The 55913-nt window shown below is 74.4% G+C and carries 51 protein-coding genes, 1 tRNA gene and 1 riboswitch (2 of these 53 running past the window's edge); of the genes, 25 read left to right on the top strand and 27 right to left on the bottom strand.

Translation table 11 applies throughout. From position 1 onward, the window contains the following. Positions 1 to 126: the end of a rhomboid family intramembrane serine protease gene (locus AAG589_RS18750; protein WP_430568814.1), read on the top strand. 669 nt of this gene lie to the left of the window's left edge; the window shows 126 of its 795 coding nt (coding positions 670-795); its start codon lies beyond the left edge, outside the window; the stop codon is at positions 124 to 126. A 74-nt stretch (positions 127 to 200) separates the two neighbouring features. Here the strand turns inward: AAG589_RS18750 and AAG589_RS18745 are convergent, their stop codons facing one another. After that, positions 201 to 464 carry a cell division protein CrgA gene (locus AAG589_RS18745; protein WP_430568813.1) on the bottom strand — a complete coding sequence of 88 codons (264 nt, stop codon included), beginning with the start codon at positions 462 to 464 and terminating at the stop codon, positions 201 to 203. A 129-nt stretch (positions 465 to 593) separates the two neighbouring features. Between AAG589_RS18745 and AAG589_RS18740 the strand changes: the two genes are divergently transcribed. Together AAG589_RS18740 and AAG589_RS18735 are read left to right on the top strand one after the other, a co-directional pair. Next, positions 594 to 1325 (top strand): DUF881 domain-containing protein, encoded by a 732-nt coding sequence (locus tag AAG589_RS18740; RefSeq protein WP_430568812.1) that lies wholly within the window; start codon positions 594 to 596, stop codon positions 1323 to 1325. A 101-nt stretch (positions 1326 to 1426) separates the two neighbouring features. Next, entirely contained in the window at positions 1427 to 2104 is a 678-nt protein-coding gene (locus tag AAG589_RS18735) for an aminodeoxychorismate/anthranilate synthase component II (RefSeq protein WP_430568811.1), read from the top strand. 105 nt (positions 2105 to 2209) lie between these two features. Here AAG589_RS18735 and pknB read toward each other — a convergent pair whose 3' ends face one another. The 7 genes from pknB to AAG589_RS18700 are packed head-to-tail and all read right to left on the bottom strand — an operon-like array spanning position 2210 to position 11454. Next, a complete protein-coding gene (pknB, locus tag AAG589_RS18730; RefSeq protein ID WP_430568810.1) occupies positions 2210 to 4237 on the bottom strand; it encodes a Stk1 family PASTA domain-containing Ser/Thr kinase in 2028 nt (675 codons plus the stop codon). Next, positions 4238 to 5761, bottom strand: coding sequence for a serine/threonine-protein kinase (locus AAG589_RS18725; protein ID WP_430568809.1), 1524 nt, complete (start codon positions 5759 to 5761; stop codon positions 4238 to 4240). It lies immediately after the preceding gene. Beyond that, entirely contained in the window at positions 5758 to 7224 is a 1467-nt protein-coding gene (locus AAG589_RS18720) for a peptidoglycan D,D-transpeptidase FtsI family protein (protein WP_430568808.1), read from the bottom strand. Before AAG589_RS18720 ends, AAG589_RS18725 begins: the two co-directional genes overlap by 4 nt. Next, a complete protein-coding gene (locus AAG589_RS18715; RefSeq protein ID WP_430568807.1) occupies positions 7221 to 8792 on the bottom strand; it encodes an FtsW/RodA/SpoVE family cell cycle protein in 1572 nt (523 codons plus the stop codon). Before AAG589_RS18715 ends, AAG589_RS18720 begins: the two co-directional genes overlap by 4 nt. Then, on the bottom strand, positions 8789 to 10216 hold the full coding sequence (locus tag AAG589_RS18710) for a PP2C family protein-serine/threonine phosphatase (RefSeq protein ID WP_430568806.1): 1428 nt from the start codon (positions 10214 to 10216) through the stop codon (positions 8789 to 8791). The genes AAG589_RS18715 and AAG589_RS18710 overlap by 4 nt, the downstream gene beginning before the upstream one ends. 7 nt (positions 10217 to 10223) lie before the next feature. Further along, a complete protein-coding gene (locus AAG589_RS18705; RefSeq protein WP_430568805.1) occupies positions 10224 to 10724 on the bottom strand; it encodes an FHA domain-containing protein FhaB/FipA in 501 nt (166 codons plus the stop codon). 10 nt (positions 10725 to 10734) lie between these two features. Continuing rightward, positions 10735 to 11454: a DUF3662 and FHA domain-containing protein gene (locus AAG589_RS18700; RefSeq protein WP_430568804.1), complete on the bottom strand. Its 720-nt coding sequence runs from the start codon at positions 11452 to 11454 to the stop codon at positions 10735 to 10737. A gap of 254 nt (positions 11455 to 11708) precedes the next feature. Between AAG589_RS18700 and AAG589_RS18695 the strand changes: the two genes are divergently transcribed. Beyond that, positions 11709 to 11792: transfer RNA gene (locus AAG589_RS18695), tRNA-Leu, on the top strand. Between the two features lie 101 nt (positions 11793 to 11893). Here the strand turns inward: AAG589_RS18695 and AAG589_RS18690 are convergent. From AAG589_RS18690 to AAG589_RS18680, 3 genes are all read right to left on the bottom strand, one after another. Next, positions 11894 to 12640, bottom strand: coding sequence for a phosphotransferase (locus AAG589_RS18690; RefSeq protein WP_430568803.1), 747 nt, complete (start codon positions 12638 to 12640; stop codon positions 11894 to 11896). 329 nt (positions 12641 to 12969) lie between these two features. Beyond that, complete coding sequence (locus tag AAG589_RS18685) at positions 12970 to 13659, bottom strand: hypothetical protein (protein ID WP_430568802.1); 690 nt, start codon at positions 13657 to 13659, stop codon at positions 12970 to 12972. Between the two features lie 179 nt (positions 13660 to 13838). Then, positions 13839 to 14564, bottom strand: coding sequence for a hypothetical protein (locus tag AAG589_RS18680; protein ID WP_430568801.1), 726 nt, complete (start codon positions 14562 to 14564; stop codon positions 13839 to 13841). Positions 14565 to 14684: 120 nt separating this feature from the next. Here AAG589_RS18680 and AAG589_RS18675 point away from each other — a divergent pair, with 120 nt between their 5' ends. From AAG589_RS18675 to AAG589_RS18665, 3 genes are all read left to right on the top strand, one after another. Next, positions 14685 to 15551, top strand: coding sequence for a DUF3800 domain-containing protein (locus tag AAG589_RS18675; RefSeq protein WP_430568800.1), 867 nt, complete (start codon positions 14685 to 14687; stop codon positions 15549 to 15551). Positions 15552 to 15759: 208 nt separating this feature from the next. Continuing rightward, entirely contained in the window at positions 15760 to 18042 is a 2283-nt protein-coding gene (locus AAG589_RS18670; RefSeq protein WP_430568799.1) for a pectate lyase family protein, read from the top strand. Positions 18043 to 18214: 172 nt separating this feature from the next. Further along, a complete protein-coding gene (locus AAG589_RS18665) occupies positions 18215 to 19138 on the top strand; it encodes an ornithine cyclodeaminase family protein (protein ID WP_430568798.1) in 924 nt (307 codons plus the stop codon). Between the two features lie 13 nt (positions 19139 to 19151). On the opposite strand, the gene AAG589_RS18660 is transcribed toward AAG589_RS18665, so the two are convergent. Both AAG589_RS18660 and AAG589_RS18655 read right to left on the bottom strand, forming a co-directional pair. Beyond that, positions 19152 to 19946 carry an alpha/beta hydrolase fold domain-containing protein gene (locus tag AAG589_RS18660; protein ID WP_430568797.1) on the bottom strand — a complete coding sequence of 265 codons (795 nt, stop codon included), beginning with the start codon at positions 19944 to 19946 and terminating at the stop codon, positions 19152 to 19154. After that, positions 19943 to 20863, bottom strand: coding sequence for a GNAT family N-acetyltransferase (locus AAG589_RS18655; protein ID WP_430568796.1), 921 nt, complete (start codon positions 20861 to 20863; stop codon positions 19943 to 19945). The genes AAG589_RS18660 and AAG589_RS18655 overlap by 4 nt, the downstream gene beginning before the upstream one ends. A 58-nt stretch (positions 20864 to 20921) precedes the next feature. On the opposite strand from AAG589_RS18655, the gene AAG589_RS18650 reads away from it, so the two are divergent. Next, a complete protein-coding gene (locus AAG589_RS18650; protein ID WP_430568795.1) occupies positions 20922 to 21638 on the top strand; it encodes a hypothetical protein in 717 nt (238 codons plus the stop codon). Positions 21639 to 21668: 30 nt separating this feature from the next. Here the strand turns inward: AAG589_RS18650 and AAG589_RS18645 are convergent, their stop codons facing one another. Next, complete coding sequence (locus AAG589_RS18645) at positions 21669 to 25040, bottom strand: DUF5979 domain-containing protein (protein WP_430568794.1); 3372 nt, start codon at positions 25038 to 25040, stop codon at positions 21669 to 21671. Between the two features lie 180 nt (positions 25041 to 25220). Here AAG589_RS18645 and AAG589_RS18640 point away from each other — a divergent pair, with 180 nt between their 5' ends. Beyond that, positions 25221 to 26186 carry a GGDEF domain-containing protein gene (locus AAG589_RS18640; RefSeq protein ID WP_430568793.1) on the top strand — a complete coding sequence of 322 codons (966 nt, stop codon included), beginning with the start codon at positions 25221 to 25223 and terminating at the stop codon, positions 26184 to 26186. 343 nt (positions 26187 to 26529) lie between these two features. On the opposite strand, the gene AAG589_RS18635 is transcribed toward AAG589_RS18640, so the two are convergent. Further along, positions 26530 to 27453: an SDR family oxidoreductase gene (locus AAG589_RS18635; RefSeq protein WP_430568792.1), complete on the bottom strand. Its 924-nt coding sequence runs from the start codon at positions 27451 to 27453 to the stop codon at positions 26530 to 26532. 147 nt (positions 27454 to 27600) lie between these two features. On the opposite strand from AAG589_RS18635, the gene AAG589_RS18630 reads away from it, so the two are divergent. Both AAG589_RS18630 and AAG589_RS18625 read left to right on the top strand, forming a co-directional pair. Beyond that, a complete protein-coding gene (locus AAG589_RS18630; RefSeq protein ID WP_430569216.1) occupies positions 27601 to 28122 on the top strand; it encodes a low molecular weight protein-tyrosine-phosphatase in 522 nt (173 codons plus the stop codon). Between the two features lie 43 nt (positions 28123 to 28165). Beyond that, complete coding sequence (locus tag AAG589_RS18625; protein WP_430568791.1) at positions 28166 to 28711, top strand: GNAT family N-acetyltransferase; 546 nt, start codon at positions 28166 to 28168, stop codon at positions 28709 to 28711. Here the strand turns inward: AAG589_RS18625 and AAG589_RS18620 are convergent. From AAG589_RS18620 to AAG589_RS18605, 4 genes are all read right to left on the bottom strand, one after another. After that, the gene (locus AAG589_RS18620; RefSeq protein ID WP_430568790.1) at positions 28644 to 29807 is read right to left on the bottom strand and encodes an alpha/beta hydrolase; all 1164 of its coding nucleotides are present in this window, start codon (positions 29805 to 29807) and stop codon (positions 28644 to 28646) included. The genes AAG589_RS18625 and AAG589_RS18620 overlap by 68 nt on opposite strands. A 99-nt stretch (positions 29808 to 29906) precedes the next feature. Beyond that, a complete protein-coding gene (locus AAG589_RS18615; protein ID WP_430568789.1) occupies positions 29907 to 31340 on the bottom strand; it encodes a GntT/GntP/DsdX family permease in 1434 nt (477 codons plus the stop codon). A gap of 17 nt (positions 31341 to 31357) precedes the next feature. Further along, a complete protein-coding gene (locus AAG589_RS18610) occupies positions 31358 to 32974 on the bottom strand; it encodes an N-acyl-D-amino-acid deacylase family protein (RefSeq protein ID WP_430568788.1) in 1617 nt (538 codons plus the stop codon). Between the two features lie 10 nt (positions 32975 to 32984). After that, positions 32985 to 34328 (bottom strand): amino acid deaminase, encoded by a 1344-nt coding sequence (locus AAG589_RS18605; protein ID WP_430568787.1) that lies wholly within the window; start codon positions 34326 to 34328, stop codon positions 32985 to 32987. 109 nt (positions 34329 to 34437) lie between these two features. Between AAG589_RS18605 and AAG589_RS18600 the strand changes: the two genes are divergently transcribed. Beyond that, positions 34438 to 34854: a RidA family protein gene (locus AAG589_RS18600; RefSeq protein ID WP_430568786.1), complete on the top strand. Its 417-nt coding sequence runs from the start codon at positions 34438 to 34440 to the stop codon at positions 34852 to 34854. Here AAG589_RS18600 and AAG589_RS18595 read toward each other — a convergent pair. From AAG589_RS18595 to AAG589_RS18585, 3 genes are all read right to left on the bottom strand, one after another. Next, complete coding sequence (locus tag AAG589_RS18595; protein ID WP_430568785.1) at positions 34842 to 35690, bottom strand: Nif3-like dinuclear metal center hexameric protein; 849 nt, start codon at positions 35688 to 35690, stop codon at positions 34842 to 34844. The genes AAG589_RS18600 and AAG589_RS18595 overlap by 13 nt on opposite strands. Positions 35691 to 35733: 43 nt before the next feature. Next, a complete protein-coding gene (locus AAG589_RS18590) occupies positions 35734 to 36783 on the bottom strand; it encodes a zinc-binding dehydrogenase (protein WP_430568784.1) in 1050 nt (349 codons plus the stop codon). A 172-nt stretch (positions 36784 to 36955) separates the two neighbouring features. Further along, on the bottom strand, positions 36956 to 37489 hold the full coding sequence (locus AAG589_RS18585; RefSeq protein ID WP_430568783.1) for a DnaJ family domain-containing protein: 534 nt from the start codon (positions 37487 to 37489) through the stop codon (positions 36956 to 36958). Positions 37490 to 37584: 95 nt separating this feature from the next. Here AAG589_RS18585 and AAG589_RS18580 point away from each other — a divergent pair, with 95 nt between their 5' ends. From AAG589_RS18580 to AAG589_RS18570, 3 genes are all read left to right on the top strand, one after another. Then, positions 37585 to 38766 (top strand): aminotransferase class I/II-fold pyridoxal phosphate-dependent enzyme, encoded by a 1182-nt coding sequence (locus AAG589_RS18580; RefSeq protein WP_430568782.1) that lies wholly within the window; start codon positions 37585 to 37587, stop codon positions 38764 to 38766. A 280-nt stretch (positions 38767 to 39046) separates the two neighbouring features. Continuing rightward, complete coding sequence (locus tag AAG589_RS18575; RefSeq protein ID WP_430568781.1) at positions 39047 to 39814, top strand: endonuclease/exonuclease/phosphatase family protein; 768 nt, start codon at positions 39047 to 39049, stop codon at positions 39812 to 39814. Continuing rightward, on the top strand, positions 39811 to 40305 hold the full coding sequence (locus AAG589_RS18570) for a DUF6328 family protein (protein ID WP_430568780.1): 495 nt from the start codon (positions 39811 to 39813) through the stop codon (positions 40303 to 40305). The genes AAG589_RS18575 and AAG589_RS18570 overlap by 4 nt, the downstream gene beginning before the upstream one ends. Positions 40306 to 40327: 22 nt before the next feature. Here AAG589_RS18570 and AAG589_RS18565 read toward each other — a convergent pair whose 3' ends face one another. Then, positions 40328 to 40723 (bottom strand): CBU_0592 family membrane protein, encoded by a 396-nt coding sequence (locus AAG589_RS18565; RefSeq protein WP_430568779.1) that lies wholly within the window; start codon positions 40721 to 40723, stop codon positions 40328 to 40330. 185 nt (positions 40724 to 40908) lie between these two features. Between AAG589_RS18565 and AAG589_RS18560 the strand changes: the two genes are divergently transcribed. The 7 genes from AAG589_RS18560 (at position 40909) to AAG589_RS18530 (ending at position 48735) form a co-directional block, all read left to right on the top strand. Next, the gene (locus AAG589_RS18560) at positions 40909 to 41817 is read left to right on the top strand and encodes a LysR family transcriptional regulator (protein ID WP_430568778.1); all 909 of its coding nucleotides are present in this window, start codon (positions 40909 to 40911) and stop codon (positions 41815 to 41817) included. Positions 41818 to 41895: 78 nt separating this feature from the next. Then, positions 41896 to 42561, top strand: a complete 666-nt coding sequence (locus AAG589_RS18555) for an HdeD family acid-resistance protein (protein ID WP_430568777.1) — start codon at positions 41896 to 41898, stop codon at positions 42559 to 42561. A 77-nt stretch (positions 42562 to 42638) separates the two neighbouring features. Next, positions 42639 to 42745, top strand: a riboswitch (glycine riboswitch). A 146-nt stretch (positions 42746 to 42891) separates the two neighbouring features. Continuing rightward, positions 42892 to 45996, top strand: a complete 3105-nt coding sequence (gene gcvPB / locus AAG589_RS18550) for an aminomethyl-transferring glycine dehydrogenase subunit GcvPB (protein ID WP_446719766.1) — start codon at positions 42892 to 42894, stop codon at positions 45994 to 45996. Between the two features lie 97 nt (positions 45997 to 46093). Beyond that, complete coding sequence (gene gcvT / locus AAG589_RS18545) at positions 46094 to 47260, top strand: glycine cleavage system aminomethyltransferase GcvT (RefSeq protein WP_430568776.1); 1167 nt, start codon at positions 46094 to 46096, stop codon at positions 47258 to 47260. Positions 47261 to 47312: 52 nt separating this feature from the next. Beyond that, complete coding sequence (gene gcvH / locus AAG589_RS18540; RefSeq protein WP_430568775.1) at positions 47313 to 47681, top strand: glycine cleavage system protein GcvH; 369 nt, start codon at positions 47313 to 47315, stop codon at positions 47679 to 47681. A gap of 252 nt (positions 47682 to 47933) precedes the next feature. Continuing rightward, positions 47934 to 48167 carry a helix-turn-helix domain-containing protein gene (locus AAG589_RS18535; protein WP_430568774.1) on the top strand — a complete coding sequence of 78 codons (234 nt, stop codon included), beginning with the start codon at positions 47934 to 47936 and terminating at the stop codon, positions 48165 to 48167. A gap of 133 nt (positions 48168 to 48300) precedes the next feature. After that, complete coding sequence (locus tag AAG589_RS18530) at positions 48301 to 48735, top strand: (deoxy)nucleoside triphosphate pyrophosphohydrolase (RefSeq protein WP_430568773.1); 435 nt, start codon at positions 48301 to 48303, stop codon at positions 48733 to 48735. Between the two features lie 6 nt (positions 48736 to 48741). On the opposite strand, the gene AAG589_RS18525 is transcribed toward AAG589_RS18530, so the two are convergent. Continuing rightward, a complete protein-coding gene (locus tag AAG589_RS18525; protein WP_430568772.1) occupies positions 48742 to 49299 on the bottom strand; it encodes an AAA family ATPase in 558 nt (185 codons plus the stop codon). 77 nt (positions 49300 to 49376) lie between these two features. Here AAG589_RS18525 and AAG589_RS18520 point away from each other — a divergent pair, with 77 nt between their 5' ends. Then, positions 49377 to 50432, top strand: a complete 1056-nt coding sequence (locus AAG589_RS18520) for a serine hydrolase domain-containing protein (RefSeq protein WP_430568771.1) — start codon at positions 49377 to 49379, stop codon at positions 50430 to 50432. Between the two features lie 6 nt (positions 50433 to 50438). Here the strand turns inward: AAG589_RS18520 and AAG589_RS18515 are convergent, their stop codons facing one another. Then, positions 50439 to 50969: a DoxX family protein gene (locus tag AAG589_RS18515; RefSeq protein WP_430568770.1), complete on the bottom strand. Its 531-nt coding sequence runs from the start codon at positions 50967 to 50969 to the stop codon at positions 50439 to 50441. A gap of 132 nt (positions 50970 to 51101) precedes the next feature. On the opposite strand from AAG589_RS18515, the gene AAG589_RS18510 reads away from it, so the two are divergent. Both AAG589_RS18510 and AAG589_RS18505 read left to right on the top strand, forming a co-directional pair. After that, entirely contained in the window at positions 51102 to 54023 is a 2922-nt protein-coding gene (locus AAG589_RS18510; protein ID WP_430568769.1) for an FAD-binding and (Fe-S)-binding domain-containing protein, read from the top strand. Positions 54024 to 54078: 55 nt separating this feature from the next. Beyond that, complete coding sequence (locus tag AAG589_RS18505) at positions 54079 to 54372, top strand: hypothetical protein (protein WP_430568768.1); 294 nt, start codon at positions 54079 to 54081, stop codon at positions 54370 to 54372. Here the strand turns inward: AAG589_RS18505 and AAG589_RS18500 are convergent. Together AAG589_RS18500 and AAG589_RS18495 are read right to left on the bottom strand one after the other, a co-directional pair. Beyond that, on the bottom strand, positions 54369 to 54725 hold the full coding sequence (locus AAG589_RS18500; protein WP_430568767.1) for a DUF3592 domain-containing protein: 357 nt from the start codon (positions 54723 to 54725) through the stop codon (positions 54369 to 54371). The two genes, AAG589_RS18505 and AAG589_RS18500, sit on opposite strands and share 4 nt — an antisense overlap. Positions 54726 to 54756: 31 nt before the next feature. Further along, positions 54757 to 55913 carry the 3' portion of an alpha-D-ribose 1-methylphosphonate 5-triphosphate diphosphatase gene (locus tag AAG589_RS18495; protein WP_430568766.1) on the bottom strand. 34 nt of this gene lie beyond the right edge of the window, so 1157 of the gene's 1191 nt are visible here — the last part of the coding sequence; its start codon lies off the right edge, out of view; the stop codon is at positions 54757 to 54759.

Genomic DNA, 55913 nt, shown 5'->3' with positions numbered 1-55913 from the left:
GGGGCCGGGTTCGCCTTCGCGCCCCGGGAGCGTCAGGCCCTGGTCGCGTGGGCCCTCCCCGCGGGGATCGCCGTCGTGCTCGTCGCCGCGACGCTGTGGAAGTACGCCTCCGTCGGGTGGCTCTGACCGCTCTGTCCGGGCCGTCGTCCACAGGGTTGCCCACAGGTGTGGAACGAACTACACGGATGGAAGTCCGGGCGTCAGCGCCAGCGCGTCGTGAGCCCGAAACCGCCGATGATCAGGACGAACCCGACGGCGAGGTTCCACCCGCCGAGCGCGGGGATCGGCAGCCCGAGGCCGGGCGCCGTCAGGTAGTACAGGACGATCCACGCGAGGCCCACGAGCATCAGCCCGAGCATCGTCGGCACGAGCCAGCGCGGGTTGCCCTGCGCCTTCGCCTTGGCCGGGGCGTCGGGCTGCTCGACGGGCGCGCTCTTCTTCTTGCGGGACTTCGACTCGGGCACGGGGAGGGCTCCTGTCCGGACGGGTGGTCGTCGGCCGCGGGCCGGATGCCCGCCACCGTCGGCGATTCTGTCGACTAGCGTAGTCGTCAGCAGGCTCGAGAAGGACAGCAGGGACTGACAGGGGTGCCGATGAACCGCCGAGTGCGCCAGAGCGCGACCGTCGCGTGCGTCCTCGCCGCGTCCGGGCTCCTGTTCACCGCCAGCGCGCAGCTCGCGGACACCAAGGACGGTCGCGACCCGCAGGACCTCGCCGAGCTCGTCACCACGGAGTCCGACCGGGTGGCCGACCTCACCGACCGGATGAACGAGCTCGAGGCGGAGATCGACGACCTCGGCAAGCAGGCCGGCACCGACCTGCCCACGCGGAGCGCCGACCTGGTCGCCGACGAGTCGGTGGTGACGGGCGCCGCGCCCGTCTCGGGTCCCGGCCTGCGCGTCGCGCTCGACGACGCCCCGGCGTCCAGCCAGGCCATCGCGGGCGCGCGCCCCGACGACCTCGTCGTGCACCAGCAGGACGTGCAGCACGTCATCAACGCCCTGTGGGCGGGCGGCGCCGAGGCCATGACGCTGCAGGGCGAGCGCGTCACCGCGACCTCGGCGTTCCGCTGCTCCGGCAACATCCTGCTGCTGCACGGCAAGGTCTTCTCGCCGCCCTACGTCATCGAGGCGGTCGGCGACCCGAAGCAGCTGCGTTCCTCGCTCGACGCCGACCCGGGCGTCGCGATCTACCAGCAGTACGTCGACTGGGTCGCCCTCGGGTGGTCGGTGAAGGACGCCGGCACGCTCGAGCTGCCCGCCTACACCGGCAGCTCCGAGATGAAGTACGCGACGGTCCCCTCCGGCACGGACGTGTTCTCGTGAGCGCCTCGAACCCCCGGAGCGCCGTGGCGCCGGGCCGGCGATGGCGCGGCCGCCGTCCCGCCCCGCAGCCCGCCTGACCCTCTCCCCGAAGCGAGACAGCCATGACCTCCCCCACCCCCGCCGACGGCCCGCGCATCCTCGTCGTCGACAACTACGACTCATTCGTCTACACGATCGTCGGGTACCTCGACCAGCTCGGGGCGCGCACCGTCGTCGTGCGCAACGACGCCGTGCCCGAGCCCGACGCCGACGGGGTCTTCCACGACGCGGACGGGGCCCCCTTCGACGGCGTGCTCGTCTCGCCGGGCCCGGGCACCCCGAAGGAGGCCGGGTCGTCGGAGGACGTCATCCGCGCCTGCGCGCGCTCACGCACGCCGATGCTGGGCGTCTGCCTGGGTCACCAGGCCCTCGCAGAGGTGTACGGCGCCACCGTGGCGCACGCCCCCGAGCTGATGCACGGCAAGACGAGCCTCGTGGAGCACGACGGCGACGGCGTCCTCGACGGCCTCGCGTCCCCGTTCACGGCCACGCGCTACCACTCGCTCGCGGTGCTCCCGGAGACGGTGCCCGCCGAGCTCGAGGTGACCGGCGCGACGGCGAGCGGCGTCGTCATGGGCCTGCAGCACCGCGAGCTGCCGCTGCACGGCGTGCAGTTCCACCCCGAGTCCGTGCTCACGGAGGGCGGGCACCGGCTGCTCGCCAACTGGCTCGCCGTGTGCGGCGACGCCGGCGCCGTCGAGCGCTCGCGCGGCATGGCGCCGCTCGTGCACGCTGGTTGAGCCTGTCGAAACCCGGGGCCGTTGGTTGAGCCTGTCGAAACCCGGCGCTCGGTTTCGACAGGCTCAACCAGCGGATGGGATCTCGACAGGCTCGACCGCCGGTGCTCAGCCCTCGTCGCCGCCGAGGATGCCGAGCGGGTCGGCAGGGTTGTCCGTCTCGCCCTCGCCGTCGGTGGGCTCGTCGGACGGCTCGCCGCTGGGCGTCTCGCTCGCCTCCGGGCCGCTGGACACGACGACGGCGACGTTCGAGCCGACCTCGGCCTCGCCGCCCTCCGGATCCTGCGAGATCACGAAGCCGTTCGGCACGTCGTCCGACGGCTCGTAGCTGATCTGCGGGGTCAGCTTGGCGCCGGTGATGGCCGCCTGGGCCTCGGCGGCCGAGCTGCCGACGACGTTCGGCACCGTCGTCATCTCCGGCGCCTTCTCCTTGGCGATGACGATCGAGACCCCGCTGCGCTGAGGTACCGAGCCGGCCTGAGGGCTCTGCCGGATCACGGTGCCGGGCTTCTTGTCGCTCTCCTCGGTGCTGGTCTCCGAGCTGAGCCCGAGGCCGGAGATGGTCTCCTTGGCCTTGTCCTCCGTCATGCCCACCACGTTCGGCAGGTCGACCTGGCCGGAGGAGACGACGATGTCGACGCTCGACCCCTCGCTGACCGCCTGGCCCTTGCCGGGGTCCGACTTGATGACGTGGTCCTTCTCGACGTCCTTGCTGTTCCCCTGCGAGACTTCTCCGAGCGTGAGGTTCTCCTCCTCGAGCGCGGCCTTGGCCTCGTCCTCCGTCATGCCCGCGAGACCGGGGACGGCGACGGTGTCCGGCCCGGCCGAGAACGTCACGGTGACGACGCTGCCGCGGTCCACCTCCGCGCCACCCCGGGGGCTCTGCTCGAGGAAGGTGTTCTCCGGCTCGGTGGACTCGGTGTCCGTGGCCTGCTCGTACTCGAGCCCGGCGGCCGTGATCTGCCGCTCCGCCTCGGCGGGGGTCACGTTGGACTTGAGCTCGGGCACGGTGGTCTTGGCCTCGGCGCCGTTCATGACGAGGAACGTGATGATCGCGGCGAGGGCGACGACGCCGATCGCGATGAGCGTCCACATGAGCCCCTTGCGGCTCTTCTTCTCGTCGTCGGGCTCGGCGCCGTTCGCGCCCTGGACCCCCGTGGTGCCCCACTGCGAGGTGCTCGCGGGATCCATCACCTGGGTGCCGTTGCCCGGGCTCATGACCTGCGTCGCCGTGGCGCCGGCGGCGGCCGCGCCGATCAGCGGCGCGGTGACGTCGCCGCCGCGCAGCGCGGTCTCCAGGTCGGCGCGGAACTCCGCGGCCGTCGAGTAGCGCGCGTCGCGGTCCTTGGTGAGGGCCTTGAGCACGATGCGGTCGAGCACCTCGGGCACGTCGGACGCGAGCTCGCTGGGGCGCTGCGGCGCCTGCCCGACGTGCTGGTAGGCCACGGCGACCGGCGAGTCGCCCATGAACGGCGGGCGCCCGGTGAGCAGCTCGAACAGCACGCAGCCGGTCGAGTACAGGTCGCTGCGCGCGTCCACCGTCTCGCCGCGGGCCTGCTCCGGCGACAGGTACTGCGCCGTGCCGATGACGGCGTGCGTCTGCGTCATCGTCGCCGCGGAGTCAGCCATCGCGCGCGCGATGCCGAAGTCCATCACCTTGACCGCGCCCGTGGGAGTGATCATCACGTTGGCGGGCTTGATGTCGCGGTGCACGATGCCGGCCTGGTGCGAGTACTCGAGCGCGCTGAGGATGCCCGCCGTGATCTCGATGGCCTCCTCGATCGGCACCGCCGCGCCGTCCTGGAGGATGTCGCGGACGGTGTGGCCCTCGACGTACTCCATGACGATGAACGGCACGTGCACCGACGCGCCCTGCGTGTCCGTGTGCGTGTCCTCGCCGGTGTCGTAGACCGCGACGATGGCGGGGTGGTTCAGCGCCGCCGCCGACTGGGCCTCCCGGCGGAACCGCGCCAGGAAGGACGGGTCGCGTGCGAGGTCGGACCGCAGCACCTTGATCGCGACCGTGCGACCCAGGCGCGTGTCGTGCCCGATGTGCACCTCGGCCATGCCGCCGCGGCCGATGAGCTCACCGACCTCGTACCGGCCGGCGAGTACCCGGGGCGTGTTGTCCACCACTCAGCAGTCCTTCTCGGTCATGGCCGCGCGCGGGGCGCGCGGCTCGTCTCGGAGCATCATCCCAGAGGAGGGACGCGCACCCGTGCGGGAGGGGCGGGCCAGCGCGAGCGCGGGGCCCACCAGGAGCGCCGCCGCCTGACCCTCGGCGTCGGCCGCCATGGCCTGCACGAGAGTGGCGAGCAGCAGGACGACGAGGAGGCCGAGCAGCGCGAGCAGCGGCCAGGAGAGGCGCCCGAGCGGGCCGAAGCGCTGGCCCGTCGACGTCGACGTGCGGCGGGCCGGCTTGGCCTCGGGCTCGGAGCGGGACGCCGAGCGGCTGCGCGTGCCGGCCGGCTGGGGCTTGCGCACGGCGGGACGGCGCGCGTCGTGCGCGCCGGCCCGCACCTCGCGGCGCAGCGGGTACGCCCGGCCGGCGGCGACGCCCTCGACCGGCGTCTGCGGCGCGGCGTCGTCGGCGCGGGGCTCGGCTGCGGGCTCGGGGGCCGTGCGCTCGTCGTCGGACGGCGTCACCGACGCCCACGCGACCGGCAGGGCGGCCGACGGCGGCGTGGCAGCGCTCCCCGGGGTGGCCGGAGCGGCGGGGCCGGTCGGCCGCGGCGTCGTGGACGCGGCGTGCGCGGGGACGGCGCGCGCGGGCCGGGAGCCCTGGCGTGCCGCCGCGGCGCGGCGCGCGGACCGGGACCTCGCGCCCAGCGGGTCCTCCGCGATCTCGCGCGCGAGCGACTCGAGCTCGCTCGCGAGGGCGGCCGCCGACTCGGGGCGGCGGGACGGGTCCTTCTCGAGCATGCGCCCGATGACGTCCGCGAGGCCGGGGTGCACGTGCGTGGGCAGCGGCGGGACCGGCGCGTTCACGTGCGCGACCGCGATGTCGACCGGCGTCGAGCCGGTGAACGGGCGCTTGCCCGCCGTCGCCTCGTACGCGACGACGCCGAGCGCGTAGAGGTCGGACGCCGCCGTCGCCGCCTGGCCGACCGCCTGCTCGGGGGACAGGTACTGGGCCGTGCCCATGACCATGCCGGTGGCCGTCATGGGGGCCTGGTTGGCGGCGAGGGAGACGCCGAAGTCGGTGATCTTCACGCTGCCGCCGTGCTCCAGCAGGATGTTGCCGGGCTTGACGTCGCGGTGCACCACCTTCGCCAGGTGCGCGTGGTGCAGGCCCCGGGCGGTGGCGGCGAGGATCGGCAGCAGCTTGCGGGGCGCGACGACGGGCTCGCGCTCCAGCAGGTCGGCGAGCGGCTCGCCCAGCACCAGCTCCATGACGAGGAAGCCGGCGCCGTCCTGCTCTCCGTAGTCGTACATCTGCGCGATGTTCGGGTGCGACAGGGCCGCGCTGTTGCGCGCCTCCGTGCGCAGGCGGCGCAGGAAGTCCTCGTTGCCGGTGTACTCCTCGCGGAGCACCTTCACGGCGACCTCGCGGCCCAGGTAGCCGTCGTCGGCCACCCAGACCTCCCCCATGCCGCCGATGGCGATCCGGCGCGTGAGGCGGTACCGCTCGCCGAGCGCGAGCCCCGTGACCGGCCTCATCCGTTCAGCACCGCTTCCATGACGGCCTTCGCGATCGGCGCCGAGACGGAGCCGCCGGTCGCCTGGCCGCCCAGGTCGCCGCCGTCCTCGACGACGACGGCCACCGCGACCTGCGGGTCGTCGGCCGGGGCGAACCCGGTGAACCACACGTGCGGGTCGGTCTCCGACGTGTCGCCGTGCTGCGCGGTACCCGTCTTGCCGGCGACCTGGACCCCCGAGATCTGGGCGGCCGTGCCGGACCCGGACTCGACGACGCTCTTCATCATGTCCGTGAGCTCGCCCGCCGTCTTCTCCGAGACGGCGCGGCCCAGGCTGGTGGGCGACGTCTGTCGGACCACCTCGAGCTGCGGGTCGCGGACCGTGTCCACCGAGTACGGCTGCATGACCTCGCCGCCGTTGGCGATCGCGGCGGAGACCATCGCGACCTGCAGCGGGGTGGCGGTGACGCTGCCCTGCCCGATGCCGGACAGCTCGACCTGCGCCGTGTTCATGGCGTCGGGGTCCTTGTCGTACGTGCTGGCCGCGGCCTTGAACGGGATGTCGACGCTCTTGCCGAACCCGAACTTCTCGGCCTGCTCGTCCATCGTGTCGGCGCCCAGGTCGCCGCCGAGGCCGAGGAACGCCGTGTTGCAGGAGATCCGCAGCGCGTCGGCCAGCGTCATCTTCCCGGACGAGGCGCAGGACGTGCCGGCGAAGTTGCCGACCTGCGTGCGGGTGCCGGTGAGCGTGTACGTGGACGGCGCGTCGATGACCGTGTCCGGCGTGTAGTCGCCGCTCTCGAGGGCCGCGGCCGTCGTCACGAGCTTGAACGTCGACCCGGGCGGGTAGACCTCGGCGGTGGCGCGGCTGACCAGCGGGTCGTCGTCGTCGTTGAGCAGCTTCGTGTACGCCTCGCCGGCCTTCTTGGTCGAGTGCGACGCGAGGTCGTTGGGGTCGAACGACGGGTTGGACACGAGCGCGAGGATCGCGCCGGTCTTCGGGTCGAGCGCGACGACCGCGCCCTGCTGGTCGCCGAGAGCGTCCCAGGCGGCCTTCTGCGCCTTCGGGTCGATGGTGAGCTCGACCGACGAGCCCTCCGGGTCACGACCGGTGAGCAGGTTCTGCAGCCGGTCCACCCACAGGGCGTCCGCCTGCCCGTTGAGGTAGTCGTTCTCCGAGTGCTCGATCGCCGTCGTGCCGTTGGCCAGCGAGAAGAAGCCCGTCAGTGGGGCGTAGAGCTTGCCGTTCGTGTACTCGCGCTGGTACCCGAACTCGTCGTCGACGGGCTTGGACAGCGCGACCGCCTCGCCCCCGACGACGATCGGCCCGCGGGCGCGCCCGTACTCGGCGTAGATCGAGCGGATGTTGCGGGTGTCGCTGTTGAGCTCGTCGGCGTGGAAGAACTGGATCCACGTGGTCGACACCATGAGCGCCAGGAACATGACCATGACGACGCTCGCGAGCCGGCGCAGGGTCGTGTTCACAGGTGCTCACCTCCGTTCGTGCCTCGGGGATCGTCGCGACGGGGGTCCAGCGGCCCGCCGATCGCCTCGGTGGGGTGCGACGGCGTCGACCCGCGGGACGGCGCGTCCGCGGCGGGTCGTCGGACGGGGACGCCGCCGCCCGGCGTCGTGCCGTCGTGCGCGCCGACGACGATGGGGTCGTGCATGGCCCCTCCCTGCGCGACCGTGCCGCGCATCGGCAGCGCCGACGGGCGCCGCGCGTTGTCGGAGACGCGCAGCAGCAGCGCGATGACGATCCAGTTGGCGAGCAGCGACGACCCGCCCTGCGCCATGAACGGCAGCGTGAGGCCGGTCAGCGGGATGATCCGCGTGATGCCGCCCACGACGACGAAGAGCTGCAGCGCCATGACGAACGCGAGGCCGCCGGCCAGCAGCTTGCCGAAGCCGTCGCGGACCGCGACCGCGGTGCGCAGGCCGCGCTGCACGATGAGCAGGTACGTCAGCAGGATGGCGAGCAGGCCGGTGAGGCCGAGCTCCTCGCCCAGCGACGAGTAGATGAAGTCGGAGAACGCGTACGGCACGAGGTACGGGTAGCCCTCGCCCCAGCCCGTGCCGAACATGCCGCCTGCCGCCAGCGCGAACGTGCCCTGCACGATCTGGTACGAGCCGCCGGCCGCGTTGTACAGGTCGTTGTCGAACGGGTGCAGCCACACGTCCATCCGCGCGCCGACGTGCGGGAACACGCTGGCGGCCACCAGCGCGCCCGCCGCGAACAGCACGAGGCCGATGAGCACCCAGCTGAACCGCTCGGTGGCGAGGTACAGCATCGCGACGAACAGCCCGAAGAACAGCAGCGAGGTGCCGAGGTCCCGCTCGAAGACGAGCACGGCCAGGGATGCCGCCCACACGATGAGGATCGGGCCGAGGTCGCGGATGCGCGGCAGCTGCAGCCCGAGCACCTTCTTGCCCGCGAGGGCCAGGGTGTCCCGGTTGGCGACCAGGTAGCCGGCGAAGAAGATGGCGAACGCGATCTTCGCGAACTCGGCCGGCTGCACGGAGAACCCGATGTTGATCCAGATCCTCGCGCCGTTGATCTCGCGGCCGATGCCCGGCACGAGCGGCAGCACGACGAGCACCAGGCCCACCAGCATCGCCGTGTACGTGAGCCGGCGGATCCAGCGGTGGTCGCGCAGGAACCAGATGATGAGGATCGCGATGACCGCGCCCAGCGCGGTGTACATCATCTGCGACCAGGCGTCGGCGCCCTTCGTGCCCGCGAGCTCGAGGCGCAGGATCATCGCGAGGCCCAGCCCGTTGAGCAGCACCACCGCCGGGAGGATCACCTGGTCGGCCCAGGGCGCGCGGAGCCGCAGCACGACGTGCGCGGCCACGGAGACGCCCGTGAGGAGCAGGCTGACCGCCCAGAAGTCGGCGGGCAGCTCGCCCGTGACGCTGCGGCCCACCATCGCGAACGCGCTGATGCCCGCGGCCAGCGCGAGGATCAGCAGGAACAGCTCGGCCAGGCGGGCGGGACGGCGCTCGGTGGGCTCGACCGTGCGCTCGGCGGGGGTCTCGACGGCGGCGCTCACCCCTTCGACCCCCCGTCGGCCTTGTCAGTGGTCTTCTCGGCGGTCGTGTCGGCGGCCTGCTCGGTGTCGGCGGGCTTCGTGTCGGCGGGCTTCGTGGCCTTCGACGGCGTGGTGGAGGGCGTGCTCGAGGGGGTGGGGGACGGCGTGGGCGACGGTGTCGGCTCGGGGGCGGCCTCGGCGATGAGCCGGTCCGCGCGCTGGCGCGCCTCGGCCTCGGACGACGCCCGGATGGACCCGTCGAGACGGTCCGCCCAGTAGTCCGGCAGGTCGGACACCGGGGTGCCGGTGAGCTCCACCGGGGTGGAGAGGGTGAGGGGGCCGGCGCTGGCCGGGATGCCCTGGAAGACCGCGACCTCGCCGTCGGCGACGCCGACGTAGTACTGCTGCTGCGTCCAGCCGTACGCGCGCCAGAGGCCGTACCCGACGCCGCCGAGCACCACGAGCACCACGAGCACGGTGATCCACGGGCGGCGGCGGCGCTCCGGCCGGGCGTCCGCGTCGTCGGCGTCCTCGTCCTCGGGGTCGTCCGCGTCGTCGAGGGCCGCGGCCTGGTCGACGGGCGCGGGGTCCTCCGGGTCGTCGGCCGGGGTCGCGAGGACGGCGGGGAGCTCCCCCGTCGCGGCCGCGCCCACGATCTGCGGCGCGGTGACGCCCTCGACCGGGGCCGACGCCGCGTCCTCGACCGCCGGGGCGTCGTCGTCCTCCACCACGTCGGCGACGATCACGGTGATGTTGTCGGTGCTGCCCGCCGTCATCGACAGCGTGATGAGCAGGTCGGCGGCCGCGTCGGGCTCCGGGGTCTCGGTGAGCACCTCGGTGATCTGCTCGGGCGAGACGAACCCCGAGAGGCCGTCGGAGCAGAGCAGCCAGCGGTCGCCGGCCCGCGCCTCGCGGACCGACATGTCCGGCGTGAGGTCGACGTCGAAGTCGCCCAGCACCCGCATGACGACGTTGCGCTGCGGGTGGTGCTCGGCCTCCTCCGGCGAGATGCGGCCGGTGTCGACGAGGTGTTGCACGAACGTGTGGTCCACCGTGACCTGTGTGAGGACGCCCTCGCGCAGCAGGTAGGCGCGCGAGTCGCCGAGGTGGGCCATCACCAGGGTGGTGCCGGTGTGCAGCAGGGCGGTGACGGTGGTGCCCATGCCGACCAGCTCCGGGTCGGCGTCGCTGGCGCGCACCAGGTCCTGCCGGGCGCGCTCGACCGTGTGCTCGAGGTCGGTCAGCGCCTCCTCGGGCCCGTGCTCGGTGCGGTCGAGCGGCGCGAGGGCGGCGATCGCGAGGCGCGACGCCACGTCGCCGCCCGCGTGCCCGCCCATGCCGTCGGCGACGGCCAGCAGGTGCGGCCCGGCGTACGCGGAATCCTGGTTGTTGGACCGCACGAGCCCGACGTCGGACCGCGCGGCGTAGCGCAGGGTGAGGGTCACGGAGCGGTCACCCCTGGAGCTCGACGACGGACTGGCCGATCCGGACGCCGACCCCCGGCGCCAGCGGCTGCGGTCCCGACACCTGGGCGTCCCCGATGAAGGTGCCGTTCGTCGACCCGAGGTCCTCCACGTACCACTGGTCGCCCTGCGGGAAGATGCGGGCGTGGCGCGACGACGAGTAGTCGTCGTCGAGCACGAGGGTGCAGCCCGGCGAGCGACCGATGAGGATCGACGCCGAGGACAGCGGGAGCGTGGTGCCGGCCAGCGGGCCGGTCGTCACGACCAGGCGGGTGGGACCGGAACGCCGGGCGGGCGCGGCGGGCGCCGCGGCAGCAGCCGGGGCGCCGGCGGCCGGGGCGGCCTCGGCGCGACGGCGCTCGGCGCGGGAGGCGCGCGGGGCACCGCGGGGCGCCAGGTCACGGCGCAGCACCGCGATCGCGGAGAGCACGAACACCCAGAGCAGCACCAGGTAGCCCAGCCGCAGCAGGGTGATCGTCAGTTCACTCATCCTGGGGGGATCACCAGCCTTCGGTCTGCTGGCCCGAGGCGCTGCCGGTCCAGAACATGATGCGGGTACGGCCGATGGTCAGGGTGTTGCCGTCGAGCAGGGTGGCCGCGGGCACCTGGTGGCCCTCGACGAACAGGCCGTTCGTGGAGCCGAGGTCGGTCGCGACGACGCCCTCCGGCGTCACGCGGATCTCCAGGTGGCGGCGCGAGACGCCGGGGTCGTCCACGACGATGTCGGCCTCGGCGTCTCGGCCGATGACCGTGACGGGGCCGGTGAGCAGGTAGCGCTGGCCGTCGATGTCGATGAGCGGGTGGCGCGTGGACGGTGCGGCCGACGTCGCCGGCGCGACGTTCCCGCGCACCGTGGCGGAGCGCAGCTGGAACCGGCCGGCCGCCAGGTCCTCGTGCTCCTCGAACGACACGCTGACCGGGCCCACGAAGGCGTAGTGCTGCGAGGCCGCGTACTCGGTGAGGTTCGTGGCCAGCTCGTCGGCCATCGTCTCCGCGCCCCACGCGTCGATCTGCGAGAAGTCGGCGGACGACAGCTCGATCGTGAACTCGTTCGGCACGACGGTGCGGTCCCGTCCGACGACGGCGGCGCGGTCGTCGATCTCGCGCCGCAGGCGGCTCGCCAGCTCGACCGGCTTGATCTCGCTGTTGCGACCCACCTTCGCGAACGCGTTGTTCATCACGCGCTCCACGCTCTTCTCGAAGCGATCCAGGGCGCCCATGCCACCTCCTCCCCTTTGCCCGACACGTCCGCGGGCAGACTATCTAGATCGTAGGCAGGGCCGCAGCACCACTCCTCCGCGCGGTGTGGATTTCCTGCGAACGCTCGGCGCAGAAGCGGCACCAGGAGGTCACGGTGCGGTGACGGTCGCCGCGCCCGCCACCTGCGGCGGGACCGGCCCGCTCCCGGGGTGCGCGAGGCCCTCAGCAGGCGATTGGGGAGCACCCCCCGCGCCGTGCTAATCTTCTGCGGCACGCGCGAGTGGCGGAATAGGCAGACGCGCACGGTTCAGGTCCGTGTGCCCGAGAGGGCGTGGGGGTTCAACTCCCCCCTCGCGCACGTGAAGAGAAGGTCCCGGTCAGGTTCTCCTGGCCGGGACCTTCTGCGTTCCGGGAGGTGCGCTCCAGCCTCCTGCGCCTGGTGTCGGCTCCTGACGCACCTCAACGAGAGACGGCCGAGCCCCACACGGATTCGTGCTGCCGAACGTACGCGGTGACATCTCCCCAGTGTTGCCCGTGACCCGACACGAACATCGATCCCCACGGTTCGCGGCCCGAGGCGTGCGCCGTCTCGAGCATCTGGTACATCGCCCAGGTGCGCTGCCACATGGTCCGCGCCAGTTCGGTGCGGAGCTGCCGGCCCGCGTCGTACCCGTCCACGAAGGCGGCCAGCCGCACCGCGGCCGCAGACGGTTCTGCAGTCGTGTCGTTGAGCGTGAATGCCTGCGCGGCGTAGGCCAGGTCCCACAGGCGGGTGCTGGGGGCGGTTCCGTCCCAGTCGATGAAGACCCAGCGCTCGCCGATGATCAGGTTCCACGGCGCGAGGTCGTTGTGGCACAGCAACTCCGGCGCCGGAGCGGGAATCAGAGGGTCCCATGCCACGGTCGGGTCGAGCGGGATGCTCGCGCTGGCGTCGTGGATCTCGCGAACCATCCTCCCGACGTACGCGAGCTCGGAGAGCGAGAGCGCCGGGGCGTCCATGGCCAGCGCGCCGGGAACGTACTCGATGATCTGACGCTCCTGCTCGTCTCTTCCCAGCGGTCGAGGCAGGTCGAGGCCTGCGTCCACCAGCGCCGACGTGTACGCCTGGACCGCCTCGGACGGGGCCAGCCAAGGCTTGCGAACGGTCTGACCGATCCGAACGACCGCCTCAGATGCGTTGCCTCCGTCAAGTGGAGTCTCCGTCACGAACGAAGGGTAGGTCCATGACGTGGATGGGACCGCGCTGAGCGCTCGGCCGCAACGCTTCCGGTTCGGCCCTGACGTCGTCTGGCGATCCACGCGCCGTCATGTGTGGGGCAGCCGAGCCGATGGTGTACCCGGTGGGGTGCGCCTGAAGTGCAAGGTGTGCCTGGCTCCCCGTCCGTTGGTGTGCCCGTGCTGGTCAGCGGGTTTCGGGACCACCCACGTGATGAAGGTAGGTCTCTGACCCGCCAGGACGACCTGAAGCAGCGGCCGAGAGGGTCGAGGCTTCCGTCATTTCCGGTCTCACCTCGCACAGGGGGCAGCCTGTCGTTCTACTGGCCGAGCGGGTCGGAGTCCATCTCGTCAATCTCCTCCTGGGTGAACCAGGAGACGTTGGTCTCGGTCGGGGTGTAGATACTGAAGATCACGTCCTCGGCGTCCTCGACAGCAAAGGTCTCCGTCCAGGTGGCCGTACGCCCCGGCGGGATGCTCTCAGGACGTTCGGGCACGCCGTCCTCGTTGGAGAGTTCCTCACCCTCCGAAGTCCCGGAGAAGGCCACTGAGAGGCCGTCCGGAGTGACCGCGGTGTCGAGGGTGTTCTCCATCGTGACCTCGACGGTGACGTACTCCATGCCCTTCTTGACCACGCCACCGGCCTCCCACGTCTCCGCGAGGTCGGGGCGAGGCTCAGGTTCCTGCACCGTGGTGACGATTCCCCAGGTGTCGACGCCCTGGCCGTAGATCGGAAGCGTGTACGGGTCCTCCGCAAAGTTGATCGTCTCGTCCGGGCTGGCCTCGGCCGGCTTCTCCGACTCCTCGGCCGCCAGGGCGTCATCGGCCGGTGTCTCCGAAGCTGCCAATGCCGGCTTTGACGTCTCCGCCGCCGCGGAACCCTCGGTTGTTGGGCTCTCGGCGTCGCTGACCGTGGAGCCGCCGCAAGCCCCGAGGATGCCGACCAGAGCCACCAATGCCATCGCGAGCGCGACCGGTCGGCGCCGTTGCCGGTGAGGCTGTCGCTTCATGAACCCATCGTGAACCGGGCTGTAGCACCACACGAACCGTGCGAGTGGGCGACCGATCCGGCACGTGGTCCCGACATCACCGTTCCCAGCCCGTCGCACCCCGGCAGCGTCTCGTGCTCGGCTGCGAAGGCCGTGGAGTGGGACATGACGAACGGCGTGCCCGACGTTTCCCGGCGGCGCTATGTGTCGCGCAGGGTGTCGATCCGTTCGATCGTGTCTTCGAGGTACCCGCGGCAGCGGCCGGTCACGTCCGCGACGGTGCGATCCGGGGCCAGCCAGGCGTTGCAGGTGAGCGTGGTGGCGCCTGACCTGACCACGAGCAGGACGTTGGGCTGCGGCAGCGATACCGACTTGTCGCGCCAGACGTGGCTCGTCGTCGCGGTCGTCAGCACCCCGGACCAACCGCCCAGCGTGATGCTCTCGACGTCTCCCCGGCCACGAAGTCCGGGGTACCAGACGTCCCCTTCGTCCTTGGGCTTGACGCGGAACGTGCCGGACTGCTCCTCGCCGGTCGCTCGGTTCCGAGCGATCCGGTCCTTGGCAGCGGCGACGTCCTCGTACCTCGCGACCGTCACGGTGGCGAACGGGCCCACGGTCACGTCCTCGCCGTCGCCGTGGAGCGAGACGGTGACGAACCGGGAATCCTTGCCCTGCTTGCTCGGGCACTCGCCGGGATCTGCGGTGTCCGAGTCCTCTTCGGGGCAGCGCGCGATCGTCGTGACGTCGTCCGGTAGCTCGTCGTCGGCGAACGGCAACGCCGAGCCCAGCTGCTCCATGGTCAGCGTGTCGACGTCGGCAGGCGTCGGTGACAGGGCCGGGCCCTGGTTCGGCACAGTTCCGCAGGCGGCGACGAGGAGTGCCAGGGCGCCCGCGGCCGGCGCGACAAGTCGGCGGCGGATCTGCATCCGGGGAGGGTACCCGGCGGCCGAACGGCGCTTCCCGCGCGTCCACAGTCGGGGCCAGGCCGTGGTCTGCGCCGAGGAATCCGGTGGTGCGACGTGCGAGCACCGGCCCACGATGACCTCATGATCGTGCCCGACGGTGCGCCCGACGTCGTCGAGGTCGCGTGCGACGAGTCCGGGTACTCCGGGACCAACCTGCTGGACCCGGCGTCGCCGGTGATCGTGCACGCGGGCGTCGACCTCTCCCTGGACGAGGCGGCGGCCGTGCTCGGCACGCTGCGGTCGCGGTTCAACCACCGCCGGACGGCGGAGCACAAGGCGCACCTGCTGCTGCGGCCGGGCCAGCCCGAGGCGGTGGCGTGGTTCCGGGCGGAGCTGGAGGGTCGGTCGACGGTGCACGTCGTCGACAAGCGTGCCTACGTGGCGGGCCGGGTGCTCGACCTGCTCTCCGGCGGGCCGTCGTACCTCGACGGGACGCGCCTCGGGCGCGACCACGGGCGGGCGGCGGCCGTCCTGCACGGCCGGGCCGACGTCCTGGAGGCGTTCGTCGCGATGACGCACCTCAAACACCGCCGTCGGCCGGAACCCGCCGCGATCGACCGGTTCCTCGAGCTGGTCCCGGGCCTGGTGGCCGGCGGGGTGCCGGAGCTGGCGGGCCTCTCCCGCGGGGACGTGGTCGCCGTCCTGGACCGCCTGCTCGACGGCGACCCGGCGGTGCCTCCGCCGCTCGAGCCGCTGGTGCCCGCGCTCGCCGAGACCGTCCTGCGGTGGAGCGCCGGCCGCCGGTCGGTCGCCGTCGTGCACGACGAGCAGAGCGCGCTCACCCCGCACCGTACCGCCGTCCTGGCCGCGAGCCTCGCCGTCGCTGTCGCGCCCGCCGTGCCGCCGCTGGTGGGCGTGCGGCAGGTCGACTCCCGCGACGACCCGCGGGTGCAGGTGGCGGACCTGCTGGCGGGGCTGGCGCGCCGATCCGCGCTGTCGACCCCCTGACGCGCTGCCTCTGTCAACCCCTGGCGAATCGTTGCCCGGGTGAAATTGGGGGTTGCGCTCCGGGAAACCGGTCCCCTACGGTCAAGAAACCGGTTGCTGTGATCTGTTCGTGACCAACGAGGGTCGGCAGCGGTCGTCCGCACCGCGCGGAGCGGCCCCAGCACCGGGCGGCAAGTCCCGCGTTCGACGACGAAGGTGAGGCAGCACGATGAGACGGCAAGCAGCGCGACGCATCCTCGCGGCGGGGGTGACGACGTCCCTGGCCGCCGCGATCGGAGTGACCGCTCTGGCTCTCCCCGGCGCCCAGGCAGCGACAGGGAGCCCCACAGGGTTCGCCACCGAGAACGGCGGCACGACGGGCGGTGCGGGCGGCGACGTCGTCCGGGCCACCACGGGCACCGAGATCCACGAGGCCCTGTGCGGCCGGGCGGCCGACGACACCCCGATCACGATCGAGGTCGAGGGCACCATCAACCACGGCAACACCAGCAAGGTGTCCGGGGACTCCTGCAACACGGCCGACGACAAGATCGAGCTCAAGGAGGTCAGCAACATCACGATCGTCGGCGTCGGCGACGGCGCCACGTTCGACCAGCTCGGCATCCACCTCCGGGCGGCCAGCAACATCATCATCCAGAACGTCACGGTGAAGAACGTCAAGAAGTCCGGCTCCCCGACGTCGAACGGCGGTGACGCCATCGGCATGGAGTCCGGCGTCTCGAACGTGTGGGTGGACCACGTGACGCTCGAGGCGTCCGGCGGCGAGTCCGACGGCTACGACGGCCTCTTCGACATGAAGGGCGACACGAAGTACGTGACGCTCTCCTACAGCGAGCTGCGCAACTCCGGGCGCGGCGGCCTCGTCGGCTCCGGCGACAGCGACCTGGAGAACGGCCCGGTCACCTACCACCACAACCTCTACGAGAACATCGACTCGCGCCTGCCCCTGCTGCGGGGCGCGACGGCGCACATCTACGACAACCACTACGTCGACATCCACGAGTCCGGCATCAACGCCCGCGCGGGCGGCGAGGCGAAGGTCGAGAACAACTACTTCCAGGACTCGAAGGACGTGCTCGGCACGTTCTACACCGACCTGCCGGGGTACTGGGACGTCGCCGGCAACACGTTCGACAACGTCACCTGGTCGGAGCCGGGCGAGGACAACAACCCCGCCGGCCCGGACCCGGAGTCCACGACGTCGGTCAGCATCCCCTACGACTACTCGCTCGACGACGCGGCCTGCGTGCCGGACATCGTCGCCGCGACGGCGGGTGCGGACAAGGGGCTGAAGGTCTCCGACGGCTCGTGCGGGACGCAGTCGCCGGCGCCGACCGACGACCCGACCACCGACCCGACGGACGACCCGACCGACGAGCCGACCACGGCGCCCACGGACGAGCCGACCGACGCGCCCGCGGGCGCGCCGGAGCCCGGTGAGGGCGCGATCTTCGCGTCCCCCGAGGGCTCGGACGACGCCGCCGGCACCGAGGCCGACCCGACGACGCTCCCGGCGGCGGTCGCCGCCGTCGAGCCCGGCGGGCAGATCTTCCTGCGCGGTGGGCAGTACGACCTCGCGGACACGGTGACGATCGAGCCGGGCAACGACGGCACGTCGTCGGCCCGCACGGTGCTCGCCGCCTACCCGGGCGAGGAGCCGGTGCTGGACTTCTCCGCGCAGGCGGAGGACTCCGCCAACCGTGGCCTCGCCATCGGCGGCAACTTCTGGCACGTGTACGGCATCACCGTGCAGAACGCCGGCGACAACGGCATCCTGCTCGGCGGCGACGACAACGTCATCGAGCGCGTCGTGACCCGCGGCAACGCCGACACGGGCCTGCAGATCGCCCGGCTCGTGGCGGGGGCGCCGAAGGCCGAGTGGCCGGCGAACAACCTGGTGCTCACCTCGGAGTCGTACGACAACGTCGACTCGGACGGCGAGGACGCGGACGGGTTCGCGGCCAAGCTGACGGTCGGCGAGGGCAACGTGTTCCGCGACTGCGTGTCGCACAACAACATCGACGACGGCTGGGACCTGTACGCCAAGGACGAGACCGGCCCGATCGGCGAGGTGACGATCGAGCACTCCCTGTCCTACGAGAACGGGACGCTGTCCGACGGCTCGCAGGCCGGCAGCGGTGACCGCAACGGCTTCAAGCTGGGCGGTTCCGACATCGCGGTCGACCACGTGATCAAGGACTCGTTCGCGTGGCACAACGGCCACCACGGGCTCACCTACAACAGCAACCCGGGCTCGATCACGGTGACCAACAACGTGAGCATCGGCAACGAGGAGCGCAACTTCGCGTTCGACGAGGGCTCCCACGTGTTCAGCGGGAACACCTCCTGCGACGGCGGCTCCAACGACAAGCTGTCCGGCGACGACGACGGCACCAACGCCTGGAACGGCACCGGCGACTGCGGCGCGTACGCCGGCGACCTGGACTGGTCCTTCGCCGCGGACGGCACGCTGGAGGTGACGTTCGGCTGAGCTGATCCGCCACCGACGGCGCGCGCCGCGCGCGCCGTCCCCCGACCCCGGCCGGCCCGTCGACCCCTCCGACGGGCCGGCCGGCGCGTTCCCGGACGCGGCGTCCGCCCCCCCGCGACCGGGCTCGATGGCATGCTGAGGCCCACCGGGAACGTCGAGCACAGGAGGCCGGATGCCGGGGCTGCCGTTCGTCACCGCCGAGGAGGTCCGGCGCCGGGTCGCCCCCGACCGCGCCCGCCGGCTGGTCGAGCGGGCGCTGCTCGACGGTTTCGACCCCGCCGACGACCCGGCGCGGTCGGCGGTGGACGCCGGCGCGGGGCAGCTGCTGCTCATGCCGTCGGTGCTGGGCGACTGGGCCGGGGTGAAGATCGCGACCGTGGCGCCGGGCAACCCGGCGCGCGGCCTGCCGCGCATCCAGGCGACCTACCTCCTGCTCGACGCCGCCACCCTCACCCCGCGGCTGCAGCTCGACGGGTCGGCCCTCACCGAGCTGCGCACGCCCGCGACCTCGGCCGTCGCGGCGGACCACCTCGCCCCGCCGGACGCGCGGCGGCTCGTCGTCGTCGGCGCCGGGCCGCAGGCGGTCGAGCACGCCGTGGCGATGGCGGCCGTGCGCGGGCTGGACGACGTCGCGCTCGTGGGCCGCGACCCGGGCCGCCTGGCGGGCGCCGTCGAGGCGCTGGCCGCGCGCGGCCTCCCGGCGCGCGCGGGCAGCACGGCCGACGTCGCGGACGCCGACCTCGTGGTGTGCGCGACGTCGGCGGGCGAGCCGCTCTTCGACGGCGCCCTGGTGCGCGACGGCGCGTGCGTCGTGGCCATCGGCTCGCACGAGCCCGACCGGCGCGAGCTCGACGCCGGCCTCATGGGTCGGGCGCTCGTGGTCGTCGAGGACCGCGCGACCGCGATGCGCGAGTGCGGCGACGTCGTCCTCGCCGCCCGCGAGGGAGCGCTGCGACCCGACGACCTGGTGCCCCTGGCCGACGTCGTGCGCGGGCACGCCCGGGCGACGGACCGGCCGAACGTCTTCAAGGGCTCCGGCATGGCGTGGCAGGACCTCGCCGTGGCGGTGGGCGTCGCAGAGGCGGGCGAGGTCTGAGGAGCGGCGGCGCTCAGCCCAGGCCGAGGAATTCCGCGGCCTCGGCGAGCACCTCGCCGGCCCGCGCGGTGCCGACGAACCCGTGCTCGGCGCCGGGCAGCTCGACGAGCCGGCAGGGCACGCCGTCGCGGCGGCAGGCGTCGGCGAGCTCCCGCGCCTCGGGGCGGAGCGAGTCCAGCTCGCCCACGGCGACCAGCGTCGGGGGCAGCCCGCGCGCGGACCGTTGCAGGCGCGGCGCGTCGGCGGGTTCGACGCCGGTCCATGCACGCATGGCGTACGTCGACAGCGGGCGGCCCGGCCCGCCGGGCAAGGCGTCGTCGTAGCTCTCGAGCGACAGGTCGAGGTTGGGGTTGGTGAGGAGCAGGCCCGCCACCGGGTGCGTCGTGCGGGCGGCCGCGAGGAGGGCGACGGCGCCGCCGGCGGAGTCGCCGTCGAGGTAGAGGCGGTCGACGCCCTCCCCGGCGAGCAGGTCGACGGCGGCGAGGGCGTCCGCGACGGCGTCGTCCAGCGTGGCCTCCGGCGCGAGCCGGTAGTCCACGGCGACCACGACGACGCCGAGCGCCTCGGCGGCCCGCCGGCACCAGCCGTCCTGCAGCTCGAGGTCGCCGAACAGCCCGAACCCGCCGTGCAGGAAGACGACCGCGGTGCCCGGGTGGCGGCGGTCGGGGGTGTATCGCCGCAGCGCGACGCCGGCGTGCACCGCGTCGTCCACCGTCCCGGCGAACGGGCGCCGCGGCCGGCCGACGGCGCGCTCGTGGGCGTCGCGGCGCAGCGCCGCGACGTCGGGCACCTCCGGCTCCGGGGTCACGGGACGATCCGCAGCTCGGCCATGTCCACCACGGGCCGGTAGCCGAGTCGTTCGTACAGCGCGTTGGACACCGGGTTCTCCAGGTCGGTGAACAGGCAGACACGGTTCCCGGCGTCGCGCAGCACGGTGGACACGTGCGCGACCAGCGCGCCCGCGTACCCGCGCCCCCGGTGCTCAGCCGGGGTGAAGACCGGACCGAGCCGCGCGACGTCCAGCGCGGGGCCGACGTGCCCGACCAGCGACACCGGCGCTGCGTCCACCTCCCACCACCAGAACTTTCCGGCGCCGACGCGCCGCTCGACGAGCTCCCGCCCGGGCGGCGGGATCCGCGGCGGCCCGCTCCGGCCGGCCTGACGCTCGGCGTCGGTCACGAAGTCGACGAACCAGCGGTGGGCCAGGTCCACCTCGTCGTGGCGTATCGCGCGCGGCGCGCCGTCGGGCAGGGGTGACGGCGCGACCAGCCCGCCCAGCTCGAACAGCCGGGTCGGCCGCGCGACGGCGACCCTGCCACCGGTGCGAGCGGCGACGCGCTCGAGGAACGCGCGCGCCGGCTCCTGGGCGCCGTTGGTCGCCGTGACCACCTCGCCCCGGCCCAGCAGCAGGTCGGCCAGGCCCTCCGCGAGCGGTCGCTCGGCGAGGAGGACATGCGCCTGGTGCGGCGGGGCGGGCGCCGTCCGCATCGCCACGCCCACGACCTCGCCCCCTGGGGCGCGCGCGACCGCGAACCAGCACGGGTGATCCGGACGAGGCCGCCCCTCCGCGGCCTGCTCGGCGAGGCGACGGGCCGTGTTCGCGACGATCGTCGACCGTACCGGGTCGGCCGCGAGCACACCCCCGACGGCGTCGAGGAAGGCCTGCGCGTCCTCGGTGAGCTGCCACGTCGGGACCTCTCGTTCCCCCGGCGTCAGGACGGTCATCCGCGCAGGTTAGCGCCTGGCCCATCGGCCCGCGGAGTCGTGCGCCTAGCATCGGTGCGTGCCTGCTTCTGCCCGACCGGACGCCCTCCCGCCGGCCGACCAGCGCGCCGTGCTGCGGTTCGTCGGCCCCGACGGCGACCCGGGCGAGCTGCCGCGCACGCCCGAGCCGTTCCTGGTCCCGGCCGCGTCAGGGCGGAAGCTCGCCGGGCAGGCGCTGCTGCTGCTCGTCGTCTCGGTGGCGGCGGTGTGGCTCGTGACCGTCCGGGCCTGGGACGACGAGGCCTTCTTCCCCTGGTTCTGGAACCCGCTGTGGACGGTCTTCCCCTGGCTCTTCCTCGCGCCCGCGTGGTGGGGGTGGTGGCGGGCCGTGCGTCCCACCGCACGCATGCGGGCGTCCGAGGAGGCCGCCCACTACGCGCGGTGGTCCCGCCACCTGCAGGTGGCCGTCGCGGGCGAGGCGGTCGTCCTCGACGTCGCGCACCGCGAGGGCGACGACGGCCGGGTGTCCGCGTGCACCGTCGGCGTCGAGGTCGGGCCGCTCACCATCGTGCCCGCCACGGTGCTGGGCGCCGACGGGTTGTCGCCCGCCGAGCTGCCGCGCGTCGGCGACCGGCTGGCCGCCTGGCGGCTGCCCGGGGAGCGCACCGTCGTCCAGGCGCGCCGCTCCACGGCCCCGCCGCCGGCCCCCGACGCCCGCGGCGGTCACCGCGGGCGACGCCGGATGGTGTGCGGCGACGGACCGCGGTGGCGCCCGGCGGCGACGACGATCGGCTGATCCCCGCGGCTCCGCGGTTCCGGGCGGACGTCAGACCCGCACGACGCGGGCCACGAGCCGCACGGCGACGCCGAGGAGCAGCAGCCCGAGCGCGAGCAGCGGGAGCGTCCCACCGCCGAAGCCGGTCTGCGGCAGCTCGGGCCCGGGAGACGGGGCCGGCGCGGTCGGCCGGGCGGTGTTGGTCAGCGTGACGGCGTTGAGCTGCTCGTCGTCGGCGTGGATCACGACCCAGCCGTCGTCGTCGGGCTCGAGCTCGTGGCCGTCGATCGTCCAGCGCGGCGACCCCCAGGTGGCGTCGTCCAGGGCGGGCGGGTCGGCCTCGCGGATCTCGACCGTGGTGCCCAGCGGGACGTCGCCGGACACGAACGGGTCGCCGAGCACGAGGTCACCGTGCCGCACCGGGCCGTCGTCCACGCGGTACTCGACCGGGAAGGGCGTGCCGTCCGGCAGGTCCGCGCCGTCCACCTGCTTCTCCACCCGCAGCGTGGTGGTGGGGACGGCGGAGTTGGTCACCGTGAACGCCGTGGTGCCCGTGCCCTCGTCGATCGTGACGCTGCTGCCCGGCGACCAGGTCGGGACGGCCCAGGTCCAGCCGTCGGGGAGCACGGCGTCGGACGGCGGCTCCTCCGTCACGTGCACGGTGGTGCCGACCGGGAACTCGCGGTCGGGGCCGACGGCGGCGCCGTCGGTCGGCACGGTGAGCACGCCCTCGTCGGTGCTGCCGTCCGGCAGCGTGGCCGTCCACGGGACGGCGAATCCGTCGCCGCTCACGTCGCCGGGGTCGGCGCCCTCGAGGGCCTTCGACACCTCGAACGTGCCGTGCTCCACCGTGGCCGAGTTGGTCACCGTGACCTGGGCGTTCTCGCCGTCGCCGACCGTGATCTCGGCCGGCGTGATCGTCGGGGTGCCCCAGTCCCAGCCGGGCAGGTCGGGCAGGGCCGCCTCGTCGAACGTCACGGTGGTGCCGACCGGGAACTCCAGGGGGTCGCCGTCGGTGTCCGTCGGGCCGACCGGGGTGCCGTCGGGCGACAGCCGGGTGGTGCCGCTCGTGGTGGTGCCGTCCGGGGCGGTCGCCGTCCAGCCGACGCCGAACGTCAGCCCGTCGGGCACGTCCTCGGCGGCCGGGCCGTCGAGCTCCTTCGACAGCGCGAAGGACCCGGTGGGCACGTGCCCCGCGTTCGTCACCTCGAGCGCGACGGTCTGCCCCTCCGTGAGCTCGAACTCGAAGAAGCCCTCCTCGTCCGGGTCGGTGAGCGGCTCACCGTCCACGGTGAGGACCGGGTCCTCCCAGACGACTCCCTCCCCGCCGGTCGGCGCGTCCTCGCGCACGCGGACCGTGGACCCCGCCGGGATCGGGCCCCCGTCGGGGAGGTCCGAGATCGTCACGGGCTCGCCCGGGGCGATCTCCTGGGTCCCGGACTGGCGCTCGCCCCCGGGCGGGTCGACGGTGTAGTCGATCGAGAACTGCGGCTCCGGGTCCACCGGCCCGTCGACGTCGAGCACCTTGACGACGCTGAACGACGCGGGCTGCTCCTGGGCGACCAGCAGGTTGGTGAGGCCCACGTCGACCACCTGGTCTGCCTGGTCGATGGTGAACGTGTCACCCGGGCTCCACGACGGATCGCCCCAGTCGTAGCCGTCGGGCGGGTCGGGGAGATCGGGCTCGCTCAGGGTGACCTCGGTGCCGACGGGGAACACGACCGCGTCCCCGTCGTCGTCCACCGGCCCTTGCGGCTGGAAGTTCCAGTTCCCGTTCGACTCCAGGTCGATGGTGCCGCTCGACTCGTTCCCGTCCGGGTCGACGGCGGTCCAGCCGACGGTGAAGACCTCCCCCGGGCCCGGCGGGAACGCGTCGTCGCCGCCGTCCGTGACGGTCTTGGTCACCTCGAACGTGCCGGTCTGGCGCTCCGCCGTGTTCGTCACGGTGGCGCTGACGACGCCGTCGCCGTCGGCCGTGACGGTCACCGGGTTCGGGGCCACCGACGGCGCCCCCCACTCCCAGCCGGGCACGTCGTCCGGCGCCTGCTCCTCGAACGTGACGACGGTGCCCACGGGGAACGTGCGCGTGGTGCCGTCGACCGCCGTCGGGCGCACGGGCGAGCCGTCGGCGGGCAGCTCGAGCGTCCCGGTGTCCAGCACCTCGCCGTCGGGCGACGTGGCGGTCCAGTCGACGGGGAACGTGGCGCCGTCGGGCAGGTCGCCCGCCGCGATGCCGTCGAGCTCCTTGCTCACCTCGAACGTGCCGCGCGGCTCGCCGCACGGGATCGTGCTCGCGAACAGGAACGAGTGCACCTCGCCGCCCCGCAGCGTCACGTCGCGGCCGATCACCTGGCCGTCGAGCGGCGCGGCGTCGACGGTGACGTCGGCGAACGGCGCGTAGATCGAGCCGTCGATGCGCGCGCCGGGGTTCTCGACCGTCACCTCGCCGGTCACGGCTGACAGGTCCCACAGCACGTACGGCGAGTACTGCCCCTGCGGGTCGATCCGGAGGCCCTCGACCTCGGTGGTGCCGGCGGGCACCCGGATGATCAGCGGGTTCTCCTGGCCGGGCGTGGCGCTGCCCGGCGAGAACTGCAGCAGGCTGGCGCCCGCCACGTCCTCGTAGGCCACCACGTTGGGCCGGTCGGCCGCGAGCGGGCCCAGCACCACGCGGTCGCCGTCGTCCTCCGCCACCGTCACGTGGTGCGCATCCTGGCCGTCGGGGTCGGCCAGCGCGGCGAGGCACTGCGCGCTCTCCTCGGTCGTGGCGTCCTGGTTCGCCTGGACGTAGCCGGCGACGACGTCCTGGGTGCCGCCCGTCCGCTCGGTGAAGATCGACGTGTTACTCCCCGTCGGCGGCTCCGCGTCGGCCGGGTAGGTCTGCGCCGTCGCGTCGATGAGCGGTGGGGCCGACCCCGGCTGCGAGACGCGCACCCAGCTCTCGCCGCGCGCGGACGTCTCGTACGGGCCGAGGTCGCGGTCGACCATCTTGAGCGTTCCGACGTTCTCGGGGCTGGTCGCGCCGCGGCTGGTGATGTTGACCTCGCCGACGTTGCGCGCGGTGTCCGGGTCGAAGCGCCCGATCAGCAGGCGGGTGGGGTCGCCGTCCACCGTGGGGATCGTGTAGTCCGCCGTGCCCGCGGCCACGTGGATCACCGCCCACTGCTCGGCCGTCGTCCGCGCGAGGTCGCGGCCCGCGGCGAGCGAGCCCTCGAGCTCCTGGTTGCCGACGAAGGCGTCGCGCTGCGCGTAGACCGTGAAGCCGCCCGCCGAGGTGAAGGGGTTGACGTCGCCCTCCGCCGCGGCCGCGGGAGGGGCCGTCGCCGTCTGGGCCCCCAGGCCCACGAGCCCGCCCAGGGCCAGCGCGGCGGCCAGCAGGCCGCTCGTCGTCGTGCGGCCCGCCGTCGCGCCCGTCCTTCGCATGTGTCGCCCCCCGGAGACCTCACAGACATCGCATACCTCGCGACACTCTAGGGACCTGGGCCTTGCGTCGACAGGTGGTCGCGCTCCCATCTTTCCGGCCGTGTTGAACGGCGGGCGAACGCTCGGCGAACTTCACCCCGGAAGGCCCGCGGAGCGTCCCGGCGCGACCATACTTCCGCTGTGCACGACGAGATCGCCCGCCTGGCCCGCCACGTCTCCCCCCGTCGGACGACGCGCGTCGCGTCGGTCGCGGAGCTGGCGCAGCCGGTGCTGGTGGTGGGCTCCACGCTGCCGGTCGGGCAGCTCGAGGTCATCTTCCGGCGGCCCGAGGTGGGGTCGGTCGCGGTGCAGGACGACGCCGCGCCCGAGCGCACCGGCATCGTCACCCGCGCGGGCCTGACGGCGGCGCTCACCGGGCGGCTCGGCTACGGCCGCGCCGTGCTGGAGCGGCGCCCCACCGGCGCGGTGGCGCACTGGTCGCCGCTGGTCGTCGCGCCCGGGACGGCGGTGGCCGACGTCGCGGGGCTCGCGATGGCCCGCTCCGCGGACCGGCGCTACGACGACGTCCTGGTGAGCGGCCCCTCGGCCTGGGCCGCCGCGACCACGGCCGACGTCATGCGCGCCGTCGTCGCCGAGCTCGCCGAGCGCTCCACCCACGACCCGCTGACCCGCCTGCCGGGGCGTGCCGCCACGTGGTACGCGCTGCGGCACCGCTGCGCCCTGGTGCGCGGCGGCGCGACCCGCGTCGTGCTGGTGCTGCTCGACGTGCGGGGCATGGCGAGGCTCAACGCCGACCACGGGCAGGAGGCCGGGGACGCCGTGCTGGCGGAGCTCGCGGCCCGGGTCGCGGCGGCGCTGCCCGCCGGCTGCGAGGCGGGCCGGGTGGAGGGCGACGGGTTCGCCGTCCTCGCGACGCTGCCGGCGATGGACGACATCCAGGCGGCGGCGTCCGCCGACGCGCTGCGGCAGCACGTGCTCGCGCACGTCGCCGCGCCGGGGTTCGACGGCGGGCCGGACGGCGTGGCGTGGCCGGCGCTGCACTCGGCCGCCGCCTGGTCGGTGGCCGGCGCGGCGGACGCCGACGAGCTCGTCGCCCTGGCGGAGCGGCGCCTGCGGCGCGAGCGTCGCGCGGCGGTGCTGGTCTGACGCCGCCGGCCCCGGACAGCGCCCCGGACAGCAAAGAGCCCGCGGGCTGGAGGTCGAACCTCCTGCCGTGCTGGACGAGGGCACGGCACCCGCGGGATCCGGTGGTCGCGAGGAACTCGCTACCCGTCCCGTGCGCCGACCGGTCCGACGGGTGATCAGGCCGTCAGGCCGGCAGCGCGAAACGCTTCAGGGCGCACGCGACTAGCGCGCGACCACCTCATGGGTCCGAAGAGTCTTCACTGCGTCGGATCACCTCCCTTCTCATGTGCCGACGACGCTACGCCCGCACCGCGGGGGGCGCCAAGGGTTTTCCTCAGGGTGAACTCGGTGGGTCCGGCGCAGGTCAGGCGCGCCGCAGGTGCGCCCACTCGCCGGGGTAGTCGTCGAGCCACTGGGCCAGCGACCGCGCGGGGCGGCCGACGAGCCGCCCGACGTCGTCGGAGACGTGCGCCAGCTCGCCCGCGGCGATCGCGGTGTACGACGTGACCCACCCCTCGAGCTCGAACGGCTCGGCCCCGTAGCCGGCGCGGGAGGCGTAGGCCTCCTCCTCGGTCTCCGGGTGGTAGGTGAGGTCGCGGCCGGCGGCGCGGCCGAGCGTGGCCGCCACCTCGTCGAGGGTGAGCGCCTGCGGCCCGGTGACCTCGTAGACGGCGCCGTCGTGCCGGGCGGGCCGCTCGTCGAGGATGACGGCGGTCGCGACGTCCGCCACGTCGTCGTGCGACACCGCCGCGACCCGCCCGTCCGCGGCCGGCCCCCGGATCACGCCGTCGCGCCCGACGAACGTGCTCAGCGCGTGGAAATAGAGGTTGTCGCGCAGCACCGTCCAGCGCAGCCCGGTGCGCGCGGCCACCTCGGCGAGGTGCTGCTCCGTGTGCCAGTGGTCGCGGGCGAACGTGAAGACCGCGTCGGGGGCGGCGCCCGCGAACGACGTGTACACGACCCGCTCGACGCCGGCCGCCGCCGCGGCGTCGATCATCGCGGTGTGCTGCGCGACGCGGTCGGGCGCCTCGCGCGCGCTCACCAGGAAGACCGTGCGCACGCCGGCGAACGCCGCCCGCATCGCGTCGGTGTCGTGGAACCCCTCGGCGACGGCGACCTCGCACTCCGGCAGCGCCCGCCCGTCCGACAGGCGCGGCGCGCGCGCCGGGTCGCGCACGACCAGCCGTTGCCGCGCGCCCTCCGCCGCGAGCCGGAACGCCAGCCGTGACCCGAGCCGCCCGCTCGCCCCGGTCACGGCGACCAGCCCGTCCGCCGCCCATCTCGCCATGCCTCACGGTAGGCACGACTTCGCCGGTCGGGCCCGTCGAAACCGCCGGTGGTTGAGCCTGTCGAAACCCGGTGCTGGGTCTCGACTGGCTCGACCGGCGGGCGCGGAGGTGAGAATGGCTCGGTGACCGCCACCCCGTACCGCGTGATGACCGTCTGCACCGGCAACATCTGCCGCTCCCCCATGGCCGAGATCGTGCTGCGCGACCGGCTCGATGCCGCCGGGCTCGGCGACCGTGTGGTCGTGGACTCCTCCGGCGTCAGCGACGAGGAGCAGGGCAACCCCGTGGACCGGCGCGCCCGCCGCGTGCTCGCCGCGCACGGCTACCCGACCGGCGACGGCCACCACGCTCGCCAGGTGAGCGCCGCCGACCTCGCGGACCACGACCTGCTGCTGCCCATGACGGCGCAGCACGCGCGGCGGCTGCGGCGGCTCGCCGACGGTGCCGCGGCCTCCGACGGGCTCGCCGAGATCCGCATGTACCGGTCGTTCGACCCGGCCGCGCCGGTCGTCGAGCCGGGCGGCGACGAGCACCTGCTCGACGTCGAGGACCCCTGGTACGGCGACCAGGACGGGTTCGAGACGACGCTGGCCGAGCTCGAGGCCGCCGCCGACGGAGTCGTGGCGCACGTCCGGGCGCACCTGGACTGTCGGACCCCGGGCGCCTGAAAAGCCCGGGCGGGCCGTGCCCGTGCGGTGGAAGGATCGGCCCATGACGACGTCGCTCCCCCCGCTCACCGTCCGCCGCGCCCGGGAGGACGAGTGGCGCGAGACCCGCGACCTGCGCCTGGCCGCGCTGCAGGACCCAGCGGCCCCGGTGGCGTTCCTGGAGACGCACGAGCAGGCGGCCGCGCGGCCCGACGCGTTCTGGCAGGAGCGGGCTCGCGGCAACGCCACGAGCGACACGGTGGCGGCGTTCGTGGCCGTGGACGACGACGGGCGCTGGGTGGGCACCACGACCGGCCTCGTCGAGGAGCCGGGCGCGACCGACGTCCTGGGCGGGCCGGTGGAGCAGCGGCAGGTGCACCTCGTGGGCGTCTTCCTCCGCCCCGAGCACCGCGGCGCCGGCGTCCTGGGGGCGCTGTTCGACGCCGTGCAGGGCTGGGCGCGCGGACTCGGCGTGGAGCGCGCGCGGCTGTGCGTGCACGTCGACAACCCGCGCGCGCAGGCGGCCTATCGCAAGCTGGGGTTCACGCCGTCGGGCGGGCGCTTTCTCCTGGAGCAGGGCGAGGAGCTGGAGCTGGTGCGGGCGCTGTGACCTCGGCCGTGCGCGGCCGACGCCGCGAGGGCCTGCCGCCGCCGAACGTGCGGTGCCACCACGCCGCCACCCCGGACGGCTCGGGCGCGGCGTCCGCGGGCCGGGGCGGCACGTAGGCGGCGACCCAGCGCGAGATCTCGCGCCACACGACGTCGCGCACGGCGGGGGCGGACAGCGTGACGTCGTGCATGGCGCCGTCGATGCGGACCAGCGTCACGAGGCTGCCCAGGGCGGGGACGCGGCGCGCGACGCCGCCCACCTCGAGCACCGAGTCGGTGGTCATCATCTCGGGGCTCCACCGCACGGGCGCCGTCGAGCGGGCCGAGAGCAGCACCAGCACCGGCACGTCGATGCCGAGCCCCCGGGCCACCCGCTCCTGGCCCTGGAAGACGGCCGACAGCCACGCCGGCGTGGTGCGCCAGCCCATGTCGGGGCGCCAGGCCGGGTCGATGTGCCAGGCGCCGTCGTACCGGTCGGAGACGCTGCGCACGTAGTAGCCGAGGTCGACGTTGACGAGGTGGCTGCGCGGCGCGATCGCGGCCTGGGCCCGCAGGCCCGGCTCCAGCATCCAGCGGCCCACGCTGCGCGTCTGGAACTCGAGCCACGGGCTGTTGAGCACCAGCGCGTCGGCGCGCCCGGGCCGGTGCGACACCCACAGGCTGAGCACCAGCCCGCCCGTCGAGTGGCCCATCAGCACCAGGCGGCGGCCCGACGACGCCGTCGGGCCGTGGCCGAGCGCGGCCAGCGCGGCCTCGACGTCCTCGTCGTAGGTCGCCAGCGCGGTGACGAAGCCCGGCGTCTGGTGCTCGCGCAGGCTGCGGCCGTACTTGCGCAGGTCGAGGGCGTAGAACCGGGCGCCCTGCCGCTCCCAGAACGCCGCGAGATGGGTCTGGAAGAAGTAGTCCACCCAGCCGTGCACGTACAGGACGTCGATGCCCGCGTCCGGCGCCGCGTCGTCGTCGCCCGGCTCCGGGGCCCGGCGGACGAGCGTCGCGACGACCTCTCCCTCGAAGTCCGGCTCCAGCGGCAGGGTCAGCCGCTCGAAGCCGGGCAGCACGTCGGGCTCCCACGCGCTGCTCGTGCCGGCCTGCTCCACGCCCCGAACGTAAGGAACGCGGCGCTGCCGCGCGACCCGACCGCCGGTTGAGCCTGTCGAAACCAGCGACGGGTTTCGACAGGCTCAACCAGCGACCAGCTACACCACGAGCCAGAGCAGCCAGGTGAACAGCAGGCCGAGGACGGCGATGATCGTCTCCATCACGGTCCAGGTCTTCAACGTCTGCCCGACGGTCATGCCGAAGTACTCCTTGACCAGCCAGAACCCGGCGTCGTTCACGTGCGACAGGATCAGCGACCCGGCGCCGATGGCGAGCACGACGAGCGCGAGGTGGGTGGGCGTCAGGCCCGTGGCCAGCGGTGCCGCGATGCCGGACGCCGTGACGATCGCGACCGTGGCGGACCCGGTGGCGATGCGCACGAGCACGGCGATGAGCCACCCCAGCAGCAGGATCGACAGGCTCATCGCGACCGCGGCCTTGCCGATCGCGACGCCCGTGCCGCCCTCGACGAGGACGGCCTTGAACCCGCCGCCGGCCCCGACGATCATCGTGGCGCTCGCGATGGGCTTGAGGCTCTCGGTCATCTTGGAGCCCAGGGTGCCCAGCGAGAACCCGACGCTGGTGCCGAACGTGATCATGGCGAGCAGGACCGCGATCAGCAGCGCGACCAGCGGCTCGCCGATGAACGACACGAACGGGAAGAACCACGCCTCGGGGCTGGCCCACACCTCGACGCCGGCGCGCAGCAGCATGAGGATCACGGGGCTGAGGATGGTCACCAGGGTGAGCACGAACGTGGGGTTGCGCGTCTTGACGGTGCCCGGCTCCCCGGAGCCGGACCCGGTGTCCTCGGCGACGATGCCGCCACCGCCGCCCTGCGCGCCGATCGGCACGAGCTTCGCGGCGAACCGGCCCCACACGGGCCCGGCGATGATCACGGTGGGCACGGCGATGAGCAGCCCGAGCGCCATGGTGATGCCGACGTCGGCGCCGAGGTTGCCGATGGCGGCCAGGGGGCCGGGGTGCGGCGGGACGAAGCCGTGCAGCACGGACAGGCCCGCCAGCGCCGGCATGGCCAGCAGCATCGCGGGCAGCCCGGAGCGGCGCACGGCCAGCATGATCACCGGGATCAGCAGCACCAGCCCGACCTCGAAGAACATCGGGATGCCGATGAGGAACGCGATGAGCGCCATCCGCCACGGCAGGCTGCCGGTGGAGCCGCGGAAGATCTTGTCGACGATCTCGTCCGCTCCCCCGGAGTCGGCGAGCAGCTTGCCGAGCATCGCGCCCAGCACCACCAGCACGCCGACGGTGCCCAGCACGTCGCCGACGCCGGTCTCGAACACCCCGGCGACGTCGCCGAGCGGGATGCCGGACCCGATCGCCACGAACAGCGACCCGATCGTCAGGGCGAGGAAGCCGTGCATCTTCACCGCCGTGATGAGGACGACGACGATCGCGATGCCGATGGCCGTGACCACCAGGACCTGGGTGTCGTGCTCCGACCACGGCTGGTTGATCAGCTCGAGGGTGTTGTCGTCGTCCCCCGCGGCCTGCAGCAGCATTCGCATCGGGGTGCCTCCCTGTCTCAGCGGGTGCCGCTCCCCGTGCGCCGCAGCGCGCGGCCGGGGAGGGCGTCGGTGCGAGCGCCGTCGTCCATGACGGCGACGCCGTCGACCAGGACCAGGTCGATGCCCGCGGCCTGCTGCCGGGGGTTCTCGAACGTCGCGGTGTCCTGGACGGTGTCGGGGTCGAGCAGCACGAGGTCCGCGGCGTAGCCGGGACGCACGAGGCCGCGGTCGACCAGGCGGAGCCGGGCCGCGGGGCGCCCGGTGAGGTGGTGCACGCAGTCCTCCAGCGTGAGGACGCCGAGCTCGCGCACGTACCGCGCGAGGTAGCGCGGGAACGTGCCCCACGCGCGCGGGTGCGGGCGCCCGCCCACGAGGATCGCGTCCGAGCCGCCGCAGTGCGTGCGGTGCTGCATGATGGCCCGCACGTTCTCCTCGTGGCCCACGTGCTGCAGGATCGTCGTGCCGAGGCGGTCCGCGAGCAGCTGCTCCACGAACACGTCGCCGGGCGCGCGACCCTCGTCGCGCGCGATCGCCGCGATCGTGCGCCCCACGCGGCCCTCGAGCTCCGGGTGCTGCACGCCGCTGACCTCGATGGTGTCCCACTCGGCCACGCAGCCGTGGCAGCCGTCGGTGCCGACGTGCTCCACCTCGTGCAGGATGCGCTCGCGGTCGGCGGGGTCGGCCAGCCGGGCGAGCAGCGCGTCCGGGCCGCCGGAGAACGCCCAGCTCGGCAGGATCGCGCTGAGCGTCGTCGAGCCCGGCAGGTACGGGTACGTGTCGAGGGTGACGTCGACGCCGTCGTCCAGCGCGGCGTCGACCAGCGCGAGGAGCTCGCCCGCCCGCCCCTTGTTGGGCGCGAAGTTCATCGTCGCGTGCGTGAGGTGCAGCGCGCAGCCCGTCGCGCGGGCCAGGTCGATCATCTCGGCGTACGCCTCGAGCGCGCCCTTGCCGTACGACCGGTGGTGCGGGCTGTAGTAGCCGCCGTGCGCGGCGACGACGCGCAGCAGCGCGGCGAGCTCGTCGTCGTCGGCGTACATGCCGGGCGTGTAGGTGAGGCCGCTGCTCATGCCGAGCGCGCCCTCGGCCATCCCCTGGGCGAGCAGCTCGCCCATCCGCGCGACCTCCGCGTCCGTGGCGGGGCGCTCGTCCGGCCCGACGACGAGGTGGCGCAGCGTGCCCTGCGGCACCAGGTAGGCGGCGTGGCACGCGATCCCGCGGTCCAGCCGGTCGAGGTAGCCGGCCACGGACTCCCAGTCCCAGTCGAAGTCCGGCGGGTCGTCGTTCCAGCCGGCGATCTGCGCGCGGATCGCGGTGCGGGTGCGCTCGTCCACGGGCGCGAACGACAGCCCGTCCTGGCCCAGCACCTCGAGCGTGACGCCCTGGCTCACCTTCGCCGTGTGGTCCGGGTTCGCCAGGATCTGCACGTCCGAGTGGGCGTGCATGTCGATGAACCCGGGAGTGAGCGCCCGCCCCTCCGCCTCGACGGTGCGGTGCGCGCCCGCCGCTCGGGCGTCGGAGCGGCCCGGGTCGACGGCGGTGATGCGGCCGCCCGACACGGCCACGTCGGCGACGACGCCCGGCGCGCCGGTGCCGTCCAGCACCAGCGCGTCGCGGACCAGCCAGTCGGCGGCCATGCCCGCGCCCTCAGAACCAGGTCCGCACGAGGTCGACGACCACCGGGTCCGCCCCGTCGGCGTCGTCGACCACCGGCACGAGCGTCCACTTGTCCATCGCGGTGCACGGGTGCGACAGGCCCAGCCGCAGCTCGTCGCCGATCCGCAGGTCGACGTCGTCGCCGGCGTCCCACCGCAGGAAGCCGTGCTGGTCGTTGAGCGCCGTCACCTGGACACCCGCCACCGGGGCGGGCGACTCCCCCGCCGCGCGCGGGCGGCGCAGCTGGACCTCCGGCAGGCCCTCGTCGAACGGCAGGTCGCGCTTGCCGGCGTCGAACAGCGCGAGGCCCGGCTCGGGCTGGGAGCTCACGCGGACCCAGCCGTGCATCGCGCTGCGGAACCCCGGCCCGCCGGTGCGCGGCTCCTCGCCGAGCGGCGAGATGTGGCGGTAGAAGCCGTCGTCATGCACCACGTAGGCGCCGCTGCGCAGGACGACGCGCGCGCCCGTCGCGACCAGGGGCGACAGCACCTCGTCGACGACGTCGAAGTAGGCGCTGCCGCCCGCCGTCACGACCGGCGCCTCCACCTCGTAGCGCCCGTCGGCCGCGAGGCGCTCGTGCACCTCGACCATGTCGCGCAGGTAGCCGCGCACCACGTCCCGGCTGTGGGCGTCCGAGTCGTGCGCGAGCGCGCCCTCGTACCCGCCGACGCCCGCGAGGCGCAGGTGCGGGGACGCCGCGACCCGCTCGGCGACGGCCAGCGCCGCCTCCAGGTCACGGGCGCCCGTGCGGCCGCCGGCGCCGCCGCGCTCGACGAGCACGTCGATCGGGGGGCGGGAGCCGGACTCGGCCACGTGCGCGGCCAGCGCGTCGTGCATGAGGTCGACCGTGGCGACGGCGTCCGCCCAGACCAGGACGCGCAGGCCGCGGTCGGCGGCGAGCTCGTCGGCGATCCAGCGCAGCGCCAGCGGCGAGATCACGCTGTTCGCGACCATCACGCGGCTCACGCCGAACTCGAGGGCGACCGCGAGCTGGAACGGGTTCGCGACCGTGATCGCCCACGCCCCGGCGTCGACCTGCTCCGCCCACAGCTGCGGCGCCATCGTCGTCTTGCCGTGCGGGGCGAGGTGGAGGCCGCGCCCGGCGCACCAGTCGGCCATCACGCGCAGGTTGGTGTCGAGGGCCGGTCGGGACAGCGTGAGCAGCGGGGTGGGGAGCTCCGACAGGCGGGGTCGGCGCTCGCGGACCTCGGCCACGGTCAGCCCCCACAGCTCCGGGGGCACGGCCTTGTGCCGCCAGTCGACGCGCTCGTCGTCCCGCGCGGCGACCTTGCCGCGGTCGATCCGACAGGTGTCCTCGGCTCCGGTACCGTCCATCGTCAGGCCCTCCTCGTTCCCCGTCGACGGTGCGACGATGCCGCACCGGTCGCAGAAATGCACGCCGGGTCCCGGGGAGGCCGGACCCACCCCGCGAAAGGACGAGCAGATGGCTGAGCAGACCTCGAGGACCGCCGTCACCACCGACCAGGCCCCCGCCCCGGCGCACACGTTCTCCCAGGGGGTGCGCGCGGGCAACCTGCTGCAGGTCTCCGGGCAGGGTCCCGTCGACCCGGCGACCAACGAGTACCTCTACCCCGGCGACGTCGCCGCGCAGACCACGCGCACGCTGCAGAACGTCGAGGCGATCGTGCGGGCGGGGGGCGGCACGATGGCGGACGTCGTCATGCTGCGCGTCTACCTCACGACGCGCGACGACTTCGCGGCCATGAACGACGCGTACGGCGCGTTCCTCGCCGAGTGCCTCGGCCCGGACGCCGTGCTGCCGTCGCGCACCACCGTGATGGTCGGCCTGCCGCGCGAGGAGATGCTCGTCGAGATCGACGCGCTCGCCTACCTGGCGTAGACCTCCGCCGGGCGGGCGAGGTCCGGCGTGGGCAGGAACGTCACCGGCACCTCCGGCACGACGTCGCGCAGCCAGTCGGCGAAGAGCGCCATCCCGGCCTGCTCGGCGGGGACGTGCCCCGCCACGACCAGCCCCTTCGGAGCACCCCGGCCGGTCGTGCCGAGGTGCGCGGCGTCGAGCGCGTACGACTGGGTCTCCCACTCGTGCGCCTCCCCCGCGACGACGGCGTCCACGTCGTCGCGGCGCAGCATCGCGCGGTTGCGCGCGAAGCCGCGGAACCCCAGGTCCAGGCCCACGCGGCGCACCGGCTGGTCCGGGTCGCCGACGTAGCGCGCGGTGCGCGCACCGAGCGCCGTCGCGACGTGCGCGGCCAGGTCCGCCAGCGTCGTCGGGGCGACGTCGCACACGGACGCTCCCTCGGCGGCGGGGTCGAGCGACCAGCCGAGCGCCCGGGCGGTGCCCTCGTCGACGCCGTCCGGCCGGCGGTCGTGCCAGGCGTCGTGCGCGCGCCACACGACGAGGCCGTGGTCGGCGACGAACGCGCGCTTCGAGGCCAGCACCGGGTCGCCCTCCGCCTCCAGGTCGGGCACCGCCGCGCCCGTGTGGTCGTAGTCCGGCGGCTCGTGCGTGACGACGACGTTCGCCCCCGCCGCCACCGCGCGCTCCAGCACGTCGAGCGTGGCCAGCGTGGTGACCGCGACGCCCCGCACCACGGACGCCGGGTCGCCGGCGACGATCCCGTCGACCGTCGTCGGTCGCGGGGGCACGGCCAGCGCCGCGGCCGCGCGGGCGACCAGGCAGGCGGCGGTGAGGGTCGGGTCGCTGAGGCTCGTCACGGCACCACCGTAGGGGCGGCCCGCGGAATCGCCCGGCCCAGGGTCAGGGAATCAGGACGATCTTCCCCACGTGTCGCCGGCGGGCGAGCTCCTCCTGCGCCTGCGCGGCCTGGTCCAGGGGGTACGTGGCGGCGACGAGGGGCCGGACCGCGGCGTCACGCGCCAGGTCCATGAGGAGGGCGAAGTGCGCGGGCGTGTGCATCGCGGAGCCGATCACCTGCGCGTTGTGGAGGTAGAGGCGGCGCACGTCGAACGCCACCTCGTACCCGCCGAGCGCGCCGGCGACCACCCAGCGGCCTCCCTCGCGCAGCAGCGGCAGGCCGGCCCCGACCAGGTCGCCGGCGACGACGTCGAGCCCGACGTCGACACCCTCTGGTGCGGCGTCGCAGACCTGCTCGACGACGTCCTGCGCGCGGTCGACGACGGCGTGCGCGCCGGCCTCGCGGACCGCGTCGATCTTGGACCCGCTGCTGATCGCGACCACGCGCGCGCCGCGGGCCCGGGCGAGCTGCACGGCCGCGACGCCCACGCCCCCGGACGCCCCGGACACCAGGACTGTCTCCCCCTCCTGCAGCCGGCCACGCTCGATCATCCCCAGGGCCGTGCCGTACGCGGTCGGGAGGGCCGCGAGCTGGTCGTCCGTGAGCGCGGAGCCCGTCACGTCGTGCACCTGCCCGGCCGGGGCGGTCACGTACTCGGCGTAGCCGCCGTCGCGCTCGCTGCCCATCAGGCCCACCGGGTTCGCGTCCGGCCCCTCGCCGTCGTAGAGCGCCGGGTCGACGACCACCCGCCGGCCGACCATCGCCTCGTCGGCCCCTGGGCCGACGGCGACCACCCGCCCGGCGACGTCGGCGCCCTGGATGCGAGGGAAGTCGAGCGGACCGCGCCAGCCCGACAGCGCGCGGGGGTCCTCCGGGCGGCCGTAGGCGCCCTCCCGCGTCCACAGGTCCGTGTTGTTGAGGGCCACCGCGTCGACCCGGACCAGCACCTCACGGGCCCGTGGGACCGGAGTCGCCACGTCCGTCACCTCCAGGACCTCGGGTCCCCCGTGCCCCGTGATCCGCACCGCACGCATGGTCTGGGACACGCCCATGGATCAACCTCCTCGCGTCGTGTCCGACCTGTCTACATCGCCACCGCCCGTCGTGCAGGGCGTTGGGCGCGCATGCCGCCACCGGCGGAAGAACCGGTCCGCCTCGAGCCCCGCCGGGGACGTCCCCGACCCGGACGATCCCGTCACCACGACGGCGTCCCCTAGGGCCGCCTCAGCGGATCCCGTGCGCGCGGCGGCGCTCGCGCCACCGCTGCACCTCGCGCTCGACGTCGCGCGTGGGTGTCACGACCGGCGGCCCGCCGAGCAGCTGCCGGCGGGCGTCGATGACGCGCGCGTTGAACTCCTCGACGATGGCGCGGACCCGGTCCTCCTCGGGCTCGCGGTCGAGGGTCTCGTCGAGCTCGGCGTCGTCGCGCCGGAGCTGCGCGGCCGGCAGCACGCCGGTGATCTGCTCCCGCTCCACGAGGTTCTTCAGCCACCAGTCCGGGTCGTGCGTGCCGCCCAGCCCGGGGATCGGCTTGCCCTCCAGCGGGAGGTTGTCGAACTCGCCGCGGCGGATCGCCTGGTCCACGACGGTGTCCACCCACAGCGCACGGTCGTCCATGCGTCGCCGGGGGCGCTGCTGCTCCGGGGACGCGGCGTCGTCGCCGTCGTTCCCGGCGTCCGCGGCGATCTCGCGGTCCACCTGGTACTGCGCGGCCCGGCGTGCCGGGTCGGTCTGGTCGTCACGGCGGCGTCGGAACATCGGCATTCCTCTCGGGTCGTCCCCATCCAGCCTAGGGCGGACCGTGCGCCCGGCGCCGTGCCCCCGATCCCTGCGCCGCCCGGCATGATGGCCGTATGAAGGTCTCTCGACGCAGCCACGTGCCGCCGTTCGCCGTCATGCAGGTGCTGGCCACGGCCAACGAGCGCCGCGCCGCCGGGCACGACGTGCTCAACCTGTGCGCGGGCGAGCCGTCGACGGGGGCGTCGGACGTCGTGCGGGAGAAGGCCGCGGAGCTGCTGCGCACCGCCGACCTCGGCTACACCGAGGCGATGGGCGTCCCCGCCCTGCGGCGCGAGATCGCCGGGCACTACCGGCGCTGGTACGACGTCGAGGTGGACCCGGCGCGCATCGCCGTGACGACGGGGTCGAGCGGCGGCTTCCTGCTCGCGTTCCTCGCCGCGTTCGACGTCGGCGACCGGGTGGCGCTCGCGCGGCCCGGCTACCCGGCGTACAAGAACATCCTCGCGGCCCTGGGGTGCGAGGTGGTGGAGCTCGACTGCGGGCCCGACACCCGCTACCAGCCCACGGTGTCGCAGCTCATGGAGGCGTACTACGACGGCGGCCTGGACGGCCTGGTCGTGGCCTCCCCCGCCAACCCGACCGGCACGATGCTGCCGCCCGCCGAGCTGGCCGCCCTGGCCCGCTGGTGCGACGAGCACGACGTGCGCCTGATCAGCGACGAGATCTACCACGGCATCGCGTACTCCACGGATGTACAGCAGGTCACGGCAGCGATGTACACGGGCTCCGGCGCCGTCGTGGTGAACTCGTTCTCCAAGTACTGGGCCATGACCGGCTGGCGGCTGGGCTGGCTCGTGCTGCCCGACGAGCTGGTCGGCCCCGTCGACGCGCTCGCCGGGAACGTGGCCCTCTCGCCCCCGGCACTGGCGCAGCACGCGGGCGTCGCGGCCTTCTCCCCCGCCGGCTACGCCGCCGCGGCCGAGAACGTGGCCCGGTACGCGGCGTCGCGCGCCGCCCTCCTCGACCGTGTGGACGAGCTGGGCTGGCGCCCCGTCGCCCCCGCCGACGGCGCGTTCTACCTGTACGGGAACGTCGCCGGCTTCCGCGACGCCGTCGGCGGCGACTCCGTGACCTACTGCCGGCGGCTGCTCGCCGAGGCCGACGTGGCGATCACCCCCGGCGCCGACTTCGACACGGTCGCCGGCGGCGACTGGGTGCGCCTCTCCTTCGCCGCCGCGCCCGACGTCGTCTCCCGCGCCGTCGGCCGCATCGTCGCCTGGCACCGCACCCTCTGACGCCGAGGTAGTCCGACCTCGCGCGAGGTAGTCCAGATCGTGCCGAGGTAGTTCACAGCTCCGCGAGGTAGTCCCAGTGCGGACCGGTCGTGGGTGCGAGACGGCGCCTCGTGCGGGAGGCTCGCACTACCTCGCGAGGACCTGAACTACCTCGGCACGATCTGAACTACCTCGCGGAGCTTCGAACTACCTCGCGGGGGTGTGGACTACCTCGGCACGATCTGAACTACCTCGGCAGGCTCCGGACTACCTCGTGGACGGAGGGCGGATGATCCGGCTGGTGACGGCGAACGTCCAGCACGCGCTGGTGGACGGGCGGCGGGTGGACCTCGACCGCCTGGGGGCGGCGCTGGCCGCGCTCGACGCGGACGTCGTGGCGCTGCAGGAGGTGGACCACGGCCAGGCGCGGTCCGACGGCGAGGCGCAGGCGTACCGGCTGGCCACGACGCTCGGCATGCCGGAGCACCGCTTCGTCCCCGCGATCCGCGGGTCGCTCGACCCGGCGTGGCGCCGCCGTCGGGCGCGGCGCACGACGAGTGGCGACGACGGCCGCCTGCCCGCCCCGCCCGGCTACGGCGTCGCGCTGCTCAGCCGTCACCCGGTGCGGGCGTGGCACGCCATGCGGCTGCCCGGCCTCAACGTGCCGGGCCTGCCCCCGCTGGGGGTGGACGAGCCGCGCGTCGCCGTCGCGGCCGCCGTCGCGACGCCCGACGGCCTGCTGACCGTGGCCGCCACGCACCTGTCGAAGAGCGAGCCGTGGAAGGGGGCGCAGCTGCGGCGGCTGCGGCACCGGCTGCGGCACGCGCCACGACCGTTGGTGCTGCTGGGCGACCTCAACACCCGCGGCGACCTGCCGGCCCGGCGCACGGGATGGCGCGAGCTGGTGCACGTGCCCACCTACCCGCGCACGCGACCCTGGCTCCGGATCGACCACGTGCTGGCCGACGGACCGGTCGTCGCGACCACCGCCGCCCGGGCCGTGGACCTCGGCGTCAGCGACCACCGTGCGGTCGTGGTCGACGTCGCGCTGGGCGAGGACGCGGGATGACGGACGAGCCCACCGGCGGCTTGCCCGACCGGGCCCACGGCCGCCCGGAGACGCCGGAGCAGCGCTCGGACCGCAACTGGAACGAGCTGCTGCAGGAGCTGCGCGTCATGCAGACGGGCGTGCAGATCCTCACCGGGTTCCTGCTGATCCTGCCGTTCCAGAGCCGGTTCGGGGACCTGGACGACTACCAGCGGACGGTCTACCTGGTGCTGGTCCTCGTGTGCGTCGCGACGACGGGCCTGCTGGTCGCCCCGGTCGCGCTGCACCGGGCGCTGTTCCGCCAGCACCTCAAGCGCTCCGTGGTCACGGGTGGCGACCGGATGACCCGCGCGGGACTCGTGCTGCTCGCGATCGCGCTGTCCGGCACGGCGGAGCTCGTGTTCGACGTCGTCGTGGGCCGGACGGCGGGGCTCGTCGTCGGGGCCGCGTCGGCCGTCGTGCTGCTCGGCCTGTGGGCGGTGGTGCCCGCCGTGGTGCGCCGGAGGTCGTGACCCCTCCGGCGCCCCGAGGGTGTCAGGCGGCGAGGTCGACGCGCTCGGCGCGCGGGAGCTCGGCGACCGGCAGGTCGCCGGCGGACCCGTCCACCACGGCGACGGCGTGCGGGTCGCCGGTCGTCTGGACGGCGGCGAGCCGTGCGGCGGCCGCGCGCTCGGAGCGGCGGTTGCGGGCGATGGTGCGCATCGCGAGGGCGCCGATGATGACGGCGGCGACGTTCGCGAGGGCGGACGGCCAGATGCCGTTCATGATCGCGATGAGGAGCATCACGGCCGCGCCGGCGAAGTTGGCCAGCTGGAACTGGATGCCGTCGGCCGTCCAGCGGCCCTTGCTCACCATGCCGTAGGCGAGGACGACGGCGATGGCGCCGACCCACCCGAGGGCAGTAATCACGGTCAGCAGGGAGATCGTCATGACGGGCACCTCCGGGGGGTCGGCGTGGCACACGTGTGCCACGGGAAGGAAGATCTGAGGGTGTGGGACGCCGCCCCCGGAACCGGGGAACCGGAGAGCTCCGGCCTGGCGTCGAAACGATTCTGCAGCACGATCTGCCTTCAGCACAATCAAATCCTTCTCCGAGAGGCAGTTAGTATCTCTACATGGCTACAGACCCACGGAGACTTGCCTTCCTCCTTGCCGTGCACCGTGCCGGGGGCGTCCTCGCGGCAGCAGATCTTCTGCATGTCACCCCGTCCGCGGTGTCTCAGCAAATCGCTCGGATCGAGTCCGAGGAGGGCGTCGCCGTCCTCGACCGCGGGCCGCGGGGCGTCACCCTCACCCCGGCCGGCCGCGTGCTGGCCGAGGCGGGTGAGCGCATCGAGGCCGAGCTGCTCGAGGCCCGCCAGGCGATCGCCGCGCTCGGCGAGGGCGTGAGCGGCAAGGTCGTGCTCGGTGCGTTCCAGACGGGGATCCGTGCCGTGGTGGCGCCCATGCTGCTCGACCTGGCCGAGCAGTACCCCGGCGTCGAGGTGGACGTGCGCGAGCACGAGCCGGCCGAGGCGATCCGCATGCTGCGTGCCGGGGACCTCGACGTCATCCTCCTGGAGCGCGACGTCGACATGGACTCCCCCGCCCCCCGCGGCGTGCACGACGTCCCCCTGCTCGACGAGCCGTGGTGCGTCGTCGTGCCGGCCGGGCTCCCCATGCCCGAGCGCCTCGACGACCTCGCGAACCTGCAGTGGGTCGGCGCGGAGGCCGACACCGCGTCCGACCGCGCGCTGCGCCGCCTGGCCCGCACGCTCGGGACGACCGTCAGCCAGCGGCACGCCTTCTTCGACTTCGACACCGCGCTGGCGCTCGTCGCGGCGAACCAGGGGGTGGCCATGCTGCCCGCGCTCGCGCTCCAGGGCGGGGACGTGCCGGAGGGCGTCGAGGTCGCGCGCCTCGCCGGCCTCGGCACGCGCCGCATCGTCGCGCGGCACCGCGCCACGCGGCACGAGCCCGGCCCGGCCGTGCGCGCCGTCGTCGACGCCATGGTCGAGGTGACCCGCGACTTCGAGCTCGGCTGACGGCGACGTCGGCGCCGGCAGGGCGCGACGCCGCAGGTCCGGCGCGCGTCCGGCCGCGGGCGCTCCTACCATCACGACATGGGTGAGACCACGCCGGGCGCGGCCCCGGCGGACGGGAAGGACCAGGGTCCGGCGCCCCTGTCGGACCGCACGCTCGGCGTCGCGCGGCGGTTGTGGGGCCTGACGTACCTGCGCGCGCTGCTCTACCTGGCGGCCGGCGTGGTGCTGTTCGCGAACCCGGACCAGGGGCTCACGTGGGTGCGGTGGCTGGTCGGTCTCGTGATCGTCGCGCAGGGCGTCCTGCTCACCGTGGAGGGCGCCCCGACCAAGCGCTCGGGGCGGCGCCGGGGCGAGGGCGACGAGGTGAGCTGGCGGCTGCTGGCGGGGATCGTGAGCATCGCCGCGGGCCTGGTGATCGTGCTCTGGCCGTCGATGTCCGGACCGGTGATGGTGCTGGTCGTGGCAGTGTGGGCGTGCGCGGCGGGCGTGGCCGGCGTCATCGGCGCGCTGCGGGGCCGGGCGCTGCGCACGACGTCGTGGGACTGGCAGCTCGTCAACGCGGTGCTCTGGATCGTGCTCGGCGTGGTCATGCTCGCGCGGCCCAGCACGAGCGTCGCGACGTCGGCCCAGCTGCTCGCCCTGTACCTGCTGATGGCCGGCGCCGTGCTGGTCGTAGGCGCGTTCTCGGCGGGCACCCGCTCCCGCGACGCCCGCAAGGCCCGCGACGGCGCCGCGGCCGGGTAGGATCGGCCGCGTCACACCGCAGCCCCGGCTGCCCACAACGCGGCCGTACCTCCGGGTGCGGTTGCCACATAGCCGCTCGAACCGCGACGGGAGAGCTCGCGCCGTGCCCCGCAAGGTGGCCGGCCGGCGCCGAAGGAGCAACCCTCCCCGGGAATCTCTCAGGCATCCGTACCGTCGCGGCGAGGCAACTCTGGAAAGCGGTCCGGCCGTCCTGCGACGGTCGGGCCCACCGACGGTGCAAGTCGGCGCGCCCCGTCGACGTCGTAGGTCACGTCTGCGACGGCGCCATGGCGGACCGGCAAAACTCTCAGGTCGACGCGCGCGCGTCCGATGACAGAGCGGGGAGGACCCGCCAGTCCCCCGCCTGCCCGGCCCGACCCACGGAGCTCCGACGTGACCCTCCCGGACGACTCGATCACTCTCTCCGGCACCCGCACCGGCGTCGACCCCGACGTCTTCGCCGACCGGCACGTGGGCCCGCGGGGCCGCGAGGTCGCCGCGATGCTCGACACGCTCGGTCACGCGAGCCTGGACGCGCTGGCCGACGCCGCCGTCCCGGCATCGATCCGCACCGACCGCCCGCTCGACCTGCCGGCCGCCCGCACCGAGGCCGAGGTGCTGGCGCACCTGCGCGACCTCGCGGGCAAGAACCAGGTCAAGCGCCAGATGATCGGGCTGGGCTACTACGGCACCACCACTCCCCCGGTGATCCGCCGCAACGTGCTCGAGTCCCCCGCCTGGTACACCGCGTACACGCCGTACCAGCCCGAGATCTCCCAGGGCCGCCTCGAGGCGCTGCTGAACTTCCAGCAGGCGGTCGAGGACCTCACGGGCCTCGGGATCGCGGGCGCGTCCCTGCTCGACGAGGCGACCGCCGTCGCCGAGGCGGTCGCGCTGATGTGGCGCGCCTCGCGCGCGAAGACCGGCTACGTGGTGCTCGACGCCGACCTGTTCCCGCAGAGCCTGGCCGTCACGCGCGGCCGCGCGGAGGCGATCGGCCTGCCGGTGGTCGTGGTCGGCCTCGACGGCGGCCTGGCGGCGGGCCTCGAGGCGTTCGTCGCGGCGGGCGGCACGCTGCCCGACGGCGACCTGGTGGGCGTGGTCGTGCAGCAGGCGGGCGCGTCGGGCCGGGTGCTGGACGCGCGCGACGTCGTGGCCGAGGCCAAGGAGCGCGGCGCGCTGGTCACGGTGGCCGCGGACCTCCTGGCCCTCACGCTGCTGACGTCGCCCGGCGAGCTGGGCGCGGACGTCTCGGTCGGCTCGGCGCAGCGCTTCGGCGTCCCGCTGTTCTACGGCGGCCCGCACGCCGCCTTCATGGCCGTGCGCAAGGGCCTGGAGCGCCAGCTCCCGGGCCGCCTGGTGGGCGTCTCGACCGACGCCGACGGCGCCACGGGCCTGCGCCTGGCCCTGGCCACCCGCGAGCAGCACATCCGCCGCGAGAAGGCGACCAGCAACATCTGCACGGCGCAGGCGCTCCTCGCCATCGTGGCCTCGATGTACGCGGTCTACCACGGCCCCGACGGCCTGAAGGCCATCGCCGAGCGCACCCACGCCCGCGCCGCCGCGGTCGCCGACGGCCTGCGCGCCGCGGGCATCACGGTCGAGCACGCCGTCTTCTTCGACACCGTCCGCGCCGTCGTCCCCGGGCAGGCAGGGCGCGTCGTGGCAGCGGCCGCCGACGCCGGCTACAACCTGTACAAGGCCGACGCGGACCACGTACAGATCGCCTGCGACGAGACCACCACCGAGTCCGACGTCGAAGCAGTCCTCGCCGCCTTCGCCGCCGTGGTGGGCGGAGGCGACGCCGACACGGTGCAGGAAGCGGGGAGGCCGGAGGGCCTTCGCGCGGACGTAAGAATTCCCGAAGTGGAGGGCGCCCAGGCGCCCGTGAACGCGTCCGCGCGAAGGGCCTCCGACCTCCCCGCGGCGCTACCCACCGAGGTGACCCGGACCACCGCCTACCTCCAGCACCCCATCTTCCACGTGCACCGCTCCGAGACCTCGATGCTCCGGTACCTGCGGTCCCTGAGCGACAAGGACCTGGCGCTGGACCGCACGATGATCCCGCTGGGCTCGTGCACGATGAAGCTCAACGCGACGGCGGAGATGGAGGCGATCAGCTGGCCGGGCTTCGCGGACATCCACCCGTACGTGCCGGCCGACCAGGCGCTGGGCTACGCGGAGCTGGTGTCGACGCTGGAGGCGCAGCTGGCGGAGATCACGGGGTACGCGGCGGTGTCGGTGCAGCCGAACGCGGGCTCGCAGGGCGAGTTCGCGGGGCTGCTGGCGATCAAGGGGTACCACCGGTCGCGCGGCGAGGAGCACCGGGACATCGTGCTGATCCCGGCGTCGGCGCACGGCACGAACGCGGCGTCGGCGGCGCTGGCGGGCCTGCGCGTCGTGGTCGTGGCGACGGCGGACGACGGCGAGATCCAGCTCGACGACCTGCGCGCGAAGCTGGAGCAGCATGGCCCGCAGGTGGCCGGGATCATGATCACGTACCCGTCGACGCACGGGGTCTACGAGGAGCACGTCCGTCAGGTCTGCGACCTTGTACACGAGGCTGGTGGCCAGGTGTACATCGACGGGGCGAACCTCAACGCGCTGGTCGGCCTGGCACGGCCGGGGGAGTTCGGCGGCGACGTCTCGCACCTCAACCTGCACAAGACGTTCTGCATCCCGCACGGCGGCGGCGGCCCGGGCGTGGGCCCGGTGGCCGTGGCGGCGCACCTGGTGCCGTTCCTGCCGGGGGACCCGGTCTCGACACGCTCGACCAACGGAGGGGTGCCGGTGAGCGCCGCGCCGCACGGGTCGGCCGGCATCCTGCCGATCTCGTACGCGTACCTCGCGCTGATGGGCCCGGACGGGCTGACGGAGGCGTCGAAGGCCGCCGTCCTGACCGCCAACTACGTCGCCAAGCGCCTGGACCCGTACTTCCCGGTGCTGTACACGGGCGAGAACGGCCTGGTCGCGCACGAGTGCATCCTCGACCTGCGGCCGATGACCGCCGAGACGGGCGTGACGGCCGAGGACGTGGCCAAGCGGCTCATCGACTACGGGTTCCACGCGCCGACGATGTCGTTCCCGGTGGCGGGCACGCTCATGGTGGAGCCGACCGAGAGCGAGGACCTGGCGGAGCTGGACCGCTTCGTCGACGCGATGATCGCCATCCGCGGCGAGATCGACCGCGTGGCGGCGGGGGAGTGGAGCGCCGAGGACTCGCCGCTGCGGCACGCCCCGCACACCGCCGCGAGCGTCGTCGCCGACGAGTGGACGCACCCGTACTCCCGCGAGCTCGCCGCGTTCCCGCTGGCCAGCCTGCGGAGCGCGAAGTACTGGGCGCCCGTGCGCCGCATCGACGGGGCCAAGGGCGACCGCAACCTCGTGTGCGCGTGCCCGCCGCTGGAGTCCTACGCGGAGCCGATCGCCCACTGACCTCGCTGTGAGCGGGCGTTTGGCCCTGTTTCGACGCAGAACTGGGCCAAACGCCCGCTCACAACGCTCGACCCGAGACACATCGAAGGGAGCCTCGATGGCCGAGGACCAGCAGGACACGACGGCGGAGAAGAAGACCCCGCTGCACGACGAGCACGTCGCGCTGGGCGCGAGCCTCACCGGCTTCGGCGGCTGGCTGATGCCGCTGCGGTACACGTCCGACCTCGCCGAGCACCGCGCCGTGCGCGAGGCCGCGGGGCTGTTCGACCTGTCGCACATGGGGGAGATCCACCTCGAGGGCGCGCAGGCCGGCGCGGCGCTGGACCAGGCGCTGGTGGGCAACGCGAGCGCGATCGGCGTGGGCCGCGCGCGGTACTCGATGATCTGCGCCGAGGACGGCTCCGTCCTGGACGACCTCATCGTCTACCGCTTGGCCGAGGAGCACTTCCTCGTCGTCGCGAACGCGGGCAACGCGCCGCGCGTCGCGGCCGAGCTGGTCGCGCGGGCGGCCGGGTTCGACACGGTCGTGACGGACCGGTCGGCCGAGACCGCGCTGGTGGCGGTGCAGGGCCCGCAGGCCGAGGAGATCGTCGCCGGCCTCACGGCGCCGGACGACGTCGACACGGTCCGCACCATGCGGTACTACGCCTCCGCGCCCGCCACCGTGGCCGGCATCGAGGTGCTGCTGGCGCGCACGGGGTACACGGGGGAGGACGGCTTCGAGCTGTTCGCACCCGCCGACCGCGCCGTGGAGCTCTGGCGGGCGCTGCTCGCGGCGGGGGAGACCCGCGGCCTGGTGCCGGCGGGCCTGTCCGCGCGCGACTCGCTGCGCCTCGAGGCGGGCATGCCGCTGTACGGGCACGAGCTCGACGCGACCACCACGCCGTACGAGGCCGGGCTCGGGCGCGTCGTGAAGCTCGACAAGACCGGCGCCGACGGCGAGCCGCTGCCGTTCGTGGGCCGCGACGCCCTCGCGGCGCGCGCGCAGAGCGAGCCCGCGCGCGTGCTCGTCGGCCTGCGCGGCGAGGCGCGCCGCCCGGCGCGGGCGGGGTACGACGTCGTGCAGCGCGGTCTCGACGGGGCGGCGGGCGCCGTCGTCGGCACGGTGACCTCGGGCGCGCCGTCGCCGACGCTCGGCTACCCGGTCGCGATGGCGTACGTGACGCCCGAGGTGTCCGCCGAGGGCACCGAGCTGGCCGTCGACGTCCGCGGGCGCGCCGAGCCGTTCGTCGTCGTCCCGCTGCCGTTTTACCGGCGGGCATAGGACGATCGTCCTCGAGCACCCGAGTCCGTCCCGAACACACAGGAGCACACCGATGGCCGACTTCCCCGAGAACCTGCGCTACTCCGCCGAGCACGAGTGGGTGGACGACGCGTCGCCCGCCACGATCGGCGTCACGTCCGTCGCCGCCGACGCGCTGGGCGACGTCGTCTACCTCGAGCTGCCGGAGGTGGGCGCCGCGATCGAGGCGGGCGCTGTCGTCGGCGAGATCGAGTCGACCAAGTCCGTCTCGGAGCTGTACTCGCCCGTGAGCGGCACCGTGGTGGAGGTCAACCAGTCCGCCGTGGACGACCCCGCCGTGGTGAACTCCGACCCCTTCGGCGCGGGCTGGCTCTTCAAGGTCGAGGTCACCTCGCGGGGCGCGCTGCTCACGGCCGAGGAGTACGCCGCCCAGGCGGGCTGACGCTTTCCCGGTACCCGTGACCGAATCGTGACCTCGGGCCCGAAATGCGTTGATTGCCTGAGATAACCGCGCTGACCTGCGGTAACACGGCCGCCCTCGCCCCGCCACCGGGCGAGAGGCGGCCGTCGTCGTCCCTGGGCGACGAGCAAGGGTGAGATTCCGCGTCATGACCGGGCTCCCCGCGCATCTTCATCCATGACGGCTTCCCCTGGCCGACCTCTCGGGTCGGCGGCCGTCGTCGGAGGAAGAACGATGAGCGTTATCGAAGTGACCGGCCCGGTGACGAACCGCCTGCTGACGCGGCGCGAGCGCGTGGTGCTGTCCAACCTGTCCGAGGACGTCACCCTCGAGCAGATCGCGACCAAGCTGTTCGTCACCCGGAACACGGTGAAGTCGCAGGTGCGTAGCGTGTACCGCAAGATCGGCGTCTCCAACCGGGCGGAGGCCGTCGCATGGGCGCGACAGGCCGGCCTCGGAGTCGGCTGACCGCGGGGAGGTGCGAGCCCCGCTTCGACGACAGGGGAGGTCGTCGGTGCGGGGCTCTCGCACGTCCGGGCCCGGACGTGCGGCGGACGCCGTCGGTCCCGGGTCGCGGGGTGCCGGATGGCAGACTCGCACCATGACAGCTCGCCGCCTCGTGGTCGCCGCCGCGATCGTCGACGACCTCGACCGCCCCGCGCGCCTGCTCGCGGCCCGACGGAGCCGGCCGGCGCACCTCGTGGGCCGGTGGGAGTTCCCGGGCGGCAAGGTGGACCCGGGGGAGACGGCGGTCGAGGCGCTGCACCGGGAGCTGCACGAGGAGCTGGGGGTGCGCGTCGAGCTCGGCGCCGAGGTGCCCGGCCCCGACGACGGCGGCTGGATCATCACCGACCGGCACGTGCTGCGGCTCTGGTTCGCGACCGTGGTCGAGGGCGAGCCGCGGCCGCTCGTGGAGCACGACGACCTGCGCTGGCTGGACCGGACGTCGCTGCTCGACGTCGACTGGCTGGACGGCGACGTCCGGATCGTCGAGGAGCTCGCCGGCACGCTGGACCCGGTGGACGCGTCCCGCTGAGCTCGTTCACCCCCGCAGGCCGTGCACCCAGCGCTCCACCTCGCGGCGGCTGCGCAGGCGCACGACCCGCACATGCGGCGCCTCGCAGGCCACGCGTCCGTCGAGCCCGCGGAGCGTGTGCCGGGTGCGCCACGCCCACCGCAGGATGTGGTCGCGGTCGGAGAAGATCGTGCGCAGGGGCGGCTCGACGTTCCCGTTCCACAGCTCGGTCCGCCGCAGGCTGCGGCGCACGGTGCGCCGCGCGACCTGCCACAGGACGACGGGCACCGGCAGGTCGAGCCAGACCAGCAGCTCGGCCCGCGCCAGCAGGAGCGGTCGCACCGCCGCGTACTGCCACTCGCTGACCCACGCGTCCTGCGCGGCCACGGCACGCACGTCGTCCTCGAACTCGGGGCGGGGCACCCAGCCGGGGCCGTGGTGCAGGCCGTCCAGCTCCGTGTAGGGCAGGCCGAGGGCGGCCGAGACGCGACCGCAGAGCGTCGTCTTGCCCGCCCCGGACGTGCCGGCGACGAGGATGCGGCGGGCTGCGCCGGCGGTCGGGGGAGCGGGGGAGTCGCGGGGCACCCGCCGAGAGTACGGTGGCCGCAGCCGCCAGCACCCCAGACCCGTGGTCGACGTCGACCGCGAAGGACGGAGCACCCGTGCCGCACCCCGACCCCGCCGGACCCGGGCTCCTCGACGGGCGCGGCGACGACGAGGGGTGGTCGTGCGCGGCGGCCCTCGTGGCGACGGCGGCGGGCACGGACCGCGCGTTCGCGGACCACCCGGGCGGCGGGCAGGGCCCCGGGGCGACGGGCCCGGCGACCCGGTTCGACCTCGCGTCGGTGACGAAGGCGTTCGTGGCCGTCACCGCGGCGACGCTCGTCGACGACGGTCTGCTCGACCTCGACGCGCCCGCCCGCGAGGTGCTCGACGTGCCCGCGACGTCCACCGGCGCCACGGCGCGCCACCTGCTCACGCACACCGCGGGCCTGCGCCCCAGCTCGCTCGCCTGGCGTGACACGGCCGACCCCGACGCCGTCCTCGCCGACGCCGTCGGCCCGCCGGTCGCCCCGCCGGGGGAGGCGCACGCGTACTCCTGCCTGGGCTTCGTCACGCTGGGCCTGCTCCTGGAGGAGCTCGCCGGTGAGCGGCTCGACCGCACGGTCGCGCGGCGCGTCGGGGCACCGCTCGGGGCGGCCGGGCTGCGGTGGTCGCCGGTGGACGTCGTCGACGCCGCGGACGTCGCCCCGACCGAGCCGGGCACGCCGACCGGCCGCGTGCACGACGAGCTGGCCGCGGCGCTGGGCCGCCCGGTGGGCAACGCGGGGCTGTTCGGCACGCTGGACGACGTCGCGCGGCTGGCGGCGCTGGTCGCGGGCCGCGGGGCGGCGAGCGGTCGGCAGGTGGTGAGCGAGGCGTCGTGGCGCGCGCTGGTCGAGCCGGACGACGTCGCTCGCCGCGCGGGCGCGGCATGGGGTCAGGCGCTCGGGCTGCGGCGCGGCGACCCCGGGTTCATGGTCTCGGGAGACCAGGTGGGGCACGCGGGGTTCACGGGGACGTCGTTCGTCGTCGACCTCGGCACGGGCGCGACCGCCGTGCTGCTGACGAACCGGGTGCACGGCGGGCGGGCGGCGAGCGTCGTGGCGCGGCGCCGGCGGCTGGCGGCGCTCTGCGGGCCCGCGGGCCGGCAGCGGCCCTCCTCGACGGGATGGTGAACGCGATCACGCCGTCGCGGTGTCGTCGTCCGTGCCGTCCTGCTGCCGTGCGCGCAGCCGCCGGCTCAGCGCTGCGTTGAGGAACGACGCGGACACCCCCAGGGCGACGGCGCCCACCGCCCAGCGGGCGCCGCGCCGCTCGATCCCGAGGGCACGGTCCAGCGACAGCTCGCCCGGGCCGCCCTCGGCGAGGTCCGCGAGCGCCGCCACGAGCACCAGGTTGTACTCGTAGCCCCCGTTCGAGTTCCACAGGCCCTTCGAGGCGTGCACGTCGCGGACCGCGGAGGCCATGACCCCGGTGAGGCCGGCCGCCGCGAGGGGCGTCCCCAGCCCGAGGGCGAGCAGCGCGCCTGCCCCCGCCTCCACCACGCCGGCGGTGACGGCCTGCTGCCGCGGAGGGTGGTACCCGAGCGCCGTCATCATCCCCTCGGTCCCGTCGAGGCCGGGCCCGCCGAACCATCCGAACAGCTTCTGCGTGCCGTGCGCCACGAACAGCCCGCCGATCGTGATCCTGCCTACCGTCCGCGCCAGCTGCATCGACCTCGCCGCCCTCCGTCTCGCGTGCCGGGTGTCCTTCCGTCACGCTCCGGCCGCGGGGGCGGTCTCGCAAGCCGGGCCCGTGGGCAGAGGTGGGTCGCGCCGGGCGTGCGGGGCTGCTGAACTGGGCCCATGGTGTCAACGGCGAGCCACCGCGACCGTCCGACGTCGGGCTACGAGCTGCGGACGGACCTGCTGACGCGGGTGGCCCACGCGCACGACGCGTCGCACTACCTGCTGCGCCCGGAGGCGGTGGTGCGGGCGCACGACGTCGACGGCGTGGTCGCGGCGCTGCGGGAGGCGAGCCGCCGCGGCCTGCCGGTGACGTTCCGCTCGGGCGGCACCAGCCTGTCGGGGCAGGCGTCGGGCGCGGGGATGCTGATCGACACGCGCACGCGGTTCGCGCGCGTGGAGGTGCTCGACGGCGGGGACCGGGTGCGCTGCCAGCCCGGCGCCACGCTGCGCCTGGTCAACGGACACCTGGCGCCGCGCGGGCGGCGGCTGGGGCCGGACCCGGCCAGCGAGGTCGCGTGCACCGTCGGGGGAGTGGTGGCCAACAACTCCTCCGGGATGTCGTCGGGCACCACGCGCACCGCGTACCGGACGGTGGAGTCGATGACCGTGGTGCTGCCGAGCGGCACCGTGATCGACACGGGGGCCTCGGACGCCGACGCGCGCCTGGCCGCCCTGGAGCCGGAGCTGCACCGCGGCCTCGCCGAGCTGCGCGACCGGGTGCGGGGCAGCGCGACGATGCGCGCCGAGATCGAGCGGCAGTTCGCGATGAAGAACACCATGGGCTACTCGGTGAACGCGCTGCTGGACCACGACGCCCCGGTGAGGATCCTCGAGCACCTGATGATCGGCTCGGAGGGCACGCTGGGCTGGGTCGCGGACGTCACCTTCCGCACGGTGCCGCTGCTGACCAAGGTCGCGACGACGCTGCTGGTCTTCGACTCGCTCGAGCGCGCCACGGACGCGCTCGTGCCGCTGGGCGCCTCCGGGCCCGAGGCGATCGAGCTCATGGACGCGGCGTCGCTGCGCGTCGCGGCGGCCGACCCCAGGGCGGACCCCTCGATGCGCGCGCTGGCCGCGGGCGCCGGCATCACGGGCCAGACGGCGCTGCTCGTCGAGTACCGCGCCGCGACCGACGACGCGCTGGCCCCGCTGCAGGACGCCGCCCGCGCCGTCGTCGACGGGCTCGCCCTCGAGCTGCCCGCCACCCTCACCAGCGACCCCGCCACGCGCGAGCGCCTGTGGCGCGCGCGCAAGGGCCTGTACACGGCGGTCGCGGGCGCCCGCCCGGCGGGCGCGACGGCGCTGCTGGAGGACGTCGTCGTCCCCGTGCCCGACCTCACCGGCACCGTGCGCGACCTCGGCGGCCTCTTCGCCCGCCACGGGTACGACGGCAGCCTGAACGACGAAGCCGTGACCTTCGGGCACGCCAAGGACGGCAACCTGCACTTCATGATCACGCCGCGGCTCGGCGACGCCGCGGAGCTCGACCGGTACGCGGCGTTCAGCGACGACCTCGTCGACCTGATCCTGGGCCGCGGCGGCTCGCTCAAGGCCGAGCACGGCACCGGCCGCATCATGGCGCCGTTCGTGCGCCGCCAGTACGGCGACGAACTGTACGCCGTGATGCGCGAGATCAAGCGGCTGTTCGACCCGCGCGGGCTGCTCAACCCGGGGGTGCTCCTCACCGACGACCCGCGCGAGCACCTGCGCGACCTCAAGGTGGAGGCCTCCGCGGGCGGCGAGGACGCGCCGCTCGTCGACCGGTGCGTGGAGTGCGGCTACTGCGAGCCCGGCTGCCCGTCCCGCACCCTGACGACGACGCCGCGGCAGCGGATCGCGCTGCTCAAGGAGCTGGCCGTCGCGCCCGAGGACGAGCGGGAGGAGCTGCAGCGCGCCTACCGGTACTGGGGCGTGCAGACGTGCGCCGCGGACTCCATGTGCGTCGAGGCCTGCCCGGTGGGCATCGACACCGGCGTGGTGATGAAGGGGCACCGGACACGGTCGAACCCCGCGCTCGTGCAGCAGGGCGGGGAGGCGCTCGCGGGGTCCTGGGGGCCGGTCGTCGACGTGCTGCGCGGGGCGCTGGGCGTGGTGCAGAAGGTGCCGACGCCTCTGGTGCACGTCGCGTCGGAGGTCGCGCGCGGCGTCGTCGGCACCGACGTCGTGCCGCGCGTCGACGGCGACCTGCCGGGCCCTGGGCCGCGACGCGAGGCCGAGGGGGTACCCGGAGAGCCCCGGGCCGTGCTGTTCGCCTCCTGCATGGGCGAGCTGTTCGCGCCGGCCCCGCCGGGTGAGCCTGTCGAGACCCCGGTCCCTGGATTTCGACAGGCTCAATCCACGAATGTCGGCGCGGAGGCGGCGTTCCGCGCGCTGTGCGAGCGGGCCGGCATCGGCCTGGCCGTGCCGGAGGGGATCGGCGGCCTGTGCTGCGGCACGCCGTGGGTGAGCAAGGGCCTGCCGGACGGCGCGGCCCGGATGGCGCGGCAGGTGCTGGACGCGCTGTGGACGGCGTCGCGCGGCGGGCAGCTGCCGGTCGTGTGCGACGCGTCGAGCTGCACGCACGGCCTGGTCGAGACGCCGCACCACCTGTCCGGCGAGGACGCGGAGCGGTTCGCGGCCCTGCGCATCGTCGACGCCGTGACGTTCGTGCACACCGACGTGCTGCCGGCGCTCGCGGACCGCGGCGTCGACGTCGCGCGGCAGGGGAGCGTCGTGGTGCACCCCACGTGCGCGACCGTGCACCTGGGCGCCGTGGACGACCTGCGCGCCGTCGCGGAGGCCGTCGCCGACGACGCCGTCGTGCCCGCCGCGTGGGGCTGCTGCGGCTTCGCCGGCGACCGCGGGATGCTGCACCCCGAGCTCACCGCCGCGGCGACGCACGCCGAGGCGTCCGACGTCGCCGCGGGGGAGCGGGCGCTGCCCGGCGGCCGGTACGACGCCTACGTCTCGAACAACCGCACCTGCGAGATGGGCATGGCGCGCGCCACCGGCCGCGACTACGTGCACGTGCTGGAGCTGCTGGAGGCCGCGACCCGCTGAGCGCGTCGCACCCGTCGCCGTGCCCCCGAGCGCGTCCGTCGCTACCGTGGTTCCCGTGAGCTTCGCGCGGCGCGGTGGGGTCGTGGCGGCGGTCGGGCTGGGCCTGCTGGTCGTCGCGACCGTCGTGCTGTTCACGGTGCCGCTCGCGGACGGTCTCGAGCTCGCCCTCCAGGTGGTGTGGGTGCTGCTCGTCGTCGCCCTCTGCTGGGGGACGGCGCGCGCGATGCGGCACCGTCAGCGTGCGCGCGTGCCCCGCGTCACGCCCGACGGCGCCGGCCAGACCGACGAGCTCCGCCACCTCGACCGGCGCACCCTCATCGGGCAGGAGAAGCAGCCGCACCGGCTCTAGCCGCCGTCCACGGCATTCCAGTCGAACTGGAGCGTCGTGGGCTTCTCCGGCAGGAACTTCACCGGGACGGTCATGCCCGGCTGGACCCGGGGCGCGCGGAACTCGCCGGGCGCGTCGCGGTGGACGACCGTGTGCTCGACGCCCGTCTGAGGGTCGGTGAACCGCAGCGTGAACTCGACGACCTGCGAGTCCCCGCTGCGGGCGGCCGTCGGCCGGGCGGCCACGATCAGCGCGGTGGTGGGCCGGCCGCGGCCGTCGATGCGGGCGTCGCGGACGAAGAGCGACACGATGTAGACGAGGAAGCCGCCGAAGAACACGACGCCGAGCACGAGGGGGAGGAGGTCGCCTGGCACGCGCCCATCCTCTCGCGACGCCGCCGTGCCGTCAGGCGCGCAGGGCCGCGACGATGGTGGGCCACCGCCCGGCGCGGCGGACGAGGACGACGTCGGCCCGGGCGCCGGGCACCAGGGCGCCGCGGTCGGTCAGGCCCGCCGCCCGCGCGGGCCCGGAGGTCACCAGCGCGACGGCGCCCGGCAGGTCGGTGAGCCGCTCGCGGACCAGCACCTCGACCGCCGTGAGCAGGGACGACGGCACGTAGTCGGACGCGAGCGCGTCGACGAGGCCGTGCGCGACGAGCTCGCGCGCGGAGACGTTCGCCGCGTGGGAGGAGCCGCGGACGGCGTTCGGGCCGCCCGCCACGACGTGCAGCCCGTGCTCGCGCGCCGCGAGCGCCGCCTCGAGCGTCGTGGGGAACTCCGCGACCGTGCCGCCCCGGGCCGCCAGCGCCTCGACGTCGGCGCGGGTCTCGGGGTCGTGCCCGGCGAGCCGGACGCGCCCGGCGCGCGCCCACGCGCCCAGCCGGTCGAGGGCGGCCGCGGCGACGTCCGACCGCTCCTCGCGCTCGGCACGCCACGCGGCCACGTGCGCGCGGGCGTCGGTCGGCGACATCCCCTCGCGCGCCACCAGGAAGCGCTCCATCGTGGCCGGGTCGGCGTACTGCCCGATGCCCGGAGTGTGGTCCTCGTGGGAGACGAGCGGCGGCACGTCTCCGACGGCGGCGTCGAGCGCCGCCTCGAGGTCCTCGAGCCCGGCGGGGCACCGGATGTCGACGCGGTGCAGCACGCGCGCCCCTCCGGCCCCGGCGACCGGGTCGCGCAGCGCCGACAGCACGGGCCCGGGCCCCGGCTCCGGGGCCGTGAGCCCGACGGGCGTGCGCTCCCCGAACGCGACGCCGTGGAAGGCGGTGAGCACGCCGCCCGCCGCCAGCCGGTCGGTGGCCGTGCGCACCGCGAGGTCGAGGGGCAGCTCCGCGCCGGGCCGCGGGCGGTGCTCGTGCGCGAGAACGTCGGTGTGCACGTCGACCAGCCCGGGCAGCAGCAGCGCGCCGCCGCCGTCGAGGTCGGCCCGGAAGCCCGGCGGCCGCTCGCCCACCTCCTCGACGACGCCGTCCCGCACCACGAGCCGCGCGTCGTCCACGACGCGGTCGGGCAGGACGGCGCGGACGCCGGAGAGCGACCACTGCGCGGGCGGGGCGCCGACCG

It is taken from the genome of Isoptericola sp. F-RaC21, from assembly GCF_038593535.1.
Lineage (GTDB): Bacteria > Actinomycetota > Actinomycetes > Actinomycetales > Cellulomonadaceae > Isoptericola.
Note: the sequence above shows the minus strand (reverse complement) of the source record. Positions and strands in the feature narration are given on the sequence as shown.

What these genes read in the sequence shown, in the direction of transcription:
- AAG589_RS18655 (WP_430568796.1), bottom strand. Translation starts at nt 20,863, where the DNA reads ATGACCGTCCTGACGCCGGGGGAACGAGAGGTCCCGACGTGGCAGCTC.
- AAG589_RS18680 (WP_430568801.1), bottom strand. Translation starts at nt 14,564, where the DNA reads ATGCAGATCCGCCGCCGACTTGTCGCGCCGGCCGCGGGCGCCCTGGCA.
- AAG589_RS18535 (WP_430568774.1), top strand. Translation starts at nt 47,934, where the DNA reads ATGAGCGTTATCGAAGTGACCGGCCCGGTGACGAACCGCCTGCTGACG.
- AAG589_RS18510 (WP_430568769.1), top strand. Translation starts at nt 51,102, where the DNA reads ATGGTGTCAACGGCGAGCCACCGCGACCGTCCGACGTCGGGCTACGAG.
- AAG589_RS18670 (WP_430568799.1), top strand. Translation starts at nt 15,760, where the DNA reads ATGAGACGGCAAGCAGCGCGACGCATCCTCGCGGCGGGGGTGACGACG.
- AAG589_RS18705 (WP_430568805.1), bottom strand. Translation starts at nt 10,724, where the DNA reads ATGAGTGAACTGACGATCACCCTGCTGCGGCTGGGCTACCTGGTGCTG.
- AAG589_RS18580 (WP_430568782.1), top strand. Translation starts at nt 37,585, where the DNA reads ATGAAGGTCTCTCGACGCAGCCACGTGCCGCCGTTCGCCGTCATGCAG.
- gcvPB (WP_446719766.1), top strand. Translation starts at nt 42,892, where the DNA reads ATGACAGAGCGGGGAGGACCCGCCAGTCCCCCGCCTGCCCGGCCCGAC.
- AAG589_RS18600 (WP_430568786.1), top strand. Translation starts at nt 34,438, where the DNA reads ATGGCTGAGCAGACCTCGAGGACCGCCGTCACCACCGACCAGGCCCCC.
- AAG589_RS18570 (WP_430568780.1), top strand. Translation starts at nt 39,811, where the DNA reads ATGACGGACGAGCCCACCGGCGGCTTGCCCGACCGGGCCCACGGCCGC.
- AAG589_RS18530 (WP_430568773.1), top strand. Translation starts at nt 48,301, where the DNA reads ATGACAGCTCGCCGCCTCGTGGTCGCCGCCGCGATCGTCGACGACCTC.
- AAG589_RS18555 (WP_430568777.1), top strand. Translation starts at nt 41,896, where the DNA reads ATGGGTGAGACCACGCCGGGCGCGGCCCCGGCGGACGGGAAGGACCAG.
- AAG589_RS18665 (WP_430568798.1), top strand. Translation starts at nt 18,215, where the DNA reads ATGCCGGGGCTGCCGTTCGTCACCGCCGAGGAGGTCCGGCGCCGGGTC.
- AAG589_RS18725 (WP_430568809.1), bottom strand. Translation starts at nt 5,761, where the DNA reads ATGAGGCCGGTCACGGGGCTCGCGCTCGGCGAGCGGTACCGCCTCACG.
- AAG589_RS18565 (WP_430568779.1), bottom strand. Translation starts at nt 40,723, where the DNA reads ATGACGATCTCCCTGCTGACCGTGATTACTGCCCTCGGGTGGGTCGGC.
- gcvH (WP_430568775.1), top strand. Translation starts at nt 47,313, where the DNA reads ATGGCCGACTTCCCCGAGAACCTGCGCTACTCCGCCGAGCACGAGTGG.
- AAG589_RS18515 (WP_430568770.1), bottom strand. Translation starts at nt 50,969, where the DNA reads ATGCAGCTGGCGCGGACGGTAGGCAGGATCACGATCGGCGGGCTGTTC.
- AAG589_RS18605 (WP_430568787.1), bottom strand. Translation starts at nt 34,328, where the DNA reads ATGGACGGTACCGGAGCCGAGGACACCTGTCGGATCGACCGCGGCAAG.
- AAG589_RS18610 (WP_430568788.1), bottom strand. Translation starts at nt 32,974, where the DNA reads ATGGCCGCCGACTGGCTGGTCCGCGACGCGCTGGTGCTGGACGGCACC.
- gcvT (WP_430568776.1), top strand. Translation starts at nt 46,094, where the DNA reads ATGGCCGAGGACCAGCAGGACACGACGGCGGAGAAGAAGACCCCGCTG.
- AAG589_RS18685 (WP_430568802.1), bottom strand. Translation starts at nt 13,659, where the DNA reads ATGAAGCGACAGCCTCACCGGCAACGGCGCCGACCGGTCGCGCTCGCG.
- AAG589_RS18740 (WP_430568812.1), top strand. Translation starts at nt 594, where the DNA reads ATGAACCGCCGAGTGCGCCAGAGCGCGACCGTCGCGTGCGTCCTCGCC.
- AAG589_RS18645 (WP_430568794.1), bottom strand. Translation starts at nt 25,040, where the DNA reads ATGCGAAGGACGGGCGCGACGGCGGGCCGCACGACGACGAGCGGCCTG.
- AAG589_RS18615 (WP_430568789.1), bottom strand. Translation starts at nt 31,340, where the DNA reads ATGCGAATGCTGCTGCAGGCCGCGGGGGACGACGACAACACCCTCGAG.
- AAG589_RS18735 (WP_430568811.1), top strand. Translation starts at nt 1,427, where the DNA reads ATGACCTCCCCCACCCCCGCCGACGGCCCGCGCATCCTCGTCGTCGAC.
- AAG589_RS18560 (WP_430568778.1), top strand. Translation starts at nt 40,909, where the DNA reads ATGGCTACAGACCCACGGAGACTTGCCTTCCTCCTTGCCGTGCACCGT.
- AAG589_RS18625 (WP_430568791.1), top strand. Translation starts at nt 28,166, where the DNA reads ATGACGACGTCGCTCCCCCCGCTCACCGTCCGCCGCGCCCGGGAGGAC.
- AAG589_RS18675 (WP_430568800.1), top strand. Translation starts at nt 14,685, where the DNA reads ATGATCGTGCCCGACGGTGCGCCCGACGTCGTCGAGGTCGCGTGCGAC.
- AAG589_RS18630 (WP_430569216.1), top strand. Translation starts at nt 27,601, where the DNA reads ATGACCGTCTGCACCGGCAACATCTGCCGCTCCCCCATGGCCGAGATC.
- AAG589_RS18585 (WP_430568783.1), bottom strand. Translation starts at nt 37,489, where the DNA reads ATGTTCCGACGCCGCCGTGACGACCAGACCGACCCGGCACGCCGGGCC.
- AAG589_RS18635 (WP_430568792.1), bottom strand. Translation starts at nt 27,453, where the DNA reads ATGGCGAGATGGGCGGCGGACGGGCTGGTCGCCGTGACCGGGGCGAGC.
- AAG589_RS18700 (WP_430568804.1), bottom strand. Translation starts at nt 11,454, where the DNA reads ATGGGCGCCCTGGATCGCTTCGAGAAGAGCGTGGAGCGCGTGATGAAC.
- AAG589_RS18590 (WP_430568784.1), bottom strand. Translation starts at nt 36,783, where the DNA reads ATGGGCGTGTCCCAGACCATGCGTGCGGTGCGGATCACGGGGCACGGG.